At 53.7% G+C, this 57,007-nt stretch carries 59 protein-coding genes (2 of these 59 only partly in view); 19 read left to right on the top strand and 40 right to left on the bottom strand.

The window, feature by feature from the left end:
- From fliQ to rcsA, 3 genes are all read left to right on the top strand, one after another.
- Window positions 1-252: the 3' portion of a flagellar biosynthesis protein FliQ gene (gene fliQ, locus EPIR_RS07745; RefSeq protein WP_012441723.1), read on the top strand. The gene continues 18 nt to the left of window position 1, outside the view; only the last 252 of its 270 coding nucleotides appear in the window; its start codon lies off the left edge, out of view; its stop codon occupies window positions 250-252.
- Complete coding sequence (gene fliR / locus EPIR_RS07740; RefSeq protein ID WP_023654782.1) at window positions 252-1,043, top strand: flagellar biosynthetic protein FliR; 792 nt, start codon at window positions 252-254, stop codon at window positions 1,041-1,043. The genes fliQ and fliR overlap by 1 nt, the downstream gene beginning before the upstream one ends.
- Window positions 1,044-1,673: 630 nt before the next feature.
- On the top strand, window positions 1,674-2,309 hold the full coding sequence (gene rcsA, locus EPIR_RS07735; RefSeq protein ID WP_048697104.1) for a transcriptional regulator RcsA: 636 nt from the start codon (window positions 1,674-1,676) through the stop codon (window positions 2,307-2,309).
- Window positions 2,310-2,395: 86 nt separating this feature from the next.
- On the opposite strand, the gene EPIR_RS18175 is transcribed toward rcsA, so the two are convergent.
- Together EPIR_RS18175 and EPIR_RS07725 are read right to left on the bottom strand one after the other, a co-directional pair.
- A complete protein-coding gene (locus tag EPIR_RS18175; RefSeq protein WP_023654780.1) occupies window positions 2,396-2,554 on the bottom strand; it encodes a YqaE/Pmp3 family membrane protein in 159 nt (52 codons plus the stop codon).
- Between the two features lie 143 nt (window positions 2,555-2,697).
- On the bottom strand, window positions 2,698-3,087 hold the full coding sequence (locus tag EPIR_RS07725; protein WP_023654779.1) for a M15 family metallopeptidase: 390 nt from the start codon (window positions 3,085-3,087) through the stop codon (window positions 2,698-2,700).
- Window positions 3,088-3,558: 471 nt separating this feature from the next.
- Between EPIR_RS07725 and EPIR_RS07720 the strand changes: the two genes are divergently transcribed.
- The 3 genes from EPIR_RS07720 to mfd all read left to right on the top strand — a co-directional run bounded on the left by EPIR_RS07720 (window position 3,559) and on the right by mfd (window position 9,256).
- Window positions 3,559-4,359, top strand: a complete 801-nt coding sequence (locus tag EPIR_RS07720) for a mannosyl-3-phosphoglycerate phosphatase-related protein (RefSeq protein WP_023654778.1) — start codon at window positions 3,559-3,561, stop codon at window positions 4,357-4,359.
- Window positions 4,360-4,387: 28 nt separating this feature from the next.
- Window positions 4,388-5,608, top strand: coding sequence for a glycosyltransferase family protein (locus EPIR_RS07715; RefSeq protein ID WP_023654777.1), 1,221 nt, complete (start codon window positions 4,388-4,390; stop codon window positions 5,606-5,608).
- A gap of 201 nt (window positions 5,609-5,809) precedes the next feature.
- The gene (gene mfd, locus EPIR_RS07710) at window positions 5,810-9,256 is read left to right on the top strand and encodes a transcription-repair coupling factor (protein WP_023654776.1); all 3,447 of its coding nucleotides are present in this window, start codon (window positions 5,810-5,812) and stop codon (window positions 9,254-9,256) included.
- A gap of 170 nt (window positions 9,257-9,426) precedes the next feature.
- Here mfd and EPIR_RS07705 read toward each other — a convergent pair whose 3' ends face one another.
- From EPIR_RS07705 to yceD, 21 genes are all read right to left on the bottom strand, one after another.
- Window positions 9,427-9,966, bottom strand: a complete 540-nt coding sequence (locus tag EPIR_RS07705; RefSeq protein ID WP_023654775.1) for a glycine zipper 2TM domain-containing protein — start codon at window positions 9,964-9,966, stop codon at window positions 9,427-9,429.
- Between the two features lie 287 nt (window positions 9,967-10,253).
- Window positions 10,254-11,558 carry an NAD(P)/FAD-dependent oxidoreductase gene (locus EPIR_RS07700; RefSeq protein WP_023654774.1) on the bottom strand — a complete coding sequence of 435 codons (1,305 nt, stop codon included), beginning with the start codon at window positions 11,556-11,558 and terminating at the stop codon, window positions 10,254-10,256.
- A gap of 368 nt (window positions 11,559-11,926) precedes the next feature.
- Window positions 11,927-12,955, bottom strand: a complete 1,029-nt coding sequence (gene nagZ, locus EPIR_RS07695) for a beta-N-acetylhexosaminidase (RefSeq protein WP_023654773.1) — start codon at window positions 12,953-12,955, stop codon at window positions 11,927-11,929.
- Window positions 12,956-12,977: 22 nt separating this feature from the next.
- Window positions 12,978-13,820 carry a thiamine kinase gene (thiK, locus tag EPIR_RS07690; protein WP_023654772.1) on the bottom strand — a complete coding sequence of 281 codons (843 nt, stop codon included), beginning with the start codon at window positions 13,818-13,820 and terminating at the stop codon, window positions 12,978-12,980.
- Entirely contained in the window at window positions 13,804-14,394 is a 591-nt protein-coding gene (gene lpoB, locus EPIR_RS07685) for a penicillin-binding protein activator LpoB (RefSeq protein WP_023654771.1), read from the bottom strand. The genes thiK and lpoB overlap by 17 nt, the downstream gene beginning before the upstream one ends.
- Entirely contained in the window at window positions 14,391-14,774 is a 384-nt protein-coding gene (locus EPIR_RS07680) for a YcfL family putative periplasmic lipoprotein (protein WP_023654770.1), read from the bottom strand. The genes lpoB and EPIR_RS07680 overlap by 4 nt, the downstream gene beginning before the upstream one ends.
- A gap of 26 nt (window positions 14,775-14,800) precedes the next feature.
- Window positions 14,801-15,151 (bottom strand): purine nucleoside phosphoramidase, encoded by a 351-nt coding sequence (hinT, locus tag EPIR_RS07675; RefSeq protein ID WP_023654769.1) that lies wholly within the window; start codon window positions 15,149-15,151, stop codon window positions 14,801-14,803.
- A gap of 177 nt (window positions 15,152-15,328) precedes the next feature.
- Window positions 15,329-16,762, bottom strand: a complete 1,434-nt coding sequence (gene ptsG, locus EPIR_RS07670; protein WP_023654768.1) for a PTS glucose transporter subunit IIBC — start codon at window positions 16,760-16,762, stop codon at window positions 15,329-15,331.
- Window positions 16,763-17,075: 313 nt separating this feature from the next.
- Window positions 17,076-17,867 carry a metal-dependent hydrolase gene (locus EPIR_RS07665; protein ID WP_023654767.1) on the bottom strand — a complete coding sequence of 264 codons (792 nt, stop codon included), beginning with the start codon at window positions 17,865-17,867 and terminating at the stop codon, window positions 17,076-17,078.
- A 5-nt stretch (window positions 17,868-17,872) separates the two neighbouring features.
- Window positions 17,873-18,877 (bottom strand): DNA polymerase III subunit delta', encoded by a 1,005-nt coding sequence (gene holB / locus EPIR_RS07660; RefSeq protein ID WP_023654766.1) that lies wholly within the window; start codon window positions 18,875-18,877, stop codon window positions 17,873-17,875.
- Window positions 18,874-19,506 carry a dTMP kinase gene (gene tmk, locus EPIR_RS07655; RefSeq protein ID WP_023654765.1) on the bottom strand — a complete coding sequence of 211 codons (633 nt, stop codon included), beginning with the start codon at window positions 19,504-19,506 and terminating at the stop codon, window positions 18,874-18,876. The genes holB and tmk overlap by 4 nt, the downstream gene beginning before the upstream one ends.
- Window positions 19,496-20,521, bottom strand: coding sequence for an endolytic transglycosylase MltG (gene mltG, locus EPIR_RS07650; RefSeq protein ID WP_023654764.1), 1,026 nt, complete (start codon window positions 20,519-20,521; stop codon window positions 19,496-19,498). Before mltG ends, tmk begins: the two co-directional genes overlap by 11 nt.
- On the bottom strand, window positions 20,521-21,333 hold the full coding sequence (pabC, locus tag EPIR_RS07645; protein ID WP_023654763.1) for an aminodeoxychorismate lyase: 813 nt from the start codon (window positions 21,331-21,333) through the stop codon (window positions 20,521-20,523). Before pabC ends, mltG begins: the two co-directional genes overlap by 1 nt.
- A 161-nt stretch (window positions 21,334-21,494) precedes the next feature.
- Window positions 21,495-22,736 carry a beta-ketoacyl-ACP synthase II gene (gene fabF / locus EPIR_RS07640; RefSeq protein WP_023654762.1) on the bottom strand — a complete coding sequence of 414 codons (1,242 nt, stop codon included), beginning with the start codon at window positions 22,734-22,736 and terminating at the stop codon, window positions 21,495-21,497.
- An 88-nt stretch (window positions 22,737-22,824) separates the two neighbouring features.
- On the bottom strand, window positions 22,825-23,061 hold the full coding sequence (acpP, locus tag EPIR_RS07635; protein ID WP_004157115.1) for an acyl carrier protein: 237 nt from the start codon (window positions 23,059-23,061) through the stop codon (window positions 22,825-22,827).
- A 154-nt stretch (window positions 23,062-23,215) separates the two neighbouring features.
- The gene (fabG, locus tag EPIR_RS07630; protein ID WP_023654761.1) at window positions 23,216-23,950 is read right to left on the bottom strand and encodes a 3-oxoacyl-ACP reductase FabG; all 735 of its coding nucleotides are present in this window, start codon (window positions 23,948-23,950) and stop codon (window positions 23,216-23,218) included.
- Between the two features lie 14 nt (window positions 23,951-23,964).
- Window positions 23,965-24,894: an ACP S-malonyltransferase gene (gene fabD, locus EPIR_RS07625; protein WP_023654760.1), complete on the bottom strand. Its 930-nt coding sequence runs from the start codon at window positions 24,892-24,894 to the stop codon at window positions 23,965-23,967.
- 33 nt (window positions 24,895-24,927) lie between these two features.
- On the bottom strand, window positions 24,928-25,881 hold the full coding sequence (locus EPIR_RS07620) for a beta-ketoacyl-ACP synthase III (RefSeq protein ID WP_023654759.1): 954 nt from the start codon (window positions 25,879-25,881) through the stop codon (window positions 24,928-24,930).
- Window positions 25,882-25,887: 6 nt separating this feature from the next.
- On the bottom strand, window positions 25,888-26,922 hold the full coding sequence (plsX, locus tag EPIR_RS07615; RefSeq protein WP_023654758.1) for a phosphate acyltransferase PlsX: 1,035 nt from the start codon (window positions 26,920-26,922) through the stop codon (window positions 25,888-25,890).
- Window positions 26,923-26,944: 22 nt separating this feature from the next.
- Complete coding sequence (rpmF, locus tag EPIR_RS07610) at window positions 26,945-27,115, bottom strand: 50S ribosomal protein L32 (protein WP_004157101.1); 171 nt, start codon at window positions 27,113-27,115, stop codon at window positions 26,945-26,947.
- Window positions 27,116-27,129: 14 nt separating this feature from the next.
- Entirely contained in the window at window positions 27,130-27,651 is a 522-nt protein-coding gene (yceD, locus tag EPIR_RS07605) for a 23S rRNA accumulation protein YceD (RefSeq protein ID WP_023654757.1), read from the bottom strand.
- A gap of 142 nt (window positions 27,652-27,793) precedes the next feature.
- Between yceD and EPIR_RS07600 the strand changes: the two genes are divergently transcribed.
- A complete protein-coding gene (locus EPIR_RS07600; RefSeq protein WP_084007843.1) occupies window positions 27,794-28,378 on the top strand; it encodes a Maf family protein in 585 nt (194 codons plus the stop codon).
- Window positions 28,379-28,412: 34 nt separating this feature from the next.
- Here EPIR_RS07600 and rluC read toward each other — a convergent pair whose 3' ends face one another.
- The gene (gene rluC, locus EPIR_RS07595; protein WP_023654755.1) at window positions 28,413-29,375 is read right to left on the bottom strand and encodes a 23S rRNA pseudouridine(955/2504/2580) synthase RluC; all 963 of its coding nucleotides are present in this window, start codon (window positions 29,373-29,375) and stop codon (window positions 28,413-28,415) included.
- Between the two features lie 622 nt (window positions 29,376-29,997).
- Here rluC and rne point away from each other — a divergent pair.
- Entirely contained in the window at window positions 29,998-33,417 is a 3,420-nt protein-coding gene (gene rne / locus EPIR_RS07590) for a ribonuclease E (protein WP_023654753.1), read from the top strand.
- A gap of 253 nt (window positions 33,418-33,670) precedes the next feature.
- Here rne and flgL read toward each other — a convergent pair whose 3' ends face one another.
- The 11 genes from flgL to flgB all read right to left on the bottom strand — a co-directional run bounded on the left by flgL (window position 33,671) and on the right by flgB (window position 43,613).
- Window positions 33,671-34,636 (bottom strand): flagellar hook-associated protein FlgL, encoded by a 966-nt coding sequence (gene flgL, locus EPIR_RS07585; protein ID WP_023654752.1) that lies wholly within the window; start codon window positions 34,634-34,636, stop codon window positions 33,671-33,673.
- A 21-nt stretch (window positions 34,637-34,657) separates the two neighbouring features.
- Window positions 34,658-36,313 (bottom strand): flagellar hook-associated protein FlgK, encoded by a 1,656-nt coding sequence (gene flgK, locus EPIR_RS07580; RefSeq protein ID WP_023654751.1) that lies wholly within the window; start codon window positions 36,311-36,313, stop codon window positions 34,658-34,660.
- 132 nt (window positions 36,314-36,445) lie between these two features.
- Window positions 36,446-37,387: a flagellar assembly peptidoglycan hydrolase FlgJ gene (flgJ, locus tag EPIR_RS07575; RefSeq protein WP_023654750.1), complete on the bottom strand. Its 942-nt coding sequence runs from the start codon at window positions 37,385-37,387 to the stop codon at window positions 36,446-36,448.
- Window positions 37,387-38,493: a flagellar basal body P-ring protein FlgI gene (locus tag EPIR_RS07570; RefSeq protein WP_023654749.1), complete on the bottom strand. Its 1,107-nt coding sequence runs from the start codon at window positions 38,491-38,493 to the stop codon at window positions 37,387-37,389. The genes flgJ and EPIR_RS07570 overlap by 1 nt, the downstream gene beginning before the upstream one ends.
- Window positions 38,494-38,502: 9 nt before the next feature.
- Entirely contained in the window at window positions 38,503-39,204 is a 702-nt protein-coding gene (locus tag EPIR_RS07565; RefSeq protein WP_023654748.1) for a flagellar basal body L-ring protein FlgH, read from the bottom strand.
- 90 nt (window positions 39,205-39,294) lie between these two features.
- A complete protein-coding gene (gene flgG / locus EPIR_RS07560; RefSeq protein WP_023654747.1) occupies window positions 39,295-40,077 on the bottom strand; it encodes a flagellar basal-body rod protein FlgG in 783 nt (260 codons plus the stop codon).
- A 15-nt stretch (window positions 40,078-40,092) separates the two neighbouring features.
- A complete protein-coding gene (locus EPIR_RS07555; protein ID WP_023654746.1) occupies window positions 40,093-40,848 on the bottom strand; it encodes a flagellar basal body rod protein FlgF in 756 nt (251 codons plus the stop codon).
- Between the two features lie 21 nt (window positions 40,849-40,869).
- On the bottom strand, window positions 40,870-42,078 hold the full coding sequence (gene flgE / locus EPIR_RS07550; RefSeq protein ID WP_023654745.1) for a flagellar hook protein FlgE: 1,209 nt from the start codon (window positions 42,076-42,078) through the stop codon (window positions 40,870-40,872).
- A gap of 30 nt (window positions 42,079-42,108) precedes the next feature.
- Complete coding sequence (flgD, locus tag EPIR_RS07545; protein ID WP_023654744.1) at window positions 42,109-42,780, bottom strand: flagellar hook assembly protein FlgD; 672 nt, start codon at window positions 42,778-42,780, stop codon at window positions 42,109-42,111.
- 11 nt (window positions 42,781-42,791) lie between these two features.
- Window positions 42,792-43,196: a flagellar basal body rod protein FlgC gene (gene flgC / locus EPIR_RS07540; protein WP_023654743.1), complete on the bottom strand. Its 405-nt coding sequence runs from the start codon at window positions 43,194-43,196 to the stop codon at window positions 42,792-42,794.
- Window positions 43,197-43,199: 3 nt separating this feature from the next.
- A complete protein-coding gene (flgB, locus tag EPIR_RS07535) occupies window positions 43,200-43,613 on the bottom strand; it encodes a flagellar basal body rod protein FlgB (RefSeq protein ID WP_023654742.1) in 414 nt (137 codons plus the stop codon).
- Window positions 43,614-43,767: 154 nt separating this feature from the next.
- Here flgB and flgA point away from each other — a divergent pair, with 154 nt between their 5' ends.
- From flgA to flgN, 3 genes are all read left to right on the top strand, one after another.
- Window positions 43,768-44,436: a flagellar basal body P-ring formation chaperone FlgA gene (gene flgA / locus EPIR_RS07530; protein ID WP_023654741.1), complete on the top strand. Its 669-nt coding sequence runs from the start codon at window positions 43,768-43,770 to the stop codon at window positions 44,434-44,436.
- Window positions 44,437-44,543: 107 nt separating this feature from the next.
- Entirely contained in the window at window positions 44,544-44,843 is a 300-nt protein-coding gene (gene flgM, locus EPIR_RS07525) for a flagellar biosynthesis anti-sigma factor FlgM (protein ID WP_023654740.1), read from the top strand.
- Window positions 44,844-44,847: 4 nt separating this feature from the next.
- Complete coding sequence (gene flgN / locus EPIR_RS07520) at window positions 44,848-45,279, top strand: flagellar export chaperone FlgN (protein WP_023654739.1); 432 nt, start codon at window positions 44,848-44,850, stop codon at window positions 45,277-45,279.
- Window positions 45,280-45,340: 61 nt separating this feature from the next.
- Here flgN and murJ read toward each other — a convergent pair whose 3' ends face one another.
- The 4 genes from murJ to rimJ all read right to left on the bottom strand — a co-directional run bounded on the left by murJ (window position 45,341) and on the right by rimJ (window position 49,279).
- The gene (gene murJ / locus EPIR_RS07515) at window positions 45,341-46,876 is read right to left on the bottom strand and encodes a murein biosynthesis integral membrane protein MurJ (RefSeq protein ID WP_023654738.1); all 1,536 of its coding nucleotides are present in this window, start codon (window positions 46,874-46,876) and stop codon (window positions 45,341-45,343) included.
- A 228-nt stretch (window positions 46,877-47,104) separates the two neighbouring features.
- Entirely contained in the window at window positions 47,105-48,028 is a 924-nt protein-coding gene (locus tag EPIR_RS07510) for a Gfo/Idh/MocA family protein (RefSeq protein WP_023654737.1), read from the bottom strand.
- On the bottom strand, window positions 48,025-48,678 hold the full coding sequence (locus EPIR_RS07505; RefSeq protein WP_023654736.1) for a DUF480 domain-containing protein: 654 nt from the start codon (window positions 48,676-48,678) through the stop codon (window positions 48,025-48,027). The genes EPIR_RS07510 and EPIR_RS07505 overlap by 4 nt, the downstream gene beginning before the upstream one ends.
- 7 nt (window positions 48,679-48,685) lie before the next feature.
- Window positions 48,686-49,279 (bottom strand): ribosomal protein S5-alanine N-acetyltransferase, encoded by a 594-nt coding sequence (rimJ, locus tag EPIR_RS07500; RefSeq protein WP_023654735.1) that lies wholly within the window; start codon window positions 49,277-49,279, stop codon window positions 48,686-48,688.
- Between the two features lie 259 nt (window positions 49,280-49,538).
- Here rimJ and grxB point away from each other — a divergent pair, with 259 nt between their 5' ends.
- The 6 genes from grxB to solA all read left to right on the top strand — a co-directional run bounded on the left by grxB (window position 49,539) and on the right by solA (window position 54,255).
- Complete coding sequence (gene grxB, locus EPIR_RS07495; protein ID WP_023654734.1) at window positions 49,539-50,186, top strand: glutaredoxin 2; 648 nt, start codon at window positions 49,539-49,541, stop codon at window positions 50,184-50,186.
- A 141-nt stretch (window positions 50,187-50,327) separates the two neighbouring features.
- Complete coding sequence (locus tag EPIR_RS07490; protein WP_023654733.1) at window positions 50,328-50,891, top strand: lipoprotein; 564 nt, start codon at window positions 50,328-50,330, stop codon at window positions 50,889-50,891.
- A 132-nt stretch (window positions 50,892-51,023) separates the two neighbouring features.
- The gene (gene pyrC / locus EPIR_RS07485; protein ID WP_023654732.1) at window positions 51,024-52,076 is read left to right on the top strand and encodes a dihydroorotase; all 1,053 of its coding nucleotides are present in this window, start codon (window positions 51,024-51,026) and stop codon (window positions 52,074-52,076) included.
- 75 nt (window positions 52,077-52,151) lie between these two features.
- The gene (dinI, locus tag EPIR_RS07480) at window positions 52,152-52,397 is read left to right on the top strand and encodes a DNA damage-inducible protein I (protein WP_023654731.1); all 246 of its coding nucleotides are present in this window, start codon (window positions 52,152-52,154) and stop codon (window positions 52,395-52,397) included.
- Window positions 52,398-52,769: 372 nt separating this feature from the next.
- Window positions 52,770-53,024: a biofilm formation regulator BssS gene (bssS, locus tag EPIR_RS07475; RefSeq protein WP_023654730.1), complete on the top strand. Its 255-nt coding sequence runs from the start codon at window positions 52,770-52,772 to the stop codon at window positions 53,022-53,024.
- A gap of 106 nt (window positions 53,025-53,130) precedes the next feature.
- Window positions 53,131-54,255 carry an N-methyl-L-tryptophan oxidase gene (gene solA / locus EPIR_RS07470; RefSeq protein WP_023654729.1) on the top strand — a complete coding sequence of 375 codons (1,125 nt, stop codon included), beginning with the start codon at window positions 53,131-53,133 and terminating at the stop codon, window positions 54,253-54,255.
- Window positions 54,256-54,310: 55 nt separating this feature from the next.
- On the opposite strand, the gene proP is transcribed toward solA, so the two are convergent.
- The gene (gene proP, locus EPIR_RS07465; protein ID WP_023654728.1) at window positions 54,311-55,789 is read right to left on the bottom strand and encodes a glycine betaine/L-proline transporter ProP; all 1,479 of its coding nucleotides are present in this window, start codon (window positions 55,787-55,789) and stop codon (window positions 54,311-54,313) included.
- A 589-nt stretch (window positions 55,790-56,378) separates the two neighbouring features.
- On the opposite strand from proP, the gene EPIR_RS07460 reads away from it, so the two are divergent.
- Window positions 56,379-56,933 (top strand): cytochrome b, encoded by a 555-nt coding sequence (locus EPIR_RS07460; protein ID WP_023654727.1) that lies wholly within the window; start codon window positions 56,379-56,381, stop codon window positions 56,931-56,933.
- A 23-nt stretch (window positions 56,934-56,956) separates the two neighbouring features.
- Window positions 56,957-57,007, top strand: partial view of a YceI family protein gene (locus tag EPIR_RS07455; RefSeq protein ID WP_157037514.1) — the beginning only. It continues 522 nt past the right edge of the window; 51 of the gene's 573 nt are visible here — the first part of the coding sequence; its start codon is at window positions 56,957-56,959; the stop codon falls past the right edge of the window.

The raw sequence follows: 57,007 nt of genomic DNA, 5'->3' as shown, positions 1-57,007 counted from the left end.
ATGGTTATCGGGCACGATGCCATGCAAGTTGCGCTTGCCCTTGCCGCCCCGCTGCTGCTGGCAGCACTGGTCAGCGGCCTGCTAATCAGCCTGTTACAGGCAGCGACACAGATTAACGAACAAACGCTTTCCTTTATTCCTAAGATCCTCGCGGTGGTAACAACGATGGTGGTTGCCGGCCCCTGGATGTTAAACCTGGTACTCGATTATATGCGTACCCTGTTTAACAACCTGCCTTATATGATCGGATAATGATTCTTTTTGACAGCAATCAGCTTCTGTTCTGGGTAAGCCAGCTTTTCTGGCCCCTGGCGCGCGTCCTCGCCCTGATCATGACCGCGCCGCTGCTTAGCGAAAAAGCAATCAGCCGCAAGGTGAAAATTGGGCTGGGCGTGATGATAACCTGGGTGCTGGTTCCCTCGCTGCCGCCAACCAACGTGACGCTTTTTTCCGTTGGCGGCTTCTGGTTGCTTATTCAGCAAATTCTGATTGGCATCGCTATAGGTTTCACCATGCAATTCGCTTTTGCGGCCGTACGCACCGCAGGCGAAGTGATTGGTTTGCAGATGGGACTCTCATTTGCCACCTTCTTTGACCCCAGTAGTCGCCTTAATATGCCGGTACTGGCACGCTTTCTCGACATGCTGGCCTTGCTGCTATTTCTCTCCTTCAACGGTCATTTATGGCTCATTTCGATGGTAGCAGACAGTTTTCATACCCTTCCTATCGGGGCAGAACCGCTGAACGGCAATGCTTTCATGGCGCTAACCAAAGCGGCCAATTTAATTTTTCTTAATGGTATGAGGTTGGCGTTGCCGCTAATCACTCTGCTGCTCACGTTAAATCTTGCGCTGGGTTTATTAAATCGCGTTTCACCTCAGCTATCGGTTTTCGCCATCGGATTTCCAGTGACATTATCAATAGGTATGATCTTTATCATCCTGATGATGCCTCTCCTGGCGCCCTTCTGTGAACATTTATTCAGCGAAATCTTCGATCTTTTAGCCACCCTGCTACGTGAGCTATCAGTTAACAATGCTTAACTATAAACATAAAAATAGATAATAATTGTTAAGCGTTGTTAATAAGTCATGACAAATCCAACATCATTTTCCCCCCGCATACACTAAGGAAAATCTGATAATTCGTCAGCAGCGTTTAAAATCATTCTTATTAAATGGCGGTTAGCGTATTTTACTATCTCAAATCGTTGATTTGTAGCGAATGAATCTATGTCCAGAAGATACACAACCTCATATTTATATTGGAAAGTTTGCTCTAAGCTCTTTCGGCCTTTAAAGCTGACTTGCCTGTATGGCTTATGATGTTTCTCGCAAAATTATGCATTCAGGCCTTGAGACGCATTAAGGTTACGACCAACTTTAAGAATAGTCCTATCATGATTTATTGGATTTTACGCGATAGTGTTGCTGAAGATGAATAGCTGCATCAAATGCCGTGTTAAGTCAGATAGTTACGCACGATGACTGATAAATTACTGATGTTGGTGTTACGGCGTTTACTGCCATATCAAAAACGCTAATTATCAGTTGGCAAAAATAAGGTTGTCCACCACGCGATAGATGACAACGCTTTGCTGACTTGGGTAATTAGCGCAAATGCGTAATTCATCGTTGAATTTAACCTATAACAAATTGGTGAGGGTCGCTGTTATGCCGACGATTATTATGGATTCATGCAACTATACACGGCTGGGTTTGACTGAATATATGACTGTGAAGGGAGTTAAAAAGAAAAATATATCCCTAATCAATGATATAGAGCAGCTATATACCAAATGTCAGCAATTACAGCCTGGCGTGGTGTTTATTAACGAAGATTGTTTTATTTATGAGCCGGACGCCAGTGAGCGTATCAGAAAAATCATTCTTCAGAACCCGGACACGCTTTTCTTCATCTTTATGGCTATCTCCAATATTCATTTTGAAGAATACCTTTACGTTCGTAACAACCTGATTATTACCTCAAAAGCGATCAAGGTCTCCACTCTCGACTCTCTGCTGGTGAGCTATTTTCAGAAGAGATTGAATCCGTCCCCTCGCCCGGCGTTAAGTACCGAAGTACATCCGTTGACCCTTAGCCAAACCGAATCGAACATGCTTAAAATGTGGATGTCTGGCCACGATACCATCCAGATATCAGACAAAATGCAAATTAAGGCCAAGACGGTTTCTTCGCACAAGGGCAATATCAAGCGCAAGATCAAAACTCATAATAAACAGGTTATCTACCATGTCGTGCGTCTGACAGACAATGTCACCAGCGGCATTTACGTTAACGTCAGATAGCATACGTGACGAAACCGGCGGTAGCCGGTTTCGCTGTTCCCAGCTATTTTTTTACTCATTCAGCTGGCGGTCATATTAATCCATATTTAACGGCGAGCAATCACCCACACTGCGTGTATGATACCTGGAATATAACCGCATAGCGTTAGCAGTATATTTAGCCAGAAAGCCCCTGCAAATCCGACCTGCATAAACACCCCCAGGGGTGGTAACAGAATCGCGATAATAATACGTAAAAGATCCATAGACTCTCCAATAGTGTTTTTTTTCGGGATTAACCGAACGGGTATTATAGCAAATTAAACGCCACGCGTAGTCGACTTCTTCCGGCATCCCCTCGTTTTATAAGATAAGCTTTATCTGTATCTCTTCCCATAATGAGAAAAAATCAGGGATAGGCCTCTTTGGCCAGTTCAAAATGCGGGCCATCTTTCAACGTTTTCCAGTCTCCTCCCCATACGATAGGTGTCGACAGCTGAATAGCCGCCTGTTTCATCGCCTTAGAAACTAAAGCGAAGGCATCCCAGTCATGCCAAGGGATGGTGTGATTAACCCAGGGAGCAAGGTCAATCGCGTGTCCCGTAAGATGCCGGCTGTGCAACGTCTGACTTTTGCCGCTGCTAACAAGCTGCCGCTGTCTTGCCATATTTCGTACGCCTTCAATCACCCGGAAATCCATGTCTGTCTGATGCAGCGCCAGACGTACTACTTTGACCAAATCTCTATGCACGCCGCGCAAATTCTGTTCACTGATATGACTAAACTGATAATGTGCCATATTATTCTCCTTGATATATTTAGGTTATTCCCATTCACTGCCTGATAAATGAGAAAACGCCATGCCGCATTCAGATAATGGCGATATTTGGCACGTTAGCGCTATTTACATCACTAAGTTCATTGATATTTCTTATCTAGAAAATATAAAACGGTTAATTCTCGATAGTTGAAAACAATAAATTTTGTCGTATTTACGACAATAAAAGATAATAGCCTGCAGCCCTGATCGACAGCTTCAAAAAACCGTCGCGGTAAAGGGCCAATACAGGCCAACGAGCACCGTTTGATACCGGTCGCTCTACTTGATGTAGAATCAGATGGGTACATCGGCAGGATTATCTGCTGGTGATGCATGTGCAACAGATTGATGATTCCCACAATGGACGCGGCTGCGCGGCTGGCATCCTGGGCTATACTCAATGATTACACGGCAATTTTTCCTGTAGCGCATCATTATGAGGTATTGCCTATGCTCACATTGCAGGACCCATTAATTATCGTCACTGACCTTGACGGCTCGCTGCTAGACCACCACACCTACAGCTGGCAACCCGCAGCGCAATGGCTGCAACGCCTACAGACGCACCGGATACCACTAGTAATCTGCTCAAGTAAAACCGCAGCAGAAATTGCTCCTCTCCAGCAGGCTCTGGGGATCTGCCACCAGCCGTTTATTGCCGAAAACGGCGCGGTTATTCAGTGGCAAAGTCAGGATAGCTCCACGGCATTAAAGGCGTTGGGTGAAATCGACTATGACGCACTCTGCCACAGGCTACTGCAACTGAAACGGCAGTTCGGCTTTAAATTTACCGGATTTTCTGACGCCAGCCCGCAACAGGTCGCCGACTGGACCGGACTGACGCCGCACAATGCGGCCCTCGCCAAAATGCGGGAAGCTTCCGAGAGCCTTATCTGGCGTGACACTACTGAAAAATTTGAGCTTTTCCGTCAGCAGCTGGAAGCGCAAGGATTGACCCTGGTGCAGGGCGGGCGTTTCTGGCACGTGATGCGCAACGGTAGCGGCAAGGCAGAGGCGCTGAATGAGCTGTTACAGCATGATGCACTGGGCAATCGCCCTGTCACCGTCGGGCTAGGAGACGGCCCCAATGATTCCGCTATGCTTGACGCCGTCGACTATGCGGTGGTGATCAAAGGCTACAGTAAGAATCCTGTCATCCTGCAAAGGCAGGATAAACACCATATCTATTATACGACGCACTACGGTCCAGAGGGTTGGCGAGAAGGACTGGATCATTTTATCACTCGGTAAGCTGAAATGACCTTATTAGGGGAAGACGATGAGCGATTTCTATCAGAATGGTGTTATCACTAATTTTCATAATCTGACCGGACGCTCCGTTGAGTCGCTGGAAAAAGAGCTGGTTCGTTTCTCACGCAAACGCAAAATGGGATTGATTTTACCTTCGCTGTTTTCAGAACTGGAAGGTCCTGCGCTTGGCCATATTGTGGACGAATTGGCTAAGGTGCCGTATCTGGCTGAAATTGTTATTGGCCTGGATCGCGCCGACCGGGATCAATTTTTATACGCCCGTGAGTTTTTCTCCCGGCTGCCGCAGCGCCATCGTATTTTGTGGAATGATGGCCCGCGCCTGAAGGCGCTGGACGCCGAACTGGATAAAGAGGGGCTATCCCCCACGCAACCGGGTAAAGGCCGCAACGTCTGGTTTTGCTCCGGCTATACGCTCGCGTCCGACAAATCGAACTGTGTCGCGCTACATGACTGTGACATTGTCACCTACGAACGCGGCATGCTGGCCCGACTGCTCTATCCGCTGGCCAATCCCAGCTTCCAGTATGAGTTCTGCAAAGGTTTCTATGCGCGCGTAGCGGATAACAAGCTAAACGGACGAGTCGGCCGATTGTTGGTCGGGCCTTTGCTGCGCTCGTTGCAGCAGGTTTATGGTCATTCCGACTACCTCGAATATCTGTCCAGCTTCCGTTATCCGCTCTCCGGGGAATTTGCTATGCGCACCCATGTCCTTAACGGGATCAAAATTCCCGGCGACTGGGGACTTGAGATCGGGGTTTTGTCGGAAATATACCGTAACTACACCACTCGTCAGAGTTGCCAGGTGGAAATCGCCGATAATTATGATCATAAACACCAACCGCTGGCAGAACAGGACGGTACAGGTGGATTACTGCGCATGAGCAACGACATTGTGCAGTCACTGCTGCGCAAAATGGCAACCATGGGGGTGAATATCACCAGCGACTCGTTCCGCATTCTCAAAGCGACCTATTATCGTAATGCGTTGGATATGATGGAAATTTATAACCATGAGGCGACGATGAATGGTTTGAAATTCGATCAGCACATTGAGGAAGCTGCGGTTGAAATGTTTACCCAGGCCATTCTTGATGCCGGGCAGTCATTTATTGAGCGGCCAAATGAAAAACCTTTTATTCCGAGCTGGAGCCGGGTGCAGTCAGCCTTTCCCGACATTTTGCAACGTATCTATCAGGCGGTGGAAGACGATAATAGCGGAGACGTCTGACCGGCTGTATTAAAAGTCGTACCCGTAAAGCCGTTACGCAGTCGGTCTCTGCGCACGGCTTTATGATCAACTCTGCACATTGAGACGGATTGTAGCCTCAACTCCCCGTAAAATACGGGTATACTTCTGTTAGCTGAATCGGAACCGTCGGCACGCCGGGGGTACCGATACCCATTTTGCGAAGAGACTGTTTAACTGACTATGCCAGAAATCTACCGTTATGACCTGCCGTCGAGAGCAGGTGACCAGCGCCAGCTGGGCCAACTGACCGGCGCGGCCTGCGCCGTTGAATGTGCCGAAATAGCTGAACGACATCACGGCCCGGTTATGCTGATTGCACAAGATATGCAAAATGCGCTGCGCCTTCAGGATGAAATCAAACAGTTTACCGACCAACCGGTCATGGCGTTGGCAGATTGGGAAACCCTGCCCTTCGACAGCTTCTCACCGCACCAGGAGATCATCTCCTCCCGACTTTCTACCCTCTATCAGCTTCCCACGCTGGCTGCCGGCATTTTGATACTGCCGGTCAATACGTTAATGCAGCGCGTTTGCCCACACAATTTTCTGCACGGTCACGCGCTGGTGATGCAGAAAGGGCAGAGACTGTCGCGTGACACGCTGCGAGCCCAGCTTGAACAGGCGGGCTACCGCAGCGTCGATCAGGTGATGGAACACGGCGAATTCGCCACCCGTGGCGCGTTACTCGATCTTTATCCTATGGGCAGCGAACGTCCTTACCGCATCGACTTTTTCGATGATGAGATCGACAGTCTGCGCCTGTTCGACATCGACAGCCAGCGCACTCTGGAGGAAGTGGCGGCGATTAACCTGCTGCCGGCCCATGAGTTTCCAACCGATAAAAACGCCATCGAGCTGTTTCGTAGCCAGTGGCGTGAACATTTTGACGTGCGCCGTGAGGCTGAACATATCTACCAACAGGTAAGTAAAGGCACACTGCCTGCCGGAATTGAGTACTGGCAACCGCTGTTTTTTGAACAACCCTTACTGCCACTGTTCAGCTACCTGCCCGCCAATACCCTGTTGGTGATTTCAGGCGATTTGGAAGCGAGCGCCGAGCGTTTCTGGCAGGATGTAAACGCGCGTTATGAAAATCGCCGTGTCGATCCCATGCGCCCGCTATTGCCTCCTGCATCTTTGTGGTTACGCAGCGATGAGCTGTTCAGTGAACTGAAACAGTGGCCGCGCATACGGCTCAAAACCGAGCTGCTGCCCGTGAAGAGCGGCAATACCAACCTGGATTATGCGGCGTTGCCCAGCCTGGCCGTACAGGCTCAGGCGAAAGCACCGCTGGATGCGCTACGCCAATTTCTCGAATCCTTCAGCGGCCCGGTGGTGTTTTCGGTGGAAAGTGAAGGCCGCCGGGAAACCTTACAGGAACTGTTGGCGCGCATTAAGCTTAAGCCGGACGCAATCCACTCTCTGCCGCAGGCGCACGAGCCGGGGCACTATCTGTTAATCGGCGCCAGCGAACATGGTTTTATTGATGGTTTGCGCAATCGTGCACTGATCTGTGAAAGCGATCTGCTGGGCGAGCGAGTCAGCCGTCGACGCCAGGACAGCCGCCGCACCATTAACCCGGATGTGTTGATCCGTAACCTTGCGGAGCTTCACCCCGGTCAGCCGGTCGTGCATCTGGAACATGGCGTTGGACGCTACATTGGCCTGACCACGTTGGAAACCGGCGGTATTCAGGCGGAATATTTGATGCTGGCCTACGCCGGGGATGCAAAACTGTACGTACCGGTATCGTCACTGCATCTGATCAGCCGCTATGCCGGGGGAGCGGAAGAGAACGCCCCGCTGCATAAGCTGGGCAGTGATGCCTGGTCCCGTGCGCGGCAGAAAGCCGCTGAAAAAGTGCGCGACGTGGCTGCAGAGCTGCTGGACATCTATGCGCAGCGCGCGGCGAAAACCGGCTTTGCCTTTAAACATGATAAACAACAGTATCAGCTGTTCTGCGAAAGTTTCCCGTTCGAAACCACCGTCGACCAGGCACAGGCGATCAATGCCGTTCTGAGCGATATGTGCCAGCCGCTGGCGATGGATCGCCTGGTTTGTGGCGACGTCGGTTTTGGTAAAACCGAAGTCGCCATGCGTGCCGCTTTCCTCGCGGTGGAAAACCATAAGCAGGTAGCGGTGCTGGTGCCAACCACCCTGCTGGCGCAGCAACATTACGACAACTTCCGCGATCGCTTTGCCAACTGGCCGATACGCATTGAGATGATGTCACGCTTCCGCACGGCGAAAGAGCAGGCACAGGTGCTGGCAGACGCAGAGGAAGGCAAGGTCGATATTCTGATTGGCACCCATAAGCTGTTACAAAACGGAATTAAATGGCGCGATCTTGGCCTGCTGATTGTCGATGAAGAGCATCGTTTTGGCGTACGCCATAAAGAGCGCATCAAGGCGATGCGTGCAGACGTTGATATTTTAACCCTGACCGCCACCCCCATCCCGCGCACGCTGAATATGGCGATGAGCGGAATGCGCGATCTGTCGATCATTGCCACGCCTCCGGCGCGCCGACTGGCGGTGAAAACGTTCGTACGCGAATACGATGACCTGGCGGTGCGCGAGGCGATCCTGCGTGAAGTCCTGCGCGGCGGACAGGTTTACTATCTGTATAACGATGTGGAAAATATCGAGAAAGCCGCACAACGGCTGTCCGAACTGGTGCCGGAAGCCCGGGTGGCTATCGGTCATGGTCAGATGCGCGAGCGTGAGCTGGAACGGGTGATGAATGATTTCCACCATCAGCGCTTCAACGTACTGGTATGTACCACCATCATCGAAACAGGGATTGATATTCCGACCGCTAACACCATCATTATTGAGCGCGCCGATCGCTTCGGACTGGCCCAGCTGCATCAGTTACGTGGGCGCGTCGGGCGTTCTCATCACCAGGCCTATGCCTGGCTGCTGACCCCACATCCTAAAGCCATGACGACCGATGCGCATAAACGTCTGGAGGCGATAGCCTCGCTGGAGGATCTGGGGGCTGGATTCGCACTCGCCACGCACGATCTGGAAATCCGTGGTGCCGGTGAATTACTCGGTGATGGCCAGAGCGGCCAGATGGAAACCATCGGCTTTTCGCTTTATATGGAGCTGTTGGAAAACGCCGTTGATGCATTGAAGGAAGGTCGCGAGCCTTCACTGGAGGACCTGACCAGCAGTCAGACCGACATTGAGCTGCGTATGCCGTCGCTGTTGCCGGATGATTTCATCCCGGACGTCAATACTCGCCTGTCGTTCTATAAACGCATTGCCAGCGCCGGGCAGAGCGGCGATCTGGACGACCTGAAAGTGGAGCTGATTGACCGTTTCGGATTGTTGCCGGATGCGGCGCGCAACCTGCTGGACATTGCCGCGCTGCGTCTGGCGGCGATAAAGCTGGGCGTGCGTAAAGTCGAAGCCAGTGAGAAAGGCGGCTTTGTCGAGTTTTCTGAAAAAAACAAGGTTGATCCCGCGTGGCTGATCGGCCTTTTACAGCAGGAACCGCAGCACTGGCGTCTTGATGGGCCAACGCGCATCCGCTTTATACGCGACCTCTCTGAACGCAAAGTGCGCATAAAATGGGTGAGTGAGTTTATGAACAGGATGGTAGATAACGCCAGCGCATAACCGGCTGACCGTGGGGCCGCTGCTGTGACTGATGTAAAAAGGGGCATGTTCATCACATGCCCCTTTTCTATATAAAATGTAAAAAACCTGAAATTAGCCATCTTAGCGCACCAGACAAGTTCCACAGCGTTGACCTTGTCGAGATGTTATTTTCCGACCTGATTATGCGTTCAGGTTTTATCGCTCAGTATGAGCTGACCGTTGCCGTCGAGTGGGATGCGCGTACCGGGATCGTTATCCATACGGATTTTGCCCTGCTGATCGCCAATCTTATAGGTCACGTCATATCCCAGCCTTTTTTCCTGCTTCTCATACACGGTTTTGCAACGCTGTTCAGTGGTGGTGTAAGTATCCCGCTGTTGCAAAGCGCCCTGCGCCTGGTTACCGCCGTACCCGCCGGCTAGCGCTCCCGCTACCGTAGCCACATCACGACCGCGCCCTCCGCCAAACTGGTGGCCCAGTACGCCCCCTGCCACCGCACCTAATACCGAGCCAGCGATACGGTTTTCATCCTGTACCGGGCGACGATGGGTGAGCGTGACGTTGCGACACTCCTGACGTGGATTCTTCAACGTTTGCTTAATTTCAGTCGCTGAAAGCACCTGCGCATACTGTGGTGTGCTGTTGAACACATTCATGCTGGCAACGGCGGCAACGCCCAATGCTGCCGCCACACCGATGCCTACACCCGCTAACATTGATTTATTCACAGGAAAACCTCCTGACAGATTTACCGCGCATTCTTGCCTGAAGCCATTCAGTGGCAGCTATGGCATACCAGGTGTGCGCGCCGCGCCGTGGTATTTAAGTGAATTTTGCACCGGGTAAGGGAATGTGACTATAAGACTTTTGGAGAAAAAGCGCTGGCACTTTATTAAGATCAATAATTTAAGAGTGTTCTTAGCAATGCGGAGTGGTTAATATATAAACAACGGCTTATTGCTTCAAGCAATAAGCCGTTTTATCCGGTATGACTGATACCGCAGGCGGCAAAAGATTAATGTAGCTTCAGACGCGGGCGGATCACCCGGTTAATACTGCCAACCAGCATCATTAATCCGGTCTTGAAATAGCCGTGCAGGGCAATTTGGTGCATGCGGTACAGCGAGATATAGACCAGTCGCGCAATACGCCCTTCTACCATCATCGAACCGCGCATCAGGTTACCCATCAGACTTCCCACGGTGCTGAAACGGGACAATGAAACCAAAGAGCCGTGATCTTTATAAACATACGGCTTTTGAACCTGCCCTTTCATCTCGGCCAGTATGTTCGCCAACACGCGTGATGCCATCTGATGTGCAGACTGCGCACGCGGTGGAACAAAACCGCCTGACGGCAGCGCGCAGGCAGCGCAGTCGCCTATGGCATAAATATTCGGGTCTCGCGTGGTCTGTAACGTAGGTTCAACCACCAGCTGATTGATACGGTTAGTTTCCAGACCGCCGATCTCTTTCATAAAGTCAGGAGCCTTAATGCCCGCAGCCCACACCATCAGGTCGGCATCGATAAACTCACCGGACTTGGTATGCAGACCTTTTTTCTCTGCGCTGGTGACCATCGTCTGCGTCAGCACCCGCACGCCGATTTTAGTCAGTTCACTGTGCGCCGCACCGGAGATGCGTGGCGGTAATGCGGGAAGAATACGCTCACCGGCTTCGACCAGCGTCACGTTCAGGGCCTGACTATCCAACCCTTTGTAGCCATAGCTGTGCAGCTGTTTTACTGCGTTATGCAGTTCTGCCGACAGCTCAACGCCGGTTGCTCCCCCACCCACAATGGCGATATTCACCTTTTCCTGCTTGCCCTCACTGGCGGAGAATTTCAGGAACAGGTTAAGTATTTCATTGTGGAAGCGGCGCGCCTGATGCGGGTTATCAAGGAAAATACAGTTATCCTTCACTCCCGGCGTACCAAAGTCATTGGAAGTGCTGCCCAGCGCCATCACCAGCGTGTCATACTCCAGCTCGCGTTGAGGAACCAGCGTTTCGCCCTGTGCATCGACAATTTCAGCCAGCTGAAGTCGGTTATTCTCGCGATCGAGTTGGGTCAGTGTGCCAAGTTGGAAGCTGAAACCGTGCTTGTGGGCATGCGCCAGATAACTCAGGCCATCAATCCCTTCATCCAGTGAACCCGTTGCCACCTCGTGAAGTAATGGCTTCCACAGATGACTGTGGTTACGATCCACCAGCGTGATCTGGGCTTTCTTCTTACGCCCCAGCTTGTGCCCCAGCTGAGTAGCCAGCTCCAGACCTCCGGCACCTCCGCCGACAATAACAATTTTTTTCATAGGTGTTGTCAAACGACCCCCTCAAAAGTAAACCAATCGTTAATGAAAGGTTAATGAAATAACCTTAATTAACATAGGGTTGGCGATATTAATTCGCAAGCTGAAGCCAGAATAGCACGGGGGAAATCATCTGTTCTACGAAAATTGATCCAAGTCAATTTAATCAGCTCACTCAGCGTTGGCCGGAGTGCATTACCTGTGAAAATATCTGCCTTAGTGCGATCTTGCCGGGCAGAAAGACAAGTCAAATAAGGTCGATGAGAGTGCGGGTTCACGCGTTGCGGGGCATCGTGTCTGACGGTATGCCAAATAAAGGTTTTCAACAATGGGGGACTGGCGAACATTTACCGCGTTAGCCAGTCCTGCCGGGTTAATGATGTTTAAAAAGATCCGCTGCCCGCAGCGGCTTTGTGGTTCTGCCAGCGCGCCTGTAAACCCTCCAGGGCAGCGCTGGTTTCTTTCCAGCGCGACGAGTCGATAAGCTGCTGACGGGTAAAGTTTCCACGGTGATAAAGCCTGGCGACCCTTTCCGCCTCCATCCCTGGCAGGTTATCTAATACGCTTATCGCACCTTCCCGGTTGTTGCACACCAGAATCATATCGCATCCGGCATCCAGCGCCGCCTGCCCACGCTCGGCGTAGCTGCCCATAATCGCTGCGCCCTCCATCGACAAATCGTCGGAGAAAATCACCCCGTCAAAACCCAGCTCCTGACGCAATACGGTTTTTAACCAGTGCGATGAGCCGCTGGCGGGACGCGGGTCCACTTCCGTATAGATGACATGGGCCGGCATAATCGCGTCCAGCGCCTGTTCGGCAATAAGCTGCTGAAAAATGGGCATATCATGCCGGCGGATTTCCGCTTCGCTGCGTGTGTCTCGCGGCGTCTCTTTATGCGAATCGGCACTAACGGCACCATGCCCTGGGAAATGCTTACCGGTGGTTTTCATGCCGGCTTCATGCATCCCGCGAATAAAGCAGCGCGCCATCTGCAACGCGATGGCCGGATCTTCATGAAATGAACGCTCGCCGATAGCCGCACTGCCGTGACCAATGTCCAGTACCGGAGCAAAACTGATATCAATGTCCATCGCAATCATCTCTGATGCCATTAACCAGCCTGCCTGCTGCGCCAGCTTTTCGGCCTCTGGTGATGGGTTCAGCGCGGCAAATGCCTGCATCGCAGGTAGCCGGGTAAAACCGTCCCGAAAGCGCTGGACGCGCCCGCCTTCCTGATCCACCGCCACCACCAGCCGATGCCGCGAGGCAGCACGGATCTGTCGTACCAGCTCACGCAGCTGCGCCGGGTCATGATAGTTGCGGCTAAACAGGATCAGCCCCCCCGTTAGCGGGTGCTGTAAAATTTCGCGTTCTTCCGCATCCAGCTCGCAACCGAGCACATCTAACATTACCGGTCCCACAATTTACCCCTTAGCCAGTGACACGCTGCCAACCTTCCGCTGCCAGCGTATGAAAATATTGTTCGCCGCTCTGCTGCCAGCGCAGTTCGTACCAGCTGGTTGCCAACAGCTCAAGCCACGGTTGCCAGCGTGCCGCCTGCTGGTGCAGCCGTTCTTCATCGATATGTTGCAGCCGACTGTAGCAGGCTATCAGCCGCTGTTGTTGTGCGCTATCCAGCCCGTTGCCAGCGATCATCGCCGCCAGCTCCAGTGCCACATCACCGTCTCCGGCATACTCCCAGTCAATCAGCCTGAGCCTGTCGCCGTCAGCCAGCAGATTGCCGCTGTGAATATCCATGTGCAGTACGCCAAGACGTAATGGATGGGGTTCACGCAGACGTTGGCAGCGTTGTAATGCTCTCAGCCAGTGCTTATTCCGTCGCCGCGCATCGCTACGCTGCCAGTAACTCATGAGCAGCGGCAGCAGCTGCAAACGATAGCCCGTCAACGGCAGACGGTGCAGCTTCACCACTTCACCGACCAATGGCTCTAAGTTCTCCACCAGCTGCGGCGGCATGAGAGGGACACCCGGTTGCCAGCTGAGCAACAGCCAGTCACGACTGCATCCAAGAACCTGCGGCACCTGTCCGCTGCGACTCAACTTGCGCAGCAGCCGATACTCACGCTGGCGGTCAACGCCGGGCATCATCGCCCCGTGTGCCAGCCGACGGGCCAGCAACGTGGTATCTGCCAGCGAAACCTTCAGGCTGAAACCGCTTAACCCGTCAAGTGGTAAAAAAGAAGCGGCAGCGGATGCGGCCGGAAAGTGTTGCTTCAGCAAACGCTGAAGAGCGGGATCAGTGCACAACGTCACCGCTACCTGACCAGATTATCTCGCCGGTCTGTACCAGCATCAGCTGCATTTGCAGAGAAGGTGATTTGATATCCCCTTCGGCATTGCTGTACAGCACATACTGAGCGCCGACATAGCGCGCCAGACCAATGGCTTTACTGCGCGAAACCAGGCTGTCGTCCACCGACAAACCCAGGGTTTGCCTGGCGTCCTTCAGCTGCTGTGGCGTCACCAGAGTAAACCGACCATTGTTAGCCAGCGAGTTTTGCAGGGCATCTGTCGCTTTGGCGCTTTGCAAACTACCATTTGTACTATTTTTGACGTTGTCGACCAGCAGCACGTTACCCGCGCTGATACCGTCCGTTTTCAGCATCTGCGCCACCAGTGGCGACACGGTTGCTGACCAGTTCAACGTCTGTAGTTTCGGCGGCGGCGGCACATTCTGGCCCGGTTCTGGTTTTGGCTGTTCCGGCACAACCACCGGCGGTGGCACAGGTTCAACCGGTGCGGGCTTCTGCGGCTGCTGATTAATACAACCGCTCAGGATCAGTGCCAACATCAGCACGCCTGAACGCTTTATCATGGTCGAGCTCATTTGATAACTCCTTGCAAATACAGGTAGAGACGAACTTTACTCGCCGTGAGATTACCGGTTTGAGATGAGATGTCGGCTTTACCCTGTGCGGGCACTATCAGGGTATTTGGCCGCTCAAAAGGCAGTATTTCCAATCCCTTATCATCATACCAGTAGAAACGGTAGCTGACCTGAACCGGTTTGTCCTGCTGGTTGAACAGCACGGTTGACGCGCGTTGCTGCCCTTGCGACTCATTAATCGTCGGCGCAGCGGTAGTGATACCGGCCGACAAGACGGCGGATTCCATCACCAACGACTGTGAAGTATTGATGGTAGTGGGATTGCTGCTGCAACCGCTTAGCGCGGCCGGTAACATGATGGCAATAAGACTCGCCCGCATAGAGTTTTGTCCGTTTGGGTTGACGTTCAGAATGCCAGCAGGGGACCTAATGGACGGCCGCCAACGAGGTGCAGGTGAATATGGTAGACCTCTTGCCCCCCGTGCTTATTACAGTTCATGATCAGGCGGTAGCCATCTTCTGCAATGCCCTCATCTTTGGCTATTTTCGCCGCGACGGTAATCATCCTGCCCAACGCGGCTTCATGTCCGGGGACCACATCATTTGCTGTCGGGATCAACAGATTCGGCACAAGCAGAATATGGGTCGGAGCCTGTGGAGAGATATCGCGAAACGCGGTGACCAGCTCATCCTGATAAACAATATCGGCCGGAATTTCACGACGGATGATTTTACTGAAAATAGTTTCTTCAGCCATGCCTGCTATCCTTTCAGCTGTGAGTTAAGTTATCGCAGTATGAGCGAGAAAATCGTGTTTTTTCAACCTGCAAGTGACTTTTCTTTCTTGAAGGTATCGCTTTACCCTGCTTTCAGGACGGATCAACGGCTAAAAAAAAGGGAGCTTCCGCTCCCCCTTGATGACCTGTGCCCCATTTTAATGGTTACGCATGTAGTCATCCATGTCGGTTTTCAGGTTATCGGATTTCGTACCAAAGATAGCCTGAACGCCAGAACCTGCCACCACAACACCTGCGGCGCCAAGCTGCTTCAGGCCGGCCTGGTCTACTTTCGCCACATCCGCTACGCTGACGCGCAAACGGGTGATGCAGGCATCCAGATTAGTAATGTTGTCTTTACCGCCAAACGCCGTAACCAGACTCGCGGCCATTTCACTGGCTGAACCGGTAGCCCGATCGCTGGTGCTGTCTTCACGACCTGGTGTTTTCAGGTTCAGTTTAGCGATCAGTACCCTGAAGATGGTGTAGTAAACCAAACCGTAAATGATACCGACGATCGGGAATAGCCAGATTTTACTGCTGTTGCCGCTAAGTACCACAAAGTCAATCAGACCATGTGAGAAGCTGGTTCCGTCACGCATGCCCAGTAAAATACAGATTGGGAATGCCAGACCGGCCAGGATAGCGTGAATAGCGTACAGGATCGGAGCCACGAACATGAACGAGAATTCAATCGGTTCGGTGATACCGGTCAGGAAAGAGGTCAGCGCAGCGGAGATCATGATACCGCCCACTTTGGCACGGTTTTCCGGTTTAGCTGAATGCCAGATAGCAATGGCTGCTGCGGGCAGACCATACATTTTGAACAGGAAGCCACCGGAGAGTTTACCTGCCGTCGGGTCGCCTGCCATATAACGCGGGATGTCGCCGTGGAATACTTGCCCCGCAGCATTGGTATATTCACCAATCTGCATCTGGAAAGGAACGTTCCAGATATGGTGCAGGCCGAACGGTACCAGTGAACGCTCAACCACACCGTAGATGCCAAATGCCACGACCGGATTCTGATACGCTGCCCACTGTGAGAATGTCTGAATCGCTGTACCTACCGGTGGCCAGATAAAGGAGAGCACAACGCCGAGGAAAATCGCTGCCAGACCGGAGATAATCGGAACGAAGCGCTTACCGGCGAAGAAGCCCAGGTATTCAGGCAGCTGAATGCGGTAGAAGCGGTTAAACATATAGGCAGCTATAGAGCCGGCAATAATGCCTCCCAGTACCCCGGTATCCGCCAAGTGCTGAGCCGCGATCTCTTCGGCAGACAGATGCAATACCAGTGGCGCGACAACCGCCATCGTTTTCACCATAATGCCGTAGGCGACAACGGCCGCCAGGGCCGAAACCCCGTCATTATTGGTAAAGCCTAACGCAACGCCGATAGCGAAAATCAGCGGCATATTGGCGAACACCGATCCACCCGCTTCCGCCATGACATGGGATACGACCGCAGGCAACCAGGTAAAATTGGCCGACCCAACGCCTAGCAGAATACCCGCAATCGGCAGTACCGATACGGGCAGCATCAGCGATTTACCGACCTTTTGCAGGTTTGCAAATGCATTTTTGAACATAGTGTAAAGCTCCTGAGTATGTGTGCTTTTTGTACGCGCAATGTATCAAGGACACTGGGCGTGGCAAAGGGGGAGGACCCTTTGCAGGTGGAGCGCTTTGCGCTCTCGGTATTTATTACGAAGCGTAAAATAATTACGCTAAAATTTGTTTGATGGCTATCACGTTTCGTTGAACGCGTGCGGTTTTCTTATTACCCAATGGCTATAAATGCGAGCTTTTAACACAGAAAAAGCACAGAGCCACGTTTAAGGCGCTGCACTTTACGACTTTTGTCGGTTAATTACGAGATATAATATTTATTCTGCGCGGCCATCAGCCCGCGAGGCGCGACATCGGCACGTGGAAGAGACGTGAGAAGTTTTCCGTCGTTGCCCGCGCCATTTCCTCAATCGTTACCCCTTTAACCACCGCCATATATTCCGCCACGTCGCGAGTATAAGCAGGCTGATTCTCTTTACCCCGGTGGGGGACAGGAGCAAGGTACGGCGAGTCGGTTTCCACCAGCATACGATCCAGCGGCACATAGCGTGCGGCTTCACGGATTTGTTCAGCATTGCGGAAGGTGGCAATACCGGAAAACGAGATATAAAAACCCATATCTAACAGCTTCTCAGCCGTCTGACGATCTTCAGTAAAGCAGTGCAGCACCCCACCGCAGCCTTCAACCTCTTCTTCTTTCAAGATGGCCAGCGTATCCTCACGCGCATCCCGCGTATGCACAATGACCGGTTTGTTCAAATCGCGTCCAACACGGATATGCTCGCGGAATGAGGCCTGCTGACGCAATTTGGTCTCTTCCTGATAAAAGTAGTCCAGCCCGGTTTCCCCCATCGCCACCACGCGAGGATCGGCGGCCAGCAGGCGCAGCTCGGCAAAATCATACTCCTGCTGCTGTTCGAGAGGATGCACACCGCAGGAGTAAGCTACGTTTGGCCGATCGCCAATCAATTCGACCATCGCCTTATAGCCCGGTAAGGTTGTGGCAACCGCCAGCATAAATTTCACATCACGCGCCGCCGCTTTCGCCAGCACGTCAGACACATCCTGATGCAGGGTTTCATAATTCAAACCATCAAGATGGCAGTGGGAATCAACTAAAAACATAATATTTACTCTTTAAGCGCTGAACCGGAAAATACCGGCTTAATGATGCTTTCCCAGCTTAACAACTGTTCCGTCAGCAACAGCTCGCGGTTGACCGCCACCACCGTCAACAGCCGATCGCGGCAGACGATCCATTGACGCAGACTGGCATCAAGCGCGCTGGTCGGTAACAGGCTGGCAAGATGAATAACCAATGCCTGCTGGTCAATATTACTGATAAACTGCCCGCCGCCCTGCTGCCATTTCACCGCATCCACCAGCAGTGAACATAACCAGCCGATGCGCTGCGCCACATCATCATGATGAAACACCGACATTAAGCTCAGCACATCGCCCGACAGTGCCGCTGGAAGCGAGTCGCACACCTGTAGCCGCTGCTGCCAGTTTTTCTCTTCCAGCAGTGCTAAAGCCGCCGCCGGTGCACCGGCAGACAGACGCAGGGCGGCGCTACGCTCATTGAGGCTTGCCGCACAGTGCTTCTGTAACCATTGCAGGCTTTGCCCTTCATCAGGCGGGGGCAAATGCCACAGCTGGCAGCGGCTGCGCAGCGTGGGCAGCAGACGGGATGGTTCGTGACTGCTGAGTAAAAACCAGGTATTTTTCGGCGGCTCTTCCAGGGTTTTCAACAGTGCATTGGCGGCCGCTTCCGTTAACTGCTGCGCATCCGGTAACCACACCACCTTCGCTCCACCCTGCTGCGCATGATGGTAAAGCTTTTCCGTTACGCTGCGTACCGCATCAATACCCAGCGCGTTTTTGCCTTTTTCCGCGTCCAACCGATACCAGTCAGGATGGGTTCCTGCCTGCATCAGCTTACAGGCATGACACTTTCCGCAGCTTTTCAGCCCGTCCGGGTGGCGGCACATCAGCCAGCGTCCGATCCCCCAGATAAGTGCAGCGTCCCCCATGCCCGGCAGCGCCTTAATCAGCAGTGCATGATGGCCGCGCTGCGCAACATGCTGCGCGATGATTTGCTTATAACTGTGGTTGAGCCACGGATACCAGTTCATTTCTGTTCCTGCAACCACTGGTTCAGCGTCTGTTGCAGAGCCGCAGTCACCTGCTCCAGCGACTGCGTGGCATCGACGGTTTTGATACGACTATCGGCCGACGCCAGGGCCAGATAACGTTCGCGCGTGCGGATGAAGAAGTTGAGCGACTCCTGCTCAATGCGGTCAAGTTCGCCGCGCGCGCGCGCGCGCTGCAAACCGATTTGCGGGGTAACATCGAGGTACAGCGTCAGATCAGGGGCGAAATCACCCAGTACCGCCTGTTTCAGAGATTTCATCAGCTCAAGGTCCATGCCCCGGCCCCCGCCCTGATAGGCTTGGGAAGAGAGATCGTGACGATCCCCGACGACCCATGCTCCGCGCGCCAGCGCCGGTTTAATCACGTTTTCCACCACCTGGACGCGGGCGGCATACAGCATCAACAGCTCCGCGCTGTCCGTGACACGTTCGCCTTCAATCCCCTGCTTGATCAAATCTCGCAGTTTCTCCGCCAGCGGCGTCCCGCCCGGCTCGCGGGTAAAAATAATATCGTTAATACCGTGGCGCTGTAGTTCACGGACGACCGCGTCACGCGCCGTGGTTTTCCCTGCCCCTTCCAAGCCCTCAATAACGATAAATTTACTTTTCATTCTTTTCCCTCTGCGCCAGGCGGTAAACCTGTACGGCTTGATTGTGGCTGGCCAGATTAGTGGTAAAGGTATGACCCCCTTTCCCATCGGCGACAAAATAGAGGAAGTCAGTCTGCTCAGGATGCGCAGCCGCCTGTAGAGAAGCCTTGCCCGGCATCGCTATCGGCGCTGGCGGCAGGCCACTGATCACATAGGTATTGAAGGCCGATGGCGTTTCCAGATTTTTACGCGTCAAAACACCCTGATAGCTGTCGCCCATGCCATAAATTACCGTTGGATCGGTTTGCAGGCGCATTCCCAGCCGTAAGCGATTGATAAACACAGAAGCGACTTTGCCACGTTCGGTGCCTATAGCCGTCTCTTTCTCAACAATCGATGCCATAGTCAGCATATCATTTTTGCTTTTGTACGGCAGATTCTCCATTTTTCCCTGCCACTCGCTGTCAACCTGCTTTTCCATGCGGGTAAAAGCACGTTTCAGTAGCGCGACGTCGGTGGTGTTGGCCGTATAAAGATAGGTGTCGGGATAAAACCACCCTTCCACTCCCTGCTGTTCGCCACTGAGTTTCAGGGCAGCAGCCACGGTGGTCAGTTTATCGTCCGCCAGCGTGTGTTTCAGGTAAGGTGCGCTGCGAAGCTGGCTTAACCACTCTTGCATGCGGGATCCCTCGATGAAACGCAATGGGAACTGGGCTTCTTTACCGCTTGCCAGCAGAGCCAACATCTCGCGCACGCCCATTTGCGGCGTAAAGCGGTAGGTTCCGGCTTTAAATTTTGCCAGTTCTGGCTCCAGCTTGAGCAGCATACCGAACCACGGAGTGCTACTGATAATATGCTGCGACTCCAGCTCATTCTCCAACGCCACACGACCCGCCCCCGCAGGTAGCGTGAAAATAGTCTCACGATCAATCGTTAAAGGAGAAGCGGCGAACTGGCGCGTTTGCCAGTAACCATAAGCGACAATTAACACTGCCGCCGCCAGCAGCGCCAGCGCGATCTTTTTGCTTTTAGTCATCAATTTTCCACGTCGTTCACAATCGGGTTGAGCAGTTCAAACAGCTGGCGTGAGGCGAAATGCCACTGTTCGACCTGATAAACCGGCAAAACCGGCATCAGCGCATTGGTGATCAGCACCTCTTCTGCCGTGGCTAACACGTCAATACCGGCACGTACTTCGCTTAGGGTATAACCGAGTTGCGCGGCAAGCTGCATCACCTGCTGACGCTGAATACCATTTACGCCACTGGCGCTTAAATCCGGGGTAAAAACCTGTTTCCCCACGCGCCAGAATAAATTAGCCGCACAGCATTCCACCAGCATGCCGTCACTGTCAAGCACCAGCGCCTCATCGGCACTGGTCTGTTCAAGCTCCGTGCGGATCAATACTTGCTCAAGACGATTAAGGTGTTTGATGCCCGCCAGTCTGGGGTTTTTTCCCAGTCGCAGCGAACTTAATGCCAGCCGGGCACCACGTTGGCGCAGCTGATGGTAACGTGCAGGATAAGCAGACAGAGAGAGGATACGTGTGGGATTTTGGCACCCCTGCGCGCTGTAACCACGCCCGCCGCCGCCACGAGTGAGAATGACTTTTAACACACCTTCGTTGCAGTTGAATGCGGCCTGTATCATCTCTGCTTCCAGCGCGAGCCAGTCGATCCCGTTTATCAACAGCCGTTCACAGCCCAGCTGCAAACGTTGCAAATGTGCCGCCAAACGCTGAACGCCGCCCTGCTGAACACGCGCAGTGGTAAAGCAGCCGTCACCGAATTGGACGGCGCGATCGCGGGCTTCGACGGTGTCCCGCGCTTCGCCGTTAACCCATATCATGATTACTCTCCGTTATCTTATACCTTGTCAGATTACCTGTCTGACGTGTCAGGATCATCTGATTTGTCGCAGAACGTTCGCTGCTGGTGACACGAACTCATCCCGGCTAACCTAAAAAAAAAGCCCGCAGATGCGGGCCTTATCATCAGGCAGGACGATCCTCAGATTTTACGGAAGATCAGTGAACCGTTAGTTCCACCGAAACCGAAAGAATTACAGAGTACGTACTCCAGCCCCTTCGTCTGACGTGCGGTATGCGGTACAAAGTCCAGGTCACAACCTTCATCCGGATTATCCAGATTGATGGTCGGCGGTACAACCTGATCGCGCAATGCAAGGATGCTGAAGATCGACTCTACTGCCCCTGCCGCCCCTAACAGGTGACCGGTCATAGATTTGGTCGAACTCACCATGATGCTGCGTGCGCCAGCACCGAACACGGATTTCACCGCCTGAGCTTCAGCTTTATCTCCGGCAGGCGTTGAAGTGCCGTGTGCGTTGATATAACCAATTTTCTCTGCGGAGAGCTGCGCATCTTTCAGTGCGTTGACTACTGCCAGCGCTGCCCCGGCACCGTTTTCCGGTGGAGATGTCATGTGATAAGCATCGCTGCTCATACCAAAGCCTACGACTTCGGCATAGATTTTTGCACCGCGCTTTTTCGCATGCTCATACTCTTCGAGCACCACAACACCCGCACCGTCGCCCAGCACAAAGCCGTCACGGTCTTTATCCCACGGACGGCTTGCGGCTTGGGGATTGTCGTTGCGGGTGGAGAGTGCACGAGCCGCACCAAAACCACCAACGCCAAGCGGCGTACTGCCTTTCTCGGCACCACCCGCCAGCATGACGTCAGCATCGTTATAGGCAATAATACGCGCTGCGTGGCCGATGTTATGAACACCAGAGGTACAGGCGGTAGCGATAGAAATGCTGGGGCCTTTCATGCCAAACATGATGGTCAGGTGCCCGGCAATCATATTAACGATGGTTGAGGGAACGAAGAACGGACTAATTTTACGTGGACCACCGTTGATCAGAGATGTGTGGTTTTCTTCGATCAGACCAAGACCGCCGATACCGGAGCCTATAGCAGCACCAATACGACAAGCGTTCTCTTCGGTAATTTCCAAGCCGGAATCCTGCATAGCCTGAATGCCAGCGACAACTCCATATTGAATGAAGGCATCCATCTTGCGCTGATCTTTGCGCGAGATGAAGTCATCACAGTTAAAACCCTTTACTAAGCCAGCAAAACGCGTTGCGTAGGCACTAGTATCAAAATGGTCGATCGGGCTGATGCCACTCTGACCGGCAACAAGAGCATTCCAGGTAGACTCTACGGTATTGCCGACAGGAGACAACATGCCAAGACCAGTCACAACTACACGACGCTTAGACACGTTCGTCCTCCAGGGAGGGAAAGATTGACACTGTGTGGGATGTTCAGATAAAACACAGGCGGTCGAATGACCGCCTGGAGATGCTCACTTACGCCTGGTGACCATTGATGTAATCAATAGCAGCCTGAACGGTAGTGATTTTCTCAGCTTCTTCGTCCGGAATCTCGGTATCAAACTCTTCTTCCAGAGCCATTACCAGCTCAACGGTATCAAGAGAATCAGCGCCCAGATCTTCCACAAAAGAGGCAGTATTAACAACTTCTTCCTGCTTAACGCCCAGCTGCTCGCCAATGATTTTCTTAACGCGTTCTTCGATAGTGCTCATACTATTAAATTTCCTATCAAAACTCGCTTTCGCGATGGTTTTCGTAGTGTATAAAATGTTGAAAAAGATGCAACTCAATCCCGGTCGGTCCAACCACGATTTTACGCTATTTTGCGGCTTTTGCCCTAAACAACGCAAATCATTTTCGTGATTATCAGACCATATACATTCCGCCATTGACGTGCAGCGTCTCACCAGTGATGTACGCTGCCTCGTCAGAGGCTAAAAATGCAACAGCATTGGCGATTTCCTGCGCGCCGCCGAGGCGACCTGCAGGGACTTCCGCCAGAATGCCCGCACGTTGATCTTCGCTCAACGCACGCGTCATGTCGGTTTCAATAAAACCAGGTGCCACGACGTTAACGGTGATGCCACGAGACGCAATTTCGCGTGCCAGTGACTTGCTAAAGCCAATCAAACCCGCTTTTGCTGCCGCGTAGTTTGCCTGACCCGCATTACCCATTGTTCCAACTACAGAGCCAATGGTAATAATTCGACCCGCGCGTTTTTTCATCATTGCTCGCATTACCGCTTTAGACAAGCGGAATACGGAAGTCAGATTAGTGTCCAGAATATCCTGCCACTCATCATCCTTCATACGCATCAGAAGATTATCACGCGTGATGCCTGCATTATTGACTAAAATGTCCACTTCGCCAAACCCGCTGCGAATATTTTCTAACACGTCCGCAATAGAAGCTGCGTCGGTTACGTTCAGCAGCAGGCCTTTGCCGCTATCACCCAGATAACTGCTGATGGCATCGGCACCGCTTTGGCTGGTCGCGGTGCCCACCACTTTAGCACCACGCGCTACCAGAGTCTCTGCAATAGCACGCCCGATACCACGACTTGCACCGGTAACCAGCGCGATTTTTCCTTCGAAGCTCATGTTATCTCTCCATATTACTGTTCAAGCGCCGCTGACAGACTGGCCTGGTCATTTACCGCCGCCGCCGTCAGTGTGTCCACAATACGCTTAGTCAGTCCGGTCAGTACTTTCCCCGGACCGGCTTCCAGCAGAGAAGTTACCCCCTGCTGGGCAATAAATTCTACGCTTTCCGTCCAGCGCACCGGACTATAAAGCTGACGCACTAACGCGCTACGAATGGCTTCAGGCGTGCTCTCAATCTTCACGTCAACATTGTTGACAACCGGTAAGATTGGCGTATTGAATGTCAGTTGCTCAAGAGCAATCGCCAGTTTATCTGCTGCGGGCTTCATCAACGCACAGTGAGACGGTACGCTAACCGGCAGCGGCAGTGCACGTTTGGCACCGGCAGCCTTGCAGGCAGCCCCCGCCCGTTCGACGGCTTCTTTATTACCGGCAATCACCACCTGGCCCGGTGAGTTAAAATTGACTGGCGACACCACCTGGCCCTGGGCAGATTCTTCACAGGCTTTGGCAATTGAGATGTCATCCAAACCGATAATGGCCTGCATCGCACCGGTACCTTCTGGTACCGCTTCCTGCATCAGCTTGCCGCGCAGCTCAACCAGTTTAATCGCATCCGCAAACGCAATGACGCCTGCACAAACCAGCGCACTGTACTCACCCAAGCTGTGGCCTGCAAGCATTGAAGGCGCTTTTCCGCCTTTTTCCTGCCAAACGCGGAAAATGGCAACAGATGCAGCCAGTAATGCCGGCTGGGTTTGCCAGGTTTTGTTTAATTCTTCAGCAGGGCCTTGCTGCACCAGTTGCCAGAGGTCATATCCCAGCACATCAGAGGCTTCGCGGAAGGTTTTCTCCACCAGAGGATTTGCCGCAGCCAGGTCGGCCAGCATACCCAACGTTTGCGAACCCTGTCCCGGGAATACCATTGCAAATTGCGTCATTATTATTTCCTGTTAATCGCCATTACTTTTCAATCAAAAGCGAACCAGCGCCGAACCCCATGTAAATCCGCCACCAAAGGCTTCCAGCAGAACCAGTTGACCACGCTGGATACGACCATCACGCACCGCTTCATCCAGCGCCGAAGGAACTGAAGCCGCAGACGTATTACCATGACGGTCAAGCGTCACGACGACTTTGTTCATATCCATACCCAACTTGCGGGCGGTGGCATTGATAATGCGCAGGTTTGCCTGATGCGGCACCAGCCAGTCAATGGCGGCGCGATCAAGATTATTCGCCTGCAACGTTTCTTCAACGATATGGGCCAGCTCGGTCACGGCAACTTTAAATACTTCGTTACCGGCCATGGTGACGTAGGAAGGATTTTCCTGATTTACGCGATCCTGGTTAGGCAGGGTCAAAAGCTGACCATAGCGACCGTCCGCATGGAGGTGCGTTGAGATGATGCCTTGCTCCTCGCTGGCTCCCAGCACCACAGCACCAGCACCATCACCAAACAGGATAATGGTGCCGCGATCGTTTGGATCCAGCATACGAGCCAACACGTCGGCACCAATCACCAACGCATTTTTCACCGCACCATTTTTAATATATTGATCTGCCACGCTTAATGCGTAGGTAAAGCCAGCACAGGCCGCAGCCAGGTCGAAAGAGGCCGCGTCATCAATCTCCAGCATTTGCTGGATCATGCAGGCTGAACTCGGGAAAGCATGACTGGAGGAGGTGGTAGCGACAATGATCAGGCCGATATCGTTTTTATCGATACCGGACATTTCCAGCGCACGGCTGGCCGCCTGAAAGCCCATGGTTGCCACGGTTTCATCCGGGCCGGCGATGCGTCGTTCACGGATACCTGTACGAGTCACAATCCACTCGTCCGACGTATCCACCATTTTTTCCAGATCGGCGTTAGTCCGCACCTGTTCGGGCAAATAGCTGCCCGTACCGATAATCTTCGTATACATGTACGCTCAGTCACTCTTAGGTAATACAGCTTGAAGGCGCGCAGCAATTCGCTCAGGAATTTGCCGCTGCACCGCCTGCTCTGCCTGTTGGATCGCCACAGTAAATGCGCGTTGATTGGCCGCGCCATGACTCTTTATCACGGTGCCGCGTAATCCTAACAGGCAAGCGCCATTATACTGGTCGGGGTTGAGATGACCGAATTTCTTCGCCAGACGCTTTTGTAGTAAACGCCCCAGTAATCTCAGCCACCAGGCCCTCTTTTTACCTTCGCCCTGTGATTTCAACAGCGAAAGAAACATCCTCACCACGCCTTCCATTGTTTTCAGCGTGACGTTACCCACGAAACCATCGTAAACCAGCACGTCAGTTTTACCAGTGAGAAGATCGTTGCCTTCAAGATAGCCGATAAAGTTAATCTCCGGTGAAGCGCGCAGTATCGCCGCAGCATCACGGATTGACGTTAACCCTTTGCTCTCTTCCTGACCAATATTGATCAATGCAACTCGGGGTTGGCTGATGGCCAGCACTTCTTCGGCCACCACTGCTCCCATCACGGCAAACTGCACCAACATCGCGCTGTCTGAATCAACGTTAGCGCCTAAATCCAGCACTACGGTTTTGCCATGCTGCTGATGTGGCAACACGGTCATCAACGCCGGGCGATCGATGCCGTCCAGCGGTTTTAATAATAATTTTGCCAGCCCCATCAGCGCACCGGTATTCCCGGCACTGATACAAGCCTGCGCACGCCCTTCTTTTACCTGCTCCAGCGCGATGCGCATAGAGGTTCCGCGACTGGTGCGTATCGCTTGTGAAGGTCTGGCATCACTGGCAATAACTGACTCGGCCGCAATAATTTGCAGTCGTGCCCTCAAGACAGAGTCCGCTGTGGCAAGTGATGACGTGATGATGTCGGGATCGCCGACCAAAAGAAGATGCAGATGCGGATTGGATTCCAGTGCCTGCAGTGATGCAGGCACCGTCACACAGGGACCGAAGTCCCCGCCCATGACATCTATCGCCAGGGTCAACCGTGTCAAAGTAGCTCCGCGAACCGCGAAATTACTTAACGATGACCTTGCGACCGCGGTAGTAACCGTCCGCAGTGATGTGGTGACGCAGATGGGTTTCGCCAGAAACTTTATCTACGGAAAGAGCTGCTGTGGTCAGAGAGTCGTGTGAACGACGCATGCCACGCTTGGAACGGGTTGGTTTATTCTGTTGTACGGCCATGGACCTTACTCCTATTACTTATGCTTTAAACTGGCTAATACGGCAAATGGGTTTGGCTTTTCTGCCTCTGCAGGCAACTTGCCAAAGACCATGTCCGCCTCGGACACTTCACAGTGTTCAGAATCATGCACCGGAACGACAGGCAGGGCGAGGATGATTTCATCTTCTACCATTGCCAGCAAATCGGTTTCGCCAAACTCGTTGACGCCGATCGGCTCGTACGCTTCCGGCAGTGCTTCGGCCTGCTCGTCAGTGACGACCGGGCTGAAACAGTACGATACGTGGACATGTTGCGGAAAGTTCTTGTTGCAGCGCTGGCAGCACAACGTCAAAGACACTTCGGCCGTACCTTTCAGTACTGCCAGACGCTGTTCGTCAATCGCGAACGACATGATACATTCTACATCACTGTCCACACTCACTACCGATTCGGTAATCCGCTCAACCTGTTCAGGGGTGTAGACACCCTGGTAGTCCAGGCGTTTTTGAGCGGTACGAACCGTATCGAGAGTCAGGGGTAATTTTACCTTTTGCATAGGGCGCGCATATTAACTTTGTAACGACATAGAGTCAAAGAAAAAGGCCGTAATACGACATTTTTCACCCATGATTCGCATCCAGTGCGGCGCATAGTTTAAGATGCCTGACACTGATCCGCTATCTATTCTGGAAAAAAATATGCGTCAACTGGTACTGGCTTCCACATCAAGCTACCGTAAAACCCTGTTGAGCAAGCTGCAACTGCCTTTTATTAGCGCTGCCCCTGAGACTGACGAAACGCCCCGAGAGGGTGAACCCGCAACCGAGCTGGTCATGCGTCTGGCAACCGCTAAAGCACAGGCGCTGGCAACATATTACCCGGACCATCTTATTATCGGTGCCGATCAGGTATGTGTTCTTGATGGGAGGATATGCGGTAAACCGCACTCTGCAGCTAACGCGCGTGCCCAGCTACGCGCCGCCAGTGGCCACAGCGTGGTGTTTTATACCGGTCTTGCGCTACTTGACAGTCGCGACGCCTCTTTACAGGTGTTATGTGAGCCTTTCAGCGTCGACTTCCGTACGTTGAGTGAGGAGGAAATAACACAATACGTACTTAAAGAGCAGCCGCTGAACTGTGCAGGCAGTTTCAAAAGTGAGGGACTGGGTATTACGCTGTTTGACCGCTTGTCAGGCCGTGACCCAAATACGCTGGTCGGGTTGCCGCTGATTGCGCTGGCTGAAATGCTGAGAAACGCCGGGGCAAATCCACTTGCAGTCTGAATAGCGGGGCGTTATCTCAGCGCCCCGCTCACCATCAGCCAGTGATGGCGGTTTTACGCAGTACCGCAAGGCATCGTTTCAATTGCTCATCAAGCGGCGCTTCCACGCGCATGACCTCTGCGGTATTAGGGTGGGTAAAGCGCAGCGCGGCGGCATGTAAAAACAGGCGCTTTAGTCCGGTGCCGCTCAGCTGCTGGTCAAACTCCGCCTCGCCGTAACGGTCGTCAAAAGCAATCGGATGCCCGGCATGGAGGGTGTGCACACGGATTTGGTGCGTCCGTCCGGTCACCGGGCTGGCTTTGACCAGCGTGGCGATCGCGTAGCGCTCCTCCACTTTAAACAACGTTTCAGATGGTTTACCTTCGCTACTGACCTTTACCACCCGCTCACCGCTTTGCAGGATATTTTTCATCAACGGCGCACGCACCGCTTTCACATGGGAGGGCCACTGTCCACGAACCAACGCCAGATAGTCTTTCTGCATTCCTTTCTCACGCAGTTGCTCATGGAGCGAACGCAATGCGGAACGCTTTTTTGCCACCAGCAAAATACCTGATGTGTCACGGTCAAGGCGGTGAACCAACTCAAGGAAACGCGCATCAGGGCGCAAAGCGCGCAGCCCTTCAATCACCCCAAAGCTCAGGCCGCTGCCGCCGTGAACCGCCGTACCGGAAGGCTTATTCATTACCAGAATATAATCATCTTCATAGATAATGGCGGCTTCAAGCGCGGCGACTTTGGCCAGCTTAGGCGAGATGCTTTCCTCTTCGCGTTCAGCCACACGCACCGGAGGGATGCGTACTTCATCTCCGGCCTCCAATTTGTATTCTGGTTTAATCCGCTTTTTGTTCACCCGCACTTCGCCCTTACGCAAAATGCGATAAATCATACTTTTCGGCACCCCTTTGAGTTGGGTGCGTAAAAAATTATCGATACGTTGCCCCGCTTCATCAGCGGAGATGGCAATAAAATGTACGGCTGGAGTATTGGTTTTCATGGTTGGCGATTCTAAATAGTGCGCTGTGATAGCGCCACCTCTTTTTATATGCTTAACTGACTGAGACGGTCATCGCTGCCCGGTTATGAACGGTTTTTAGACGATTTGCTGAAAAGCACTGCGGTTCGCTCTGAAAGCTGTAATAAACTTGGTTGTGCGACTAAAGTCACCTTGCGATCACCTGCTTAGCAGTGGGATAATGTTTACGTTTTTTGACGCTAAACTTGTCATCGCAAGTGAATAGATAGCGTAAGCCCCAAGTCCTTCGTCGAGCTGCAAAACGGCAGACGAAAGCAACAGGGTGTAATAAGAAATTTTGCCGGATAGCCCATACACGCAGCAATGGCGTAAGACGTATTGAGCAATCAGGCATTTAGCGGGCTGCGGGTTGCAGCCTGGACGATAAAGCGGGATTGGTTCACCTGGTAGGTTACTGGCGGTCCCCCTTCAAAGCGCTGTTTTTCCATATGTAAAACAGGCTACCGAGTATTTGCATCCCTTGAGCTGGCGACAACCGGGAGGTTGACGGCTTGCGATGAGACACGGGGTCATCGGTTCTTCACGTCCAGCGTTACTTTGCCCGTAGCTTTGTCAATAATGTAAGAATAATGAGTAAGTTACGATGAAAAGAATGTTAATAAACGCAACTCAGCAAGAAGAGTTGCGTGTTGCCCTTGTCGATGGACAGCGCCTGTACGATCTGGATATAGAAAGCCCCGGACACGAGCAGAAAAAAGCCAACATTTATAAAGGTAAGATCACCCGTATTGAACCCAGTCTTGAAGCCGCATTCGTTGACTACGGCGCTGAAAGGCACGGTTTCCTGCCTCTGAAAGAGATTTCCCGCGAATACTTCCCTTCCAACTACAATGCTCATGGCCGTCCAAATATCAAAGACGTGCTGCGTGAAGGACAGGAAGTCATTGTTCAGATCGATAAAGAAGAACGCGGCAATAAAGGGGCGGCACTGACCACCTTTATCAGCCTGGCGGGAAGTTATCTGGTTCTGATGCCAAACAACCCGCGTGCAGGCGGTATTTCTCGCCGCATTGAGGGCGATGACCGTACCGAACTGAAAGAGGCCCTCTCTTCACTTGAGCTGCCAGATGGCATGGGCCTGATTGTTCGCACCGCTGGCGTGGGCAAATCAGCGGAAGCCCTGCAGTGGGACTTAGGTTTTCGTATCAAGCATTGGGAAGCGATCAAGAAAGCCGCTGACAGCCGCCCTGCTCCCTTCCTGATCCACCAGGAAAGTAACGTCATCGTGCGTGCCTTCCGTGACTATCTGCGCCAGGACATCGGCGAAATCCTTATCGATAACCCAAAAGTACTCGAGCTGGCACGCCAGCATATCGCCGCATTGGGTCGTCCAGATTTCAGCAGCAAAATTAAGCTCTACACCGGTGAAATTCCGCTGTTCAGCCATTATCAAATCGAATCACAGATTGAATCCGCCTTCCAGCGTGAAGTGCGCCTGCCGTCAGGCGGGTCGATCGTTATCGATACCACCGAAGCGCTGACGGCTATTGATATCAACTCCGCCCGCGCCACCCGAGGCGGTGACATCGAAGAGACGGCATTCAATACTAACCTTGAAGCCGCCGATGAGATTGCCCGCCAGCTGCGTCTGCGTGACCTCGGCGGCCTGATTGTCATCGACTTTATCGACATGACACCGGTTCGTCACCAGCGCGCGGTGGAAAATCGTCTGCGCGAAGCGGTACGTCAGGATCGCGCACGCATCCAGATTAGCCATATTTCGCGCTTCGGCCTGCTGGAAATGTCGCGCCAGCGTCTCAGCCCGTCACTGGGAGAGTCCAGCCATCACGTTTGCCCACGCTGTAGCGGCACCGGCACCATCCGTGATAACGAATCGCTATCGCTCTCTATTCTGCGTCTTATTGAAGAAGAAGCGCTGAAAGAGAACACCAAAGAAGTCCATGCCATCGTACCGGTTCAGGTTGCCTCTTACCTGCTGAACGAGAAGCGCGATGCGGTCAGCGCCATTGAAAAACGTCAGGGCGGCGTGCGTGCCATTATCGTACCAAACGATAATATGCAGACTCCGCATTACTCGGTACTGCGCGTACGCAGCGGTGAAGAAACCCAGACCTTAAGCTATCACCTGCCGAAACTGCACGAAGCTGAAATGGCGCTGCCTTCTGAAGAAGAACATGCCGAGCGCAAACGTCCAGAACAGCCGGCTCTCGCCGCATTCGTAATGCCAGATGCGCCGCCTGCACCACAAGAAGCCGCACCTGAAAGCGTCGCGCCGAAGGCTGCCGTTAAACCGCAGACCCCTGCGGCCCCTGCCCAGCCGGGACTGATTAGCCGTATCCTTAGCGGATTGAAGCAATTCTTCACTGCGCCGGAGAAATCAGCCGAGCAGCCTCAGCAGCCGGTGGTTGAAGAGAAGACCGCGACAGCATCAGCCCCGCGTGGAGATCGCCGTAACAATCGCCGCCAGAATAACCGTCGCGACCGTAACGGTGAACGTAACGAGCGTAACGCTGACCGCAGCGAACGTAATGATCGCACCGAACGTAATGACCGTAACACCGATCGTAACGAGCGTAATGCCGACCGTAACACCGATCGCAACGAGCGCAATGCCGACCGCAATGAACGCGCACCGCGTGAACGTAACAATGAGGCCCGCGAAGGTCGTGACGACAATCGTCGTAACAACAACCGTCGCAACGGTCAGCAGACGGACGCGCGTAGTGAACGCATGGTTCCGGACGAGTTTGAGCGCAGCGAAACCGCACAGCCACGCCAGCCACGTCAGCCACGTCAGGAACGCCAGCGTCGCCGTCCTGGTCAGAACCAGGAAGAAAAGAGTGCGCAGCTACAGGAACAAAAGGTTACCGAACCGGTTACCGGAAGCGTGCAGACTGCTGAAGAACAGGAAGAGATGCAGCAAGTCACGCCGCGCCGTCAACAGCGCCAGCTGAACCAGAAAGTGCGTATCGAAACGGCTGAACAGACCGCAGCACGTTCATTCGAACCGCAAGAGAGCGCGCCCGTTGCGGCTCCTGTGGCTACCCAGCCAGTGGTTGAAACGGATGAGCAGGACGAGCGTGATAGCAACAATATGCCTCGTCGTTCACGCCGCTCTCCACGCCACCTGCGCGTGAGCGGTCAGCGCCGCCGCCGTTACCGTGACGAGCGTTACCCGACACAGTCACCGATGCCATTGGCTCATGCCGCCGCATCGCCAGAATCGGCGTCAGGTAAAGTGTGGATTTCTTATCCGGTATCACAGGTTAGCGATCACGAAACGCATGAAGATCCACCGCATTCAGTGGTGCCTGCCTACGGTCATACTGATGTCGCTACGTCAGAAACGGCTGAACCCGCAGCAGCGGTTACCCGCGTAGCTGAAAGTGCGGTCGCGCCTTCAGTAGCTACGGATGTCGATGCTGCCCCTGCGGTTCAGGCTACTCCGGCAGTTGAACAGCCAGAAGCGGTACAGATTGCCGACCCCCTGCCAGAACACCAGCCGGAAATCACCCCGGTAGACGCTGAAGAAACCGCTGCTATCGATGCACCAGTAGATCAGCAGCCTGCGGTGATCTCAACTGCCGATGAAGCCGTAGCGGCAGAAACAGCAGCAGAAGCGATTTCGGCTCAAGAAGTTCAGCCGGTAATTGATGAAGCTAAGGTTGATGAAGCTAAGGTTGATGAAGCGCCATTGGCGACTGAACCCCGTACCGAGGTCGATCAGCCTGCCGAGTTCGTATCGAGTGAGCCGGAAGTCTCTGCGGAACGCTCTTCTGCTGCGGCTGTTGAAACGCTTACGCCTGCTGCGGTTCCTGCACGCGACGAACCTGTTGCTGTTGTCGCGAACCCAGAAGAACAGGCCGGACGCTACAAACATCATGCAACCGCACCGATGACTAAAGCGCCTGCCCCGGCATACCAGCCAGAACCCTCACGTCCAAGCGACTGGGTTCGTCCGGACTTTAACTTTGAGGGTAAAGGTTCGGCAGGCGGTCATGCGGCAACCCATCAGGCAACGGCTCCGGCAACCCGCCCGTAAAACCTGACTGCACGTCATGCAAAGCCCCGACCTTCTGGCCGGGGCTTTTTTATTCCCCCAAAGCTTTACCTTTACTACCCACCATCAACATCCCTGAATTTTCATCGCTTCGGTTTTTGCTCATGACAACCCGATGGCAGCAGATCCGCGGCACAGTAAACGATCAAAAAAAACCCGCTGCCAGCAGAGAGCTGCCGGGAGCGGGTAAAATAAACGCCTGGCTATGAGGCGCATTCAACGTGTCGTAAAAGGTTTATGAATTGAGGCTGAACAGCGACAGTTTCGACATTTGCTGGAATACGGTATAAGAAGCCTTCAGGGCAGCCTGTTGCATGGTGTAGCTGGAGATAGCCTCAGCCGTATCCACTCCGATCAGTGAGTTCATCTGCGTTTTTAGATTCAGCGTAGTGTCACCGCTTTTCGAATCGAGGTTGCTCAATTCTTGAAGGTTAGTACCAATTTCGGAACGCACGCTGGAAACATTGTTCAGAGCGTTACTCAGCCCACGGTTCGTTTTTGCAATATTCGCGCTTTCCAGATCAATTTTGCTCTGATCCGCACCGGACAGAGGCTCTTTGAGTGATTTTATCGCCGTATCCAGAACAGAAAAGATATTGCTCTCTCCATCTTTGCCAACAGGCTCCTTTGTCGCACTGCTGGTCAAATTGTCAAAGACCTGCTTTCCGGTGTGGTTAGTGACCAGCGTTCGGCTAGAATCCACTTTCTGCGTGATCGGTACAGTACCGCCAGTATAAGTGGTATTCCCTGATGCATCGGTGGTAAACGGCGCTTTATCACTCTGATAACCGGCGAAGGTATAACGGCCATTGCCGTCGGTGCTGTTGGCCAGGTTCAGCAGCTGGGCACGGACCCCTTCCAACTGAGTCGCATAAGAAGAGCGATCGGCGTCGGAAAGCGTACCATTCGCGGCGGCCACAATCGTGGTCTGCGCGCTGATAATGACATCTGCCACCTGTTTCAGCGTGGTCTCTTCGGTCGACTGACTTTGGGTGGCGAAAATACGCGCGGTGTCATACTGAGATGTCTCCGCCTGAGCCTGCGAGACCACCACGGCCTGAGCTGCAGCGACCGGATCGTCAGAAGGCTTGTTAACGCGGTTTCCGGTTGTCATCTCATTGCCTGCCTTCAACCAGCTGCTGTTAGCACTCTGGATGCCCTGCATCTGCTGGTCATAGATCATGCCGGTACTAAGTCGCATGGGTTAATTCCTCTTCAAAAATCAGCCAACCGCTGTCAGCAGCGACTGGAAAATGGTGGTAGCCGTCTGCAATACCTTAGCATTCGCCATGTAGTACTGCTGATAGCGTGCCAGGTTGGAATACTCTTCGTCAAGGTTGACGCCGGAAACCGACTGCTGCTGCTTGGTAAGCTGTGTCACCACCGCCGTTTGAGTTGTACTGGTGGTTTCCAGCGTGCTGGTTTTATTTCCCACGTCCGCGACCAGGCCGGCATAAGCCTGGGTCAGGGTGCTGGTCCCGTTAATCAAACTTTTCGTTTGCAGAGCCAACAGTGATTTGACGTTTTCATTGTTGCTGGCGCCACCGGTTGAACCGGCCGTGGCCAGCTTGGCCTCATCGGTAATGTTGACGCTCATACCGGAGATCACGTTGGTAACCGGCTTGATGGTATAGCTGTCATTGTTTTGCAAAGTGCCGCTGGCACCAACGGCTATCGTCAGACCATCAAACTTAACGGTGCCCGCCGTGCTGGTATCAACATCCTTGACCTGCGCATTATCAGACAGACGAACCACGTTCCAGCTGCCGCCGTCCCAAGTCATTTTATAGTTGGATGCCTTGACGTTATCGATAATGTCAGCGTCATACGCCGCCGTCAGACTGGCATTACCTTTATTGTTGCCGTTGGACATTGCCACCGGGCTGCCGAGATTGAAAAAGGCTTCACCTTTGTCACCGTCACTGTCCAGCCCTGCTTTATGCTGGGTGTTGAAGCTGCTGCCCAATGCCAGCGCCAGCTGACCAACCTGATTGCGCACGCCATCCAGATCTTTGCGGAACGCCAGCAAACCGCCAAGTGAACCCGTGGTGACCAGGGATTCAGGTAGCTCAGTTTTCGCTCCAGTCACCGAGTCTACGCTGGCAATCGTGGTTCGGCCCGGATCGGCGCTGGAGGGGACGGCGGCCAGCTGGCTGTAGCTATCGCCCTGTACCAGAGAGATGCCATTGCCAATGCTGATATTAAAACTACCCCCATCCTGCTGGCTGACGTTCACGCCTACCAGCTTGTTGAGCTGACTAACCAACTGATCGCGCTGATCGAGAAGATCGTTCGGCTCATTACCAGCACCCGCACCTTTCAGCTTGGTGATCTGTTGGTTAACGTTGGCGATCTGTTTGGCGTAGTTATTAACCTGATCGACCGTTGATTTGACCGAAACGTTCAGGCTATTATCAAGGTTAGTTAAGTAGGTATCGGTCACTTTCAGCTGATTCACCAACCCTTCAGCTTTGCCCAATACCGCCTGACGAGAGGATGAGTCGCTGGCATTACTGGACAGCGTCTGCAACGATTTGAAAAAGTCCTGAATATTGGTCGACAGAGTATTGGTGGTACCAGACAGCATATCGTCGATATTGGACATCTGACCGGCCTGCGTGCTGATAGCACTGGACTGGGTACTGGCAGCTAACAGCTGTTTGCTGATGAACTGGTCATACTCACGATAAACGCTGGAGACCGACGCACCGTTGCCATAATAATTACTGCCGCTCAGCGTACTGGAATTCTGGGCCAGCACCGTTGTCTGACGTGAGTAACCGGTAACGGCATAGTTGGTGATGTTGTTACTGGTGGTATTCAGCGCGGCGGAAGCTGCGCTCAATCCGGTCATCGCGGTATTAATTAAGTTTGCCATGTCGGCTCCTTGTTAACCGGCAACTGCTGCGCCAGCATTGACGAATCGTTTGCCGGTAAAGGGTTAACTCAAATCCGGCCTGAAAAGGTTATCGGTAAAGGCACGCCAAACTTGAACGATTTTGCCAACAATTTAAAACAAATCTCCCAAGTCCTGGCTGTAGGCTTTTACCACCTTCTCACCCATATTTTTGAACTGTTGGATCATCCCCACCAGCTTCTGCGCGTAGTTTGGATCGGTGGCGTAGCCTGCGGCCTGTAAGGCCTTTGCCCCCTGCTCCGGTGAGCTGGCGCTGGTGACGGCCGCGTAACGCGGATTGCTGCTGAGCAGCTTCACGTAGTCATTTAACGCCGCAAAATAGGAGTCGTAGACGCGGAACGTCTGCTTGACCTTTTTCGCCATGCCATTTTCATATTCGGTGGTCATCACCTCGGTGGTTTTACCCTGCCAGCTGCCCGTGGCCTTAATCCCAAACAGGTTGTAGCTTGGTTTACCGTCACGCGTGAGGATCTGCCGCTGGCCCCAGCCGGATTCCAGCGCCGCCTGAGCCAGAATAAGATGATGCGGAATACCGCTCTGTTCGCTGGCGGCGCGAGCAGGCTGCATCAGCCTGGCGATAAAATCGCCGTTGTCGCCGGAAAGCGGCGTGTCGCTGCCCGAAAAACGCGGTACGGCTTTACGCACTATCTGTTCCATTGCCAGCGGCGGCAACGTATTGATAAAGCCTTTGTCCAGCGGCATGGGCACCGTACCCGCCTTCTCATCCGGTGCCTTCTGGCTCGCCATCTGTTTAACAATCATGTCGGCCAGGCCTAAGCCTTTCGACCCAATCTGCTGGCCAATCTGCTGATCGTACATCGAGGTATAAAGTCGCGTCTGTTCCGAGCTCATCAGGCCATCCTGCGGCAACGCCTGGCGCATACTTTTCATCATCAACTGCACAAACATCCCTTCTACCTGCTTTGCCACCTCACGCGCATGGGTTTTGGGATCGCTGGCGGCTAAACGTTTCAGGTTGTTGAGCGAGCGGCTGTCGTACGCCGCGCTCGTCAGAGACTGGCTATTGTCACCCATCAGATAATTTCCAGTTTGGCATGCAGACAACCGGCGCTCTGCATCGCCTGTAAGATGGACATCAGATCGATAGGTTTCGCCCCCAGCGCGTTCATTGCCCGCACCACGCTGTTCAGATTGGCGCTGGCGTTAACGGTTTGCAGCGCGCCACCGCTCTGGCGCATATCAATCTGTGTTTGCGGCGTCACCACCGTCTGACCGCCGCCAAATGGCGTATTGGGCTGGTTGACGTTCTGCGTCTGATTGACGGTCACCGACAGGCTGCCCTGCGCAATGGCGCACTGTGTCAGCATCACCTCACGGTTCATTACTACCGACCCGGTACGCGAGTTGATGATCACTTTGGCATCCTGAATCGGGACGGAAACGTCGATATTCTGAATATCGGCCAGCAGGCGTACCTGCGAGGTACTGTTCGCGCTGCTACGGATCTGTACGGTGCGGCCATCTATCGCCTGCGCCATACCGTAGCCACCCCGGCTGTTAATGGCGTCGCTGATGCGCTGGGCCATGCCAAAATCTTCCTGGTTCAGAAAAAGATTGACCAGGTTACTGCTACCAAAGTTATTCGGCAGTTCGCGCTCGATAGTGGCTCCGCCGGTAATACGCCCACCGTTCACCTGGTTGACCTGTGCGGAGCTGCCGCCTGCGGCGACGCTGGCCCCACCAATCAAAATGTTGCCCTGTGCCAATGCGTAAACCTGATTATCCACCCCTTTCAGCGGCGTCATTAACAATGTACCGCCGCGCAGGCTTTTGGCATTGCCCAGCGAAGATACCACCACATCCACCACCTGCCCCTGGCGGCCAAAAGCGGGCAGTTTTGCCGTTACCATGACCGCCGCGACGTTTTTCAGCTGCATATTGGTGCCCGCCGGGACGGTGATACCTAACTGCGACAGCATGTTACTGAGGCTCTGGGTGGTGAACGGGGTTTGAGTGGTTTGGTCACCGGTGCCGTCCAGCCCCACCACCAGACCATAGCCAATCAGGGAGTTATCACGCACTCCGCCGACCGTGGTGAGATCGCGAATACGATCGGCCTGGGCCAGGGCGCTTATTGCCATCGAGAGCAGCAGGACGGATCGAATCAGTACATTACGCATTGGAGCCTCTTACATCGGTGATATATTCAGGAAGAACCGTTGCAGCCAGCCCATGTTTTGTGCCTCATTGATATAGCCGTTACCGACGTACTCAATGCGCGCATCCGCCACCTGGGTAGAAACAACGCTGTTGCTGGCGCTAATCGTGCGCGGGTTAACCACGCCGGAGAAGCGGATAAACTCGGTTCCCTGATTGATTTCAATCTGCTTTTCACCGATCACGCTCAGGTTGCCATTAGGCAATACCTGATTAACGGTGACGGTAATCGTGCCGGTAAAGGTATTATTGGCGGTTGCACCGCCTTTACCGGTGAAATCGTTTTTGCCGCTTCCGCCCAGGGCGGCTTTATCGCCACCGAGCAGGCCGACCAGCGCACGCGGCGTGGCCGTCAGGCCAAATTCGGCGCTGCCGTCACGACCGGCATTGGCAGAAGAACTCTTGCTCGCGCTGACGTTTTCCTGCAACGTTATGGTCAATGTGTCGCCAATATTACGCGGACGTCGATCCTCGAACAGCGGCTGGTAGCCGTAGTTCATCGGCATCACGCCCTGAAAAATAGAGCCGTTGACCAGCGCTGGCGAAGCAGGCAGCGGCTGAGCCGTTGTCGAACCCTCCACCAGCGGCTTGCGGGGAACCAGTGCGCAACCGTTAAGCGTCAGTAGCAGGGTGGCGACTAACCAACGTCCAGGCAATGAGATCTGCTGTGCCATGGAAATAAACCTTTTATCACGTAGATATGCGTTTAACGGGCCGGGCGGAGAGGCCCGGCACCTGCGACGGTCATGACCGTCCTTGTCAGATTAAAGCTGCGTCAGCTTGGCCAGCATTTGATCGGAGGTGCTGATCGCCTTGCTGTTAATTTCGTAGGCGCGTTGAGTCTGGATCATGCTCACCAACTCTTCCGCCACGTTAACGTTGGAGGTTTCCACATAGCCCTGGTACAGCGTACCGGCACCGTTGTTGCCGGGATTACTTTCGTTGGGCGCACCGGAGGCCTGGGTTTCCTGATACAGGTTTTCACCCATGCTCGACAGACCGGCATCGTTGATAAAGGTGCTCAACGTCAGCTGGCCGACCTGAACCGGGTTGGCCTGCCCCTGCTGGGTCACGCTGACCACGCCGTCACGGCTGATAGTCATGCTCAGTGAGTTCGGCGGGATGACAATCGCTGGCTGCACCGGAAAACCGGCGTTAGTCACCAGCTGACCATTCTGATCGGTCTGGAAAGAGCCATCGCGGGTATAGGCGGTGGTGCCGTCCGGCATCTGTACCGAAAAGAAGCCCTGGCCGTTAATAGCCACGTCTTTTGACGAGTCAGTTTGCGACAGATTGCCCTGGTTGTGCAGACGCTCCGTGGCCACCGGGCGCGTACCCGTACCAATCTGCAAACCGGAAGGCAACGTGGTTTGTTCAGATGACTGCGCCCCAGGCTGACGCAGGGTTTGGTACATCAGGTCTTCAAATACCGCGCGCTGACGTTTGAAACCATTAGTACTGACGTTGGCCAGGTTGTTGGCGATAACGTCCATATTGGTCTGCTGGGCGTCAAGGCCCGTCTTGGCAATCCATAGAGAACGGATCATGCTTTACTCCTCCGATCAGCCCATTGACAGCAGCTGGTTGGCTTTTTGTTCGTTTTCATCGACGCTGGAAATGACTTTCATCTGCATTTCGAAGCGGCGGGCATTAGCAATCATATCGACCATTGTCTGCGTAGACTTCACGTTGCTGCCCTCCAGCACGCCCGGCATCACTTTCATTGTCGGATCGGCCTGTAGGGTGGCCCCGCGCTGGGCCTGGGCGCTTGCGGAGACGCGAAACATGCCGTCATCGCCGCGCGTCAGTTCGTTGCCGCTGGCCTGCACCAGCTTGAGTTTGCCCAGCTGCACGGTGGCGTTCGGTGCATCGCCCGCATTCAGCGCGGTAATAGAACCGTCGGCGGCAATAGTGATTTCCGAACCTTGCGGAATGGCAATCGGCCCGCCGTCGCCCATCACCGCATGGCCCTGAACGGTAAGCTGCCCGGTCGGGCTGATTTCCATATTGCCGTTACGGGTATAGGCTTCGCTACCATCGGCGGTCTGCACCGCCAGCCAGCCATCACCCTGCATCGCTACGTCCAGCGGCCGTTCGGTGTAATCCAGCGCACCCTGGGTCATATCCGCCCCCGGCGTGGAGGCGGTCACCAGCGTGCGGGTGGGCAGCGAAAGTCCCTCTACCGGCACCGCGCGCGCGGCATTAAGCTGCGCACGGAAGCCGGGGGTTGAGGCGTTGGCCAGATTGCTGGCCGTTACTGCCTGCTGATCGAGGGTCTGACTGGCGGCCCCCATCGCGGTATATATCGCGTGATCCATAAGACGATCCTGTTAAGCGAATTAACGCAGGTTGACCAGCGTGTTGAGGATCTGATCCTGCGTTTTGATGGTCTGAGCATTCGACTGATAGTTACGCTGGGCGACAATCATATTGACCAACTCTTTACTCAGATCGACATTCGATGACTCCAGTGCGCCAGCGGTCAGCGTACCGAGGTTACCGGTTCCGGCAGTACCGGTCAGTGCCTGGCCCGAAGAGGCGGTGGCTGACCAGACGTTGTCACCTTCAGACTTCAACCCTTCGGGGTTGGCGAAGTTAGACAGCACGATTTGGCCCAGTACCTGAGTCTGCTCATTGGAGTAACTGCCGACCAGCGTACCGTCGTCGTTGATCTGATAGCTGGTCAGATCACCCGGCTTGTAACCGTCCTGCGTCGGGTTGCCGAAGGTACTTTTGCCGTTGTTTTGCTGCAAACTGCCGGTCAGGCTAATCGTCATGCCAGGCTGTGCCGTGGAACCGTTAAGTGCGCCCATGCTGTAGCTCACCTGGCCATTGGCCGGGTTGGTCAACTGGCCATTAGCGTCAAACTCCAGCTTGGTATCCGTGCCTGCCGTGCCGGTAGAGGCATCCACCGGGTGCACCGTCCAGTTGTTATCCGCCGTCTTCACAAAGTAGAGGTTGATGGTGTGCGCGTTGCCCAATGAGTCGAAGGTGGTCATCGCCGACTTGGCGTTGTAGGTGGTTGAATCGTTAATGTTTAAATTAGCGTAATTCTTGGCGGCATCCGTCGAGTTCAGGTTAGCGGTCATCGCAGCGGTCGTTGTCGCCCTGGCTGACATGGCGGTGCTTGGCACGCTCAGCGCCACCGGATTAGCACCTGCCTGCACGGTCGGCGGCGTGCCGGTGGCCGGGTAGCCGGTCAGCTTCAGCCCCTGCATGTTGACGATATTGCGCTCTGCATCCAGCGTGAGCTGGCCGTTACGGCTGTAGAACACCCCACCGTTGGCATCGGCCATACGGAAAAAGCCCGCAGAGCTGATAGCGACATCAAGCCCACGGCTGGTGGTCGTGGTGGTGCCGTCGCCAAAGTCCTGCACCACGGAGGCAACTTTGGTTCCCAGCCCGACTTTAGAACCGGCAAACATGTCGGCAAAAGCCACGGTGCTTGATTTAAAGCCTGCCGTGGCGGAGTTAGAAATGTTGTTACCAATAACGTCGAGGTTGCTGGATGCGGCGTTTAAACCGCTTACTGCTTGTGAAAAGCCCATAGGGACACTCCTGAAAAATAAATTAGTGGATTAGATAATCTGACGGACTTTTTCCAGGGTAGTAGTCCCCAGGGTGCCCAGATCCAACACCGCTCCGCTTGAGTTGGTGCTAACGCCGCCGACAAGAGCATAATTAAGCGGTTGTGCCACCAGCTGGCCGCTGGCGTTACTGGCGCTGATGGCAACGCTGTATTTACCATCGGCCGCAGTGGTGCCGTCACTGGCTTTACCGTCCCACTGGAAGGTGTGCACTCCAGCGGTCTGCGCCCCGAGGTCAATGGTTTGCACCACCTTGCCGCTGGCGTCGGTAATGGTCGCGGTGGTACTGGTGCTGGCCTGCGCCAGCTCTACGCCGAACGGCGTGGTGGTGCTGCTACCGGCTAAAATCTGTGATCCATTAACCATCACGCCATGACCGATCAGGGTGGAAGCCTGCAATGACTGACCGCTGGTGATCTGACCGGAAATGGAACCGAGGGTGGTATTGAGCTTCTCAACGCCGCTTAGCGTGTTGATTTGCGCCAGCTGGGTGGTCAACTGACTGTTATCCATCGGATTTGTCGGGTCCTGATTTTTCAGCTGCGTCACCAGCAGCGTCAGAAAGTTACCCTGTAAATCCGCTGCGGAGGTATCAGAAGAAGAGGTGGAGGACTTTAGCGTGGTGGTCGCCTGCGTTTCATTTACACCTACGGCAATACTCATCGGTAAGCTCCTTATTGGCCCATCGTTAAGGTTTTCATCATCATCTGTTTCACGGTGTTTAACACCTCAACGTTGGCCTGGTAACTGCGTGAAGCTGACAGGGTATTGACCGTTTCAGCGACCACATCCACGTTCGGCATTTTGACGTAACCTTTGGCATCGGCCATCGGGTTGCCCGGCTCATACACCAGTCGCGCCGGAGCCGGATCGTCAATCACCTCTGACACCTTCACACCACCGGTCGAAGAACCGGGCGCGGCGTTGGTTTGGAACACCACCTGCTTTGCCACGTAGGGCTGGCCATCAGGGCCGGTGGCGCTGTCGGCGTTTGCCATGTTGCTGGCGCTGACGTTCAGACGCTGTGACTGTGCTGCCATTGCCGAACCGGCAATATCAAATATGTTTAAAAGTGCCATAACTTATTGCCCCTGTAACACCGACATCATGCCCTTGATTTGACTACTGATAAGTGTCAAATCCGTTTGATACTTCAGGCTGTTATCGGCGAATTCGGTACGTTCCCGGTCCATGTCTACCGTGTTGCCATCAAGGGCAGGCTGAGCGGGAATGCGATACATCAGATCGACTGAAGGAGACTGCAACGTTTCTGCAGGAATATGGCGTGCCGACGTCACCGCCAACGACATCCCTGTCCCTTGTGCCCGCCCGTTTTGCATCGCGTTGCTTAGCTGGCTGGCGAAATCGATATCGCGCGCCTGATAGCCCGGCGTATCGGCATTGGCAATGTTGGAAGCCAGGATCTCCTGTCGTTGTGCACGCAGGTTCAGGGCTTCGGTGTTAAACCTTAGCGCTGCGTCCAGTTTGTCGAGCATGCGTCCTCCGCAAGTGAGTATTCAGAGCTGACAGCATAATCTTCGCGCGCAAAGCCTATCGCTTGAATAGCGCTAAAAAGCGTCTCTAATTTGCGCCTTGAACCGACGGACTGACGGTTAGAATCAGTGCCATGATGAAGAACAGGACTCACTGATGCCAAGATCCATGCTCCTGCTGGCCGCCCTGCTGTCCCTGCTCTGCGCCCCTGCCAGCGCCGCAGATTTGACCGCGCAGCTCACTCAATTTTTCAAAATTCGTTATGAACAAAATGGCGCGAGTGCCGATAAGCTCAAGGTACTGGTAAAAACGGCGCAAAATATGTGGCCAGACTGTGATGCCCCGCAATTCTCGCTGCCGGGTAACAGCCGCATGTGGGGCAATATCAGCGTGGCGGCTGACTGCGATCGAAACCGACGTTATATTCAGGTTCAGGTTCAGGTGACGGGTAACTATCTGGTCGCCACTCGCCCACTCTCCCAGGGAGAGGTCATCAACGCCAGCGATGTGCGTATTGAGCAAGGGCGGCTGGACACGCTGCCCGCACGCACCCTAATGCATGCCGAAGAAGCCACAGGCGCCGTTACGCTGCGGGCTATCACACCGGGCCAGCCGGTCACCATGATGATGATGCGCCAACCCTGGCGCGTCAGAGCAGGTCAGACCGTCACCGTTCACGCCAGCGGTGACGGTTTTAGTATCAGTAGCGAAGGTAAAGCGATGAATAACGCCGCCGCTTTGCAGTCGGTGAGAGTGCGTATGAATTCGGGGCAGATCGTGATGGGAAAGATCGGTTCTGATGGGAATATTCTGATATCGCTATAAAACGCTAAAGAAGCCCTCATTTCTGCCGATAGTGTGATTAACAACCATCATATAATTACAATATTGAATAGCAGGCATGGATAACGCCTGAATTAAAGGAGCCCGAAATGAGCATCGACAGAACCCAGCCTCTGAAACCGGCCAGTAGCGTTCAACAGCGTGAAACGAATGATGTGACTCCGCCCAAACTGCGAGCTGCCGAGAACAAGTCATCTGTCACCAGCGGTACTCAGGTGCTTTTGAGCGGCACGCAGTCACAGCTGACCAAAGCCAGCTCACAGGACATTAATACCGCCCGCGTGGAAGAGCTGAAAACCGCTATCCGTAACGGCGAACTGAAGATGGACAGCGGTAAAATTGCCGATGCACTGATCCAGCAAGCCAAAGACTCACTGCAAGGTCATTAACATCATGGATAAGTTGCAAAATACGCTTGATAAAATGCTGGAAGTTCTTTCGTCGCTGGCCGAAGTGATGGATGCGGAGCAGGTACAGCTTTCGGCAGGTCAGGTCAATAGCAGCTTATTACAGCGAATTACCGAGGATAAAAGCTCACTGCTGGCGACGCTAAGTTTCGTAGAACAGATGCGACGTGATGCGGAAAACGCCGCCAGACTGCATGAGCCTTACAGCCATCATCCTGAACTGGCACAGCGCTGGGCCACTATTCAGGCCCGCACCCTGAAACTTCGCGATACCAACACGCACAACGGTATGTTGCTCAACCATCAAATCAAACATAACGAGCAGGCGTTGCAGGTGCTTAAGCCCTATCATTCGCAAAAATTCTACGGCCCGGATGGGCAGGCGGTCAGCCCCGGACGGATCGGCCGTAAAGCCTGATCCATACAAGATCCTTTGTTCGAATTCACCCCGCATGCCCGGCGCTGCGGGGTTTTTCTGCTTATTGAGTACGTCGTGCGAAGTCACGCGGGCGGAAGCCTGTCGCGCCCAGCACGGCAAAATAGACGCCGCCACCGACCGCGCATACCGCCGCCAGCCGTAGCAGACGCGACAGCATATTTCCGTTCGCCCACTCCGGCATCAGATACAGCGTGCCCACCAACGCGGCGGCCATCGCCAGCACGGCAAACAGCAGGCGCAACAGGAAGCTCATCCAGCCCGGCTGCGGCTGGAAGATGTCCTGCTTGCGCAGCTGCCAGTAAAGCAGCGCAGCGTTAAGACAGGCGGCCAGCCCGATGGACAACGACAGTCCGGCGTGTTTCAGCGGACCGATAAACGCCAGGTTCATCACCTGGGTGGCCAGCAGCGTAAACATGGCGATTTTCACCGGGGTTTTAATATCCTGGCGAGAATAGAAGCCCGGTGCCAGCACCTTCACCACGATCAGCCCCATCAGGCCGACCGAATAGGCCACCAGCGCACGCTGGGTCATCGCCGCATCAAAAGCGGAGAATTTGCCGTACTGGAACAGGGCAACGGTGAGCGGCTTAGCCAGAATGCCCAACGCCACCGCACTCGGAAGCGCCAGCAAGAAGCAGAGGCGCAGCCCCCAGTCCATCAGACGCGAGTATTCAGCCTGATCACCGCTGGCAAAACTTTTTGCCAGCGACGGCAGCAGAATGGTACCCAGCGCCACCCCCAGCACTCCGGAAGGAAATTCCATCAGCCGGTCGGCGTAATACATCCACGACACCGAGCCGGACACCAGAAAAGAAGCAAAAATCGTGTTGATAATCAGAGAGATCTGGCTGACAGAAACGCCAAGAATCGCCGGCCCCATCTGACGCATCACGCGCCACACTCCGGCATCACGCAGGTTAAGGCGCGGCAGCACCAGCAGACCAATTTTTTTCAGATGTGGCAGCTGGTAGCCGAGTTGCAGTACGCCCCCCGCCACCACCGCCCAGGCCAGCGCCATCACCGGTGGATGAAAATGCGGGGCGGCAAACAGCGCGAAGCCGATCATGCTGACATTTAGCAGCGTTGGCGCGAACGCCGGAACCGAAAAGCGGTTCCATGTGTTGAGGATGGCTCCCGCCAACGATGCCAGGGAAATCAGCAGGATATAGGGGAAAGTGACGCGTAGCAGCGATGAGGTGAGCGCAAACTTATCTGCTGTGTCCGTAAAGCCCGGCGCGGTGACCATAATCACCCAGGGAGCGGCAAACATGCCCAGCACGGTGACAATGGCCAGAATTAGCGTCAGTAGCCCGGAAACATAGGCGACAAATACTTTGGTCGCCTCCTCGCCCTGCTTGCTTTTATATTCGGCGAGGATTGGCACAAAGGCCTGGGAAAAAGCCCCTTCGGCAAAGATACGGCGCAGCAGATTGGGCAGTTTGAAGGCAACAAAAAAGGCATCCGTCGCCATTCCGGCACCAAATACGCGCGCCACAATCGCATCACGGGCAAAGCCCAGCACGCGCGAAAACAGGGTCATTGAGCTGACCGCTGCCAGTGATTTTAACAGGTTCATGTGTTTCCTGATTCTGATATCCGGGAGGCCCGGCTTGCGACAATCTTTGACCAGCGTTGTCCGGTCAGTTCAAAGTGCGAATAGTCTACTGATATGCAACGAAATAACCACTGTGGATTGTTACACCCTTTGTCTGGAATCGGTCTGCAAGCCAACCTGGGCGTAAGGGGTTCCCCCGGCGCTAGTGGGCAGCGGGCCGGGGTAAAGCCCCCGCACAGGGGCTAAGGCTTATTCTGCTTCAGCGTCACGCCACAGTTTCTCCACCAGCCGCTGCGCCATCAGCGCCTGTTCACCGCTGGTTTGCGGCATTGTCTGATTTTCCACACAGCGAATAAAATGATGCGCTGCTCCGACAAAGCCACGCTGTTCCAGCGTACTCTGCCAGCCGGGAACGGGCTCATTTGAAACGCGACCTGCACTTTCACACTGCCAGTCACGCATATCAATCACCTGATAGACCGCGCCGTCATCCACGGCCGTCACCGTTTCACGCTGGCTACCTGCGCGACGATGCATGCTGGTGGTCACCTGAATATCGCCGACGGCAAAATGATGTTCGGCATACAGCATCTGACCGCTATGGTTGGTTTGCAGCGTGCCGCTCTGTAACTTGCCTTCACCGCCGCTCAACCATAGCGCACTGTCCACCACATGCAGATAATCATCCAGCAGCGTGAAACGCAAATCGTGCGGCCCTACGCTGTCGCTGCGATGTTTATCCATACGCAGTGACGCTGGCTGCGACAGCGCCGACTTGAGTTGCAAATAACGCGGCGCAAAACGGCGGTTGAAAGCCACCATCAGTTTGCGCCCGCGCCGATCGGCCAGCTCCACCAGACGCTCGGCTTCATTCAGCGTGGCGGCAAGCGGCTTGTCAACGCAAACATCCACCCCGGCACGCAGCAAAAAATCAACAACGTCGTAGTGGCTGGCGGTCGAAGTGTGAACGAATACCGCGTCACTGGCCTCTGCCAGCTGCTCTGGCGACGTGAGTAAGGGAATGCGGTAGCTGGCGCATACCGGGCGCGCTTTTTCCTGGTTGGGTGAAAACGCCCCGGCGATCTGCCAGCCGTCCGTATGGGTCAATACCGGAAGCCAGGCTTTCTGTGCAATCTGCCCGAGACCCATGATGCCAATCCGCAAAGCACTCATTTCGCCTCACCGTCCGCCAGCAGTTGGGCGATCTGCCGTTGCAGCGTTGCCACCTGCTGCTCCAGCTGCGTAACCCGTAGCGCCAGACCCCCGCTATGATTATCCGCATCAGGGCTGCTGGCCTCGGGGCTTTCATTCACCTCACCGCTTAACAGGTGCATATAGCGACTTTCGCGCTTACCCGGTTCGCGCGCCAGACGCACCACCAGTTGACCATGCTGATGCTGCACCAGCCGCTCCAGCGTCTGCTCCACTTCGGCCACATCAGCGAAGTCATGCATACGTGCGCTACGTATCCGCAGCTCCCCCGGCGTTTGCGCACCACGCAACAGCAAATTAGTGATAATCGCCACTTCGGCGGCGCTGAACTGCAACTGACCGAAGGTGGAATTACAGAAGCGCTGTTCATATTTCACCACCCTGCTGCCGGTATTCAGCGCCGTCAGCTGGTGTTTTTTTACCAGCATATCAAGAGTGTTCTGGACCTCACTGTCGCTAAGCGACATCACCGGTTCACGGTTAGACTTCTGATTACAGGCGGTCACTACGCCGTTTAGCGACATCGGATATTGATCGGGCGTCGTGACCTGTTTCTCTAACAGACACCCGACTACCCGCGCTTCGACGGCGTTAAAGAGGATCTTGTTCATCGTGCTGTTACACTCCGCGCCGCTCTGGCGTCCATTCATTACAGGTGAGCGCCGTCAGGACATGATCCTGCCAGCATCCGTCAATCAGCAAATAATTTTTGGCATAGCCCTCTTTTTCAAAACCGAGGCGGGCCAGCAGTGCACCGCTACGCTGATTATGCGGCATATAGTTAGCCATAATACGGTGCATCCGCTGCTGACGCTGCATATAGCGAATGGTGCTTTGCAGCGCTTCAAACATCATCCCCTGGCCCTGCCATTTCTCACCCAGCGAATAGCCAAGATAGCAGGCATGAAAAGAGCCGCGCAGCACATTACTGAAGTTTGCCACGCCACGTACTTCATTTTCCTGCGGGTCCAGCACGGCAAAATAGAATGCGCTACCCTGTTTATGCATTTCGCCAATCAGACCCAGCCGCGCCTGCCATCCCGATGGGTAACAGTGACTGTCGTCACGCACCGGCTCCCACGGTTTCAGAAAGGCGCGATTCTCGGCGTAGTAGTCAGCCAGCCGCCAGTCATCACGCTCATTAATCAAACGGACCACCAGACGATCGGTTGTCAGCTGCACTTTAGGTGCGTGGGTACGATAGCCAAACATCTTTTCTCCTGAAATTTGTGGCTGGTCGCCAGGGTATGCGCTGGAGTTCAGTCGCGTATTATTACTATAACCGCCCGTCGGTGTAAGGGTGAAATCCTGCGCGTCACAATGAGTTAAAACTCTTCTGGGATGGCGAAGCCATCTTACGCTTCCGCCCCGCTATTTGCCCTTCTTCCGCTTCGCTTCCATACTGTTCAAAGACATTCTGGAGGCTGAAGGCCTCTTTTCCTTCCAACAGCAAGGGTACAAGGAGATAACATTGAAACTCTATATCTATGACCATTGCCCGTTTTGCGTCAAAGCCCGTATGATTTTTGGCCTGAAAAACATTCCGGTCGAACTGGTGGTGATGATGAATGATGATGAAGCCACACCGCAGCGCATGATTGGTCAGAAAATGGCACCGATACTGATGAAAGAAGACGGAAGCTGCATGGCAGAAAGTCTTGATATCGTTAATTATGTCGATGCATCCGATCGCCAGCCGCTGCTTACCGGCAGCACTAACGCGGCAATTGCGGACTGGTTGCGCCATATCGGCAGTTACGTGAACAAACTGCTTATTCCCCGCGTGACGGATGCGCCATTTGCCGAATTTGCCACCCCGGAAGCCCGTCACTATTTCAAAGATAAAAAGCAGGGCGTATATGGCGACTTTGTTGAACTAAGAGAACATACGCCGGGCCTGATTAAAAATGTTAATGATGACCTGCGCAAGCTCGACAAGCTGATCGTGCAGCCCAATGCCGTCAACGGTGAGCTGTCGCTGGATGATATTCATCTGTTCCCACTTCTTCGCTCACTGTCGTTAGTTGCCGGGATTGAGTATCCGACACGCGTTGCCGATTATCGCGATAATATGGCAAAACAGACGCAAATTAACCTGCTCTCCTCCGTCGCATCCTGATGCCCACGGGCCGTCATCCTGCGGCCCGTCCTGCCTGCCCCGCAATAATCGGCGTTGTCCTGGTGAACTCTTTGCGCCAGTGGTGCATGCTATGCGCCTGCGCCGCCAGGATTGAGCGGTGAAACAAAACAGAGGAATACCATGAAGAAATCATTTTATGCCCTTAGCGCTCTACTGTTAGCGCTGTTGGTCAGCGGCTGTAACCAGATTGCGCAATACAGCATCAGTGAACAAGAAGTTAACCAGGCGCTGGAAAAACATAACCGCTATGAGAAAAATATTGGCGTTGCCGGGCTGGTCGATGCACACATTACCCTGACCGATCTGCACAGCCAGATTGGCCGCCAGGAACCAAACCGTGTGACGCTGACCGGCAAGGCGAACGTCAATATCAGCTCACTTTTTGGCCCGCAACAGGCTGAAATGACGTTAACGATGAAAGCAGAACCGATGTTTAACCAGCAGGAAGGGGCCATCTACCTGAAAGATATGGAGCTGACTGATATCCAGGTCCAGCCAGAAAAGATGCAGGGTGTGTTGAAGACCTTAACGCCTTATCTCAATGAATCACTGAAAAGTTACTTTAACCAGAAACCCGCTTATGTGCTAAGCACCGACCGCAGTAAAGCCGAGTCGCTGGCCAAGCGCTTCGCCAAGGGGCTGGAAGTTAAGCCAGGTGAACTGATCATTCCCTTCACCGACTGACAGAAACCGGGTACGGGTTAAACCGTATCTTTATTATGCCGGGGCGCATAAATCTGATGCTTTTATGGTGCTTTGTCCCTATGCTTAGACCCCGGCCAAAACCTGCTTAACTCGACTGCCGGAGCACTTAATATGACCGTTCAACCCCAGCAACTGACTATACGCCGCCCTGACGACTGGCACATCCACCTGCGTGACGGAGAGATGCTGGAGGCGGTAGTGCCATTTACCAGTGAAATTTGTGGCCGTGCCATTGTCATGCCTAACCTGGTCCCACCGGTCACCAGCGTCGCCGCCGCCCGTGCCTACCGCGAACGTATCGTTGCCGCCGTACCCGCCGCCCACGCTTTCACCCCGCTGATGACCTGTTACCTGACCGATGGTCTGGACGCGGATGAAATCGAAACCGGCTTTGCTGAAGGAGTTTTCACCGCCGCTAAACTCTATCCGGCACACGCCACCACTAACTCTGCGCACGGCGTCACCAGCATCGACTCGATTGCTACGGTGCTGGAGCGGATGCAGAAAATCGGTATGCCGCTGTTGATCCACGGCGAAGTCACAGACGCGCAGATCGACATTTTCGACCGCGAAGCGCGTTTTATTGAAACCGTGCTACACCCGCTGCGCCAGCGGTTCCCGGAGCTGAAGGTCGTCTGCGAGCATATCACCACCAAAGAAGCGGCAGCCTACGTGCTGGAAGGTAATCAATACCTCGCAGCCACCATTACGCCGCAGCATCTGATGTTTAACCGCAACCATATGCTGGTTGGCGGTATTCGCCCGCATCTCTACTGCCTGCCCGTTCTTAAACGAAATATTCACCAGCAGGCGCTGCGTGATGCCGTAGCCAGCGGCCACTCGCGCTTCTTCCTCGGCACCGATACCGCTCCGCATACGCGCGACCGCAAAGAAAACAGCTGTGGCTGCGCGGGCGTATTTAACGCGCCGTCAATGCTGAGCGCCTACGCGACGGTATTTGAAGAGATCGGTGCACTGGCGCATTTTGAAGCCTTCTGCTCGGAAAATGGCCCGCGCTTCTACGGTCTGCCGCTCAATGAGGGCAAGGTGACGCTGGTGCGTCAACCGTGGACCGTAGCGGAAAGCGTTGCGGTTGGCGACGACGGTTATCAAGTGGTGCCATTCCTCGCGGGTGAAACGCTTAACTGGCAGATCGTTCCTTAGTCGTTCCCCACTTAATAGTGATTGCCTTCGTGTTGGTTACTGTATATATTCACAGTTATTCAACCGGAGGCTATCATGCGTATTGAAGTCACTGTAGCAAAAACCACGTCCCTGCCTGCGGGTGCTATCGATGCGCTAACGCAGGAATTATCTAAACGTATCGACAAACATTTTCCCGATGGAAGCAATACCATATCGGTACGCTATGCCAGCGCGAATAGCCTGACGGTGATGGGGGGCGGCAAAGAAGCGAAAGACCAGATTACGGACATTTTACAGGAAACCTGGGAAAGCGCAGACGACTGGTTCATTACCGATTAATCGTCTTATAGCTCAATATTGTGCCACTTTCGCCGGAAACGCCTTCCGGCTTTTTTCATTTCCGAGAGCATGACTGCCCCCCCCCTCCTTCCCTCTGATTTGCCCTGATTAAAGCGAAAAAACGCATACCGCCTTTTATCGGTTTTATCAGGTAGATACCTCTTAAATAATGCCGTTATATATCATAAGGGATGATTTATCCCTGTCTGATGTTTAATTCGCGCCTTCAGACAAAGAGAGTTGCAGTACTGAAGTTAAATTCAGCGCATTATCGGAACTGCTGTTATAATCAGTTGGCTGCAGGAAAGAAACCGCTTTGAACCTCGATAAATCACTTCGTTGTTATTATTCACGAGTAATAAGGGGGTTATAATGGACAGTAACAAAGATGTCATCCAGACACATCCCCTCATCGGATGGGATATCAGTACAGTAGACAGCTATGATGCCATGATGATCCGCTTGCATTCGCTCTCTTCAGACCAACAGCAGGCTGATGAAGCAGAAGTGGGTCAGACCTACTGGCTGACCACCGATGTTGCCAGACAATTTATTTCCATTCTCGAAGCTGGCATTGCAAAAATAGAAGCAACCGACTACCAGGACCGCGACTACAAGAAACATTAAATGACCGTTCTTTGTTTCTCCAAGGCACCTTATTAAGGTGCCTTTTTCATGCCTGTCATAATTTGTTATTCTGCCAGAATTACCTGGATAAGTGAGGTTGGTAGCAATGGTTTACGATTTGATTGTGGTAGGCAGCGGTTCGGTGGGCGCTGCTGCCGGGTGGTACGCCACTCAGGCTGGCCTGAAAGTGCTGATGATTGACGCCCACCACCCGCCGCACCGTGAAGGCAGCCATCACGGCGAAAGCCGCCTGATACGCCATGCCTACGGTGAAGGTGCACGCTATGTGCCAATGGTGTTACGCGCCCAGCAGCTTTGGGACCAGCTTGAGCAGGACAGCGGCGAGCGCGTGATGCAGCGCTGCGGCGTGCTCAACCTTGCGCCGCGCCACGCCGAATTTATCCAGAATGTGATAAACAGCGCTGAGCAATACTGCCTGAAAACAGAGATCCTCAGCGAGGCCGATGTCAGGCAGCGCTGGCCGCAAATTGCGCTACCGGAGGGCTATATCGGTGTATTCGAACCCGCCTCCGGCTATCTGAAAGCTGAAGTCGCGGTGAAAAGCTGGATCCGTTTGGCGCAAGAGGCTGGCTGCGCCCAGCTGTTTAACTGCCCGGTAAACCGTATCGATACGCAGAACGGGCTGCAAACCGTGACCACGGCAGACGGCGTTTACCAAGCGCGTAAGCTGCTACTAACCGCCGGAACTTGGGTAAAAACGCTCTGCCCCGAGTTACCGATTACCCCGGTACGCAAAGTTTTTGCCTGGCACCAGGCCGACGGCCGCTACAGTGAGAACAATAAATTCCCGGCATTCACCGTGGAGATGCCCGACGGCAACCACTTCTACGGGTTCCCCGCCGATAATAATGCCCTCAAGATGGGCAAGCATGAAGGCGGCCAACCTATTGCCTCAGCCGCCGAGCGTAAGCCGTTTGGCGCTTTGGCAGCCGATGGCAGCGAACTGTTTAGTTTTATGCGCCAATTTTTGCCTGGCGTTGGGGTTTGTCTGCGGGGCGAGGCATGCACCTACGATAACTCTCCGGATGGGGATTTTATTATTGATACATTGCCGAATGAACCTGACCGCATGGTGATCGGTGGTTTAAGTGGGCATGGTTTCAAGTTCGCCAGCGTACTGGGAGAGATAGCGGCGCAGTTTGCCCGGGGTGAGCGGAGTGAATTTGATTTAAGCCCGTTTTCGCTGTCGCGCTTTGCCGCCACTGCATAGCTGTATTAAGCCAGGAATGGCTCAATCCGTGAGCCATTCCTGAAACGATGCGAGATTACTCGCCAGCCTCGGCAGCCGCTTTTTTACGGCGCAGGCGCAGCTTATTGACCAGACGGTGCGCTTCCGCACGACTGCCAACCGAAGGGGCCGATCCACGCAGGGGTTTGCGCGCGGTTTCACGCAGGGTAAAGACGGTGATAACCCCAATGACCCCGGCCCCCATCAGATAATAAGCTGGCATCAGCAGATTACCGGTTTTCTCCACCAGCCAAGTGGTGATCAACGGCGTAGTGCCACCAAACAGCGAGACCGACAAATTGAAACCAATAGCCAGTGCGCTATAGCGGATATCCGTGGAAAACAGCGCCGGTAAGGTTGCTGGCATCGAACCACTGAAGCAGGTGTGAATCACCCCGAGAATAATCAGCCCGGTAAATACCAGCAGCATGTTGCCAGTGCCAATCAGCATCATACTCGGCACTGCCAGCACGATCAGGCCAATCGCCCCGGCCCAAATGACAGGGCGACGTCCCAGGCGGTCATTCCAGTGCCCCCAGAACAGCGTAAGCGGCATCATCACGAACATCACCACCAGAATCAGTAATAAGGAACTCAGTTCGCTCAGGCCAAGAATCCCGGTCAGGTAGCTCGGCATATAAGAGGTCAGCATATAGTTTGACACGTTGAACAGCAGTACCAGGCCAATACATTTCAGCATGGCGGCACGGTACTTACTCAACATCTGCCACAGACCGAGGCGCGGTTTGCTGTGCTCCAGCGCGTCCTGTTTTTCCATATGCTTCTGGAAGGCCGGGGTTTCCTCCAGCTTCAAACGGATATACAGCCCAAATAGCCCCAGCGGCGCGGCAATAAAGAACGGAATGCGCCAGCCCCAGTCAAGCAGGTCCTGTTCTGGCATCGCTGCGGTTAACGCCGTCACCAATCCGGCTCCCAGCAGATAGCCGCCGAGCGTACCGAATTCAAGAAAACTGCCCATAAAGCCACGGCGTTCATCGGTGGAGTACTCCGCGATAAAGGTCGCCGCACCGCCATATTCCCCACCGGTTGAGAAGCCTTGTAACAGGCGCGCCAGCAGCAGTAGCACCGGGGCCATAATGCCTATCGAATGATACCCGGGAATAATGCCGATGCAGAAGGTGCCAATCGACATCATAATCATGGTGATTGCCAGCACTTTCTGGCGACCGATGCGATCGCCAAGCGGCCCGAATACCAGGCCCCCAACCGGTCGAACCAGGAACGCTGCGGCAAACGCGCCGAATGTGGCCAGCAGCTGCGCTGCCGGACTGCCACCGGGGAAAAACACCTTGCCGATAGTCACAGCGAGATAGCTGTAAACGCCGAAGTCAAACCACTCCATCGCGTTACCCAAGGCAGCGGCACCCACCGCGCGTTTCAGCATCGACTTATCAACGATGGTAATATCGTCAACGTGGAGTTCCTTGCTGGTTGCCTTATTTTTATTCCAGAAATGTTTTTTTTGAGGCTGCTGCCCCACTGATTTATCGCCCATTAGCGCTCCCGATGGTGGACATCATATTGAGAGCAGCTTTATAGCTTTCGTCGCCAGAAAAAAAGCACGGTGGAAGAAAGCTATAACTCTGCAAACCTGTAACCGTAATGAATGGTAAATCCAAGGTTATTCGTTATTTACACAACATTACCCTAGACAAGATCGCGCGATTTATCAAGTCGGCCACATTTTCCCCCAAGATTTGTCAAAATCACCTTATTAACATGCGGCAGCCTCTTCGCTGGTGAAAGAGTCGTCTGGTCGAGATGGCTCTAACCTGTAAAGCATAAAAAATCATAACTATTTTCGTATCCCCGAACTGACAAATCCGTACAAATATCTGACACTAAATTAAATTACGTGCAAATAATCAGAACGTTAACGCACCATTTAAAAGTTAAAAAAATCCCTTTTGTTAATGACATGTGGAAGTTAATTCCATACAACTTCTGATATTCTGTATAAAACCTGACTTATAAGTCAAAAAACTTGAATAAGATAACATTTTCTAAAAACTGTAAACATATTTGTTGATTTTATTCCTGGTTATGGTCAGTCTTATTTTAAATAATGACGGACGGATATCACTATGCGGTGGAAAAATAGCGTTTTGCGTTATGGCGCATTGAGCATCGGTATGCACTGGCTGGTGGCCGCTGCGGTATATGGCATGTTCGCACTCGGACTGTGGATGGTCACGCAGGGTTACTACGATGAGTGGTATCACAAAGCCCCGGAACTGCATAAAAGTATAGGTATGGTGTTGTTTGCCGTCATGCTGGTACGCGTGGTATGGCGGTTTATTTCCCCTCCACCCAAGCCGCTCAAGAGCTATAGCCCGCTGGTTCGCCATAGTGCGGTTATCGCCCACCTTCTGCTTTATGGGTTGCTGTTTGCCATTTTGATCAGTGGCTATTTGATCTCAACGGCAGAGGGCAAACCCATCGATGTATTTGGCATCCTGCCGGTGCCCGCATTGTTTAGCGGGCTGGGCGAACAGGCCGATTTGGCTGGCGACATTCATCTCTGGCTGGCATGGAGCGTGGTGATCCTTTCCGCCCTCCACGGGCTGGCCGCGTTGAAACACCATTTTATCGATCGCGATATCACGTTAAAAAGGATGCTGGGTCACCGCATCGACTAACCTCATGAAAGGAAAACGCTATGCTGAAGAAAACGATTCTGGGCCTGACAACCGCTGCGCTATTAATCACCGGA

Origin of the sequence: Erwinia piriflorinigrans CFBP 5888, from assembly GCF_001050515.1 — a bacterium.
GTDB classification, from domain to species: Bacteria; Pseudomonadota; Gammaproteobacteria; order Enterobacterales; family Enterobacteriaceae; genus Erwinia; species Erwinia piriflorinigrans.
This window is presented reverse-complemented; position numbering and strand designations above follow the sequence as displayed.

Coding starts and splice junctions, on each gene's coding strand:
- fliR (WP_023654782.1), top strand. CDS start 252: ATGATTCTTTTTGACAGCAATCAGCTTCTGTTCTGGGTAAGCCAGCTT.
- rcsA (WP_048697104.1), top strand. CDS start 1,674: ATGCCGACGATTATTATGGATTCATGCAACTATACACGGCTGGGTTTG.
- EPIR_RS18175 (WP_023654780.1), bottom strand. CDS start 2,554: ATGGATCTTTTACGTATTATTATCGCGATTCTGTTACCACCCCTGGGG.
- EPIR_RS07725 (WP_023654779.1), bottom strand. CDS start 3,087: ATGGCACATTATCAGTTTAGTCATATCAGTGAACAGAATTTGCGCGGC.
- EPIR_RS07720 (WP_023654778.1), top strand. CDS start 3,559: ATGCTCACATTGCAGGACCCATTAATTATCGTCACTGACCTTGACGGC.
- EPIR_RS07715 (WP_023654777.1), top strand. CDS start 4,388: ATGAGCGATTTCTATCAGAATGGTGTTATCACTAATTTTCATAATCTG.
- mfd (WP_023654776.1), top strand. CDS start 5,810: ATGCCAGAAATCTACCGTTATGACCTGCCGTCGAGAGCAGGTGACCAG.
- nagZ (WP_023654773.1), bottom strand. CDS start 12,955: ATGTTAGATGTGCTCGGTTGCGAGCTGGATGCGGAAGAACGCGAAATT.
- lpoB (WP_023654771.1), bottom strand. CDS start 14,394: ATGAGCTCGACCATGATAAAGCGTTCAGGCGTGCTGATGTTGGCACTG.
- EPIR_RS07680 (WP_023654770.1), bottom strand. CDS start 14,774: ATGCGGGCGAGTCTTATTGCCATCATGTTACCGGCCGCGCTAAGCGGT.
- hinT (WP_023654769.1), bottom strand. CDS start 15,151: ATGGCTGAAGAAACTATTTTCAGTAAAATCATCCGTCGTGAAATTCCG.
- ptsG (WP_023654768.1), bottom strand. CDS start 16,762: ATGTTCAAAAATGCATTTGCAAACCTGCAAAAGGTCGGTAAATCGCTG.
- EPIR_RS07665 (WP_023654767.1), bottom strand. CDS start 17,867: ATGTTTTTAGTTGATTCCCACTGCCATCTTGATGGTTTGAATTATGAA.
- holB (WP_023654766.1), bottom strand. CDS start 18,877: ATGAACTGGTATCCGTGGCTCAACCACAGTTATAAGCAAATCATCGCG.
- tmk (WP_023654765.1), bottom strand. CDS start 19,506: ATGAAAAGTAAATTTATCGTTATTGAGGGCTTGGAAGGGGCAGGGAAA.
- mltG (WP_023654764.1), bottom strand. CDS start 20,521: ATGACTAAAAGCAAAAAGATCGCGCTGGCGCTGCTGGCGGCGGCAGTG.
- pabC (WP_023654763.1), bottom strand. CDS start 21,333: ATGATATGGGTTAACGGCGAAGCGCGGGACACCGTCGAAGCCCGCGAT.
- acpP (WP_004157115.1), bottom strand. CDS start 23,061: ATGAGCACTATCGAAGAACGCGTTAAGAAAATCATTGGCGAGCAGCTG.
- fabG (WP_023654761.1), bottom strand. CDS start 23,950: ATGAGCTTCGAAGGAAAAATCGCGCTGGTTACCGGTGCAAGTCGTGGT.
- fabD (WP_023654760.1), bottom strand. CDS start 24,894: ATGACGCAATTTGCAATGGTATTCCCGGGACAGGGTTCGCAAACGTTG.
- EPIR_RS07620 (WP_023654759.1), bottom strand. CDS start 25,881: ATGTATACGAAGATTATCGGTACGGGCAGCTATTTGCCCGAACAGGTG.
- rpmF (WP_004157101.1), bottom strand. CDS start 27,115: ATGGCCGTACAACAGAATAAACCAACCCGTTCCAAGCGTGGCATGCGT.
- yceD (WP_023654757.1), bottom strand. CDS start 27,651: ATGCAAAAGGTAAAATTACCCCTGACTCTCGATACGGTTCGTACCGCT.
- EPIR_RS07600 (WP_084007843.1), top strand. CDS start 27,794: ATGCGTCAACTGGTACTGGCTTCCACATCAAGCTACCGTAAAACCCTG.
- rluC (WP_023654755.1), bottom strand. CDS start 29,375: ATGAAAACCAATACTCCAGCCGTACATTTTATTGCCATCTCCGCTGAT.
- rne (WP_023654753.1), top strand. CDS start 29,998: ATGAAAAGAATGTTAATAAACGCAACTCAGCAAGAAGAGTTGCGTGTT.
- flgL (WP_023654752.1), bottom strand. CDS start 34,636: ATGCGACTTAGTACCGGCATGATCTATGACCAGCAGATGCAGGGCATC.
- flgK (WP_023654751.1), bottom strand. CDS start 36,313: ATGGCAAACTTAATTAATACCGCGATGACCGGATTGAGCGCAGCTTCC.
- flgJ (WP_023654750.1), bottom strand. CDS start 37,387: ATGGGTGACAATAGCCAGTCTCTGACGAGCGCGGCGTACGACAGCCGC.
- EPIR_RS07570 (WP_023654749.1), bottom strand. CDS start 38,493: ATGCGTAATGTACTGATTCGATCCGTCCTGCTGCTCTCGATGGCAATA.
- EPIR_RS07565 (WP_023654748.1), bottom strand. CDS start 39,204: ATGGCACAGCAGATCTCATTGCCTGGACGTTGGTTAGTCGCCACCCTG.
- flgG (WP_023654747.1), bottom strand. CDS start 40,077: ATGATCCGTTCTCTATGGATTGCCAAGACGGGCCTTGACGCCCAGCAG.
- EPIR_RS07555 (WP_023654746.1), bottom strand. CDS start 40,848: ATGGATCACGCGATATATACCGCGATGGGGGCCGCCAGTCAGACCCTC.
- flgE (WP_023654745.1), bottom strand. CDS start 42,078: ATGGGCTTTTCACAAGCAGTAAGCGGTTTAAACGCCGCATCCAGCAAC.
- flgD (WP_023654744.1), bottom strand. CDS start 42,780: ATGAGTATTGCCGTAGGTGTAAATGAAACGCAGGCGACCACCACGCTA.
- flgC (WP_023654743.1), bottom strand. CDS start 43,196: ATGGCACTTTTAAACATATTTGATATTGCCGGTTCGGCAATGGCAGCA.
- flgB (WP_023654742.1), bottom strand. CDS start 43,613: ATGCTCGACAAACTGGACGCAGCGCTAAGGTTTAACACCGAAGCCCTG.
- flgA (WP_023654741.1), top strand. CDS start 43,768: ATGCCAAGATCCATGCTCCTGCTGGCCGCCCTGCTGTCCCTGCTCTGC.
- flgM (WP_023654740.1), top strand. CDS start 44,544: ATGAGCATCGACAGAACCCAGCCTCTGAAACCGGCCAGTAGCGTTCAA.
- flgN (WP_023654739.1), top strand. CDS start 44,848: ATGGATAAGTTGCAAAATACGCTTGATAAAATGCTGGAAGTTCTTTCG.
- murJ (WP_023654738.1), bottom strand. CDS start 46,876: ATGAACCTGTTAAAATCACTGGCAGCGGTCAGCTCAATGACCCTGTTT.
- EPIR_RS07510 (WP_023654737.1), bottom strand. CDS start 48,028: ATGAGTGCTTTGCGGATTGGCATCATGGGTCTCGGGCAGATTGCACAG.
- EPIR_RS07505 (WP_023654736.1), bottom strand. CDS start 48,678: ATGAACAAGATCCTCTTTAACGCCGTCGAAGCGCGGGTAGTCGGGTGT.
- rimJ (WP_023654735.1), bottom strand. CDS start 49,279: ATGTTTGGCTATCGTACCCACGCACCTAAAGTGCAGCTGACAACCGAT.
- EPIR_RS07490 (WP_023654733.1), top strand. CDS start 50,328: ATGAAGAAATCATTTTATGCCCTTAGCGCTCTACTGTTAGCGCTGTTG.
- pyrC (WP_023654732.1), top strand. CDS start 51,024: ATGACCGTTCAACCCCAGCAACTGACTATACGCCGCCCTGACGACTGG.
- dinI (WP_023654731.1), top strand. CDS start 52,152: ATGCGTATTGAAGTCACTGTAGCAAAAACCACGTCCCTGCCTGCGGGT.
- bssS (WP_023654730.1), top strand. CDS start 52,770: ATGGACAGTAACAAAGATGTCATCCAGACACATCCCCTCATCGGATGG.
- solA (WP_023654729.1), top strand. CDS start 53,131: ATGGTTTACGATTTGATTGTGGTAGGCAGCGGTTCGGTGGGCGCTGCT.
- proP (WP_023654728.1), bottom strand. CDS start 55,789: ATGGGCGATAAATCAGTGGGGCAGCAGCCTCAAAAAAAACATTTCTGG.
- EPIR_RS07460 (WP_023654727.1), top strand. CDS start 56,379: ATGCGGTGGAAAAATAGCGTTTTGCGTTATGGCGCATTGAGCATCGGT.